The sequence below is a fragment of the Thermosipho atlanticus DSM 15807 genome (assembly GCF_900129985.1).
Lineage (GTDB): Bacteria > Thermotogota > Thermotogae > Thermotogales > Fervidobacteriaceae > Thermosipho_A > Thermosipho_A atlanticus.
This window is the reverse complement of the sequence record NZ_FQXN01000004.1, coordinates 57,672-115,342: the sequence shown is the minus strand read 5'-3', so window position 1 is coordinate 115,342 and position 57,671 is coordinate 57,672. Positions and strand designations below refer to the sequence as shown.

Annotated in this window: 48 protein-coding genes and 1 tRNA gene (2 of these 49 cut by a window edge); 13 read left to right on the top strand and 36 right to left on the bottom strand. The window is 32.0% G+C overall.

Features of this window, described 5'->3' with window-relative positions; all coding sequences use genetic code 11:
* The 3 genes in view from BUB65_RS05835 to BUB65_RS08400 are tightly spaced (at most 4 nt apart) and all read right to left on the bottom strand, a layout consistent with a single transcriptional unit that may run on beyond the window.
* Positions 1-739: the 5' portion of a 1-phosphofructokinase family hexose kinase gene (locus BUB65_RS05835; protein WP_073073154.1), read on the bottom strand. 215 nt of this gene lie to the left of the window's left edge; only the first 739 of its 954 coding nucleotides appear in the window; its start codon is at positions 737-739; its stop codon lies off the left edge, out of view.
* Positions 740-743: 4 nt separating this feature from the next.
* Positions 744-1,463, bottom strand: coding sequence for an ATP-binding cassette domain-containing protein (locus tag BUB65_RS05830; protein WP_073073153.1), 720 nt, complete (start codon positions 1,461-1,463; stop codon positions 744-746).
* Positions 1,435-1,578: a hypothetical protein gene (locus BUB65_RS08400; RefSeq protein ID WP_200773539.1), complete on the bottom strand. Its 144-nt coding sequence runs from the start codon at positions 1,576-1,578 to the stop codon at positions 1,435-1,437. The genes BUB65_RS05830 and BUB65_RS08400 overlap by 29 nt, the downstream gene beginning before the upstream one ends.
* Positions 1,579-1,864: 286 nt before the next feature.
* Between BUB65_RS08400 and trhA the strand changes: the two genes are divergently transcribed.
* Positions 1,865-2,503, top strand: coding sequence for a PAQR family membrane homeostasis protein TrhA (trhA, locus tag BUB65_RS05825; protein WP_073073150.1), 639 nt, complete (start codon positions 1,865-1,867; stop codon positions 2,501-2,503).
* Here the strand turns inward: trhA and BUB65_RS05820 are convergent.
* The 20 genes from BUB65_RS05820 to BUB65_RS05715 form a co-directional block, all read right to left on the bottom strand.
* On the bottom strand, positions 2,496-3,359 hold the full coding sequence (locus BUB65_RS05820; protein ID WP_073073148.1) for a hypothetical protein: 864 nt from the start codon (positions 3,357-3,359) through the stop codon (positions 2,496-2,498). The two genes, trhA and BUB65_RS05820, sit on opposite strands and share 8 nt — an antisense overlap.
* A gap of 59 nt (positions 3,360-3,418) precedes the next feature.
* Entirely contained in the window at positions 3,419-6,964 is a 3,546-nt protein-coding gene (locus tag BUB65_RS05815) for a glucodextranase DOMON-like domain-containing protein (protein ID WP_084728050.1), read from the bottom strand.
* An 87-nt stretch (positions 6,965-7,051) separates the two neighbouring features.
* Positions 7,052-7,387 carry an NADH-quinone oxidoreductase subunit K gene (locus tag BUB65_RS05800; protein ID WP_073073146.1) on the bottom strand — a complete coding sequence of 112 codons (336 nt, stop codon included), beginning with the start codon at positions 7,385-7,387 and terminating at the stop codon, positions 7,052-7,054.
* Positions 7,381-8,061, bottom strand: a complete 681-nt coding sequence (locus BUB65_RS05795; RefSeq protein WP_073073143.1) for a 2-phosphosulfolactate phosphatase — start codon at positions 8,059-8,061, stop codon at positions 7,381-7,383. The genes BUB65_RS05800 and BUB65_RS05795 overlap by 7 nt, the downstream gene beginning before the upstream one ends.
* The gene (locus BUB65_RS05790; protein ID WP_268807475.1) at positions 8,062-9,045 is read right to left on the bottom strand and encodes a proton-conducting transporter transmembrane domain-containing protein; all 984 of its coding nucleotides are present in this window, start codon (positions 9,043-9,045) and stop codon (positions 8,062-8,064) included.
* A gap of 311 nt (positions 9,046-9,356) precedes the next feature.
* On the bottom strand, positions 9,357-10,544 hold the full coding sequence (locus BUB65_RS05785; protein ID WP_073073139.1) for a 6-phosphofructokinase: 1,188 nt from the start codon (positions 10,542-10,544) through the stop codon (positions 9,357-9,359).
* Between the two features lies 1 nt (position 10,545).
* Positions 10,546-11,709 (bottom strand): iron-containing alcohol dehydrogenase, encoded by a 1,164-nt coding sequence (locus BUB65_RS05780; protein WP_073073136.1) that lies wholly within the window; start codon positions 11,707-11,709, stop codon positions 10,546-10,548.
* Between the two features lie 78 nt (positions 11,710-11,787).
* Positions 11,788-11,864: transfer RNA gene (locus BUB65_RS05775), tRNA-Thr, on the bottom strand.
* Between the two features lie 30 nt (positions 11,865-11,894).
* Positions 11,895-12,242, bottom strand: a complete 348-nt coding sequence (locus BUB65_RS05770) for a DUF1292 domain-containing protein (RefSeq protein ID WP_073073135.1) — start codon at positions 12,240-12,242, stop codon at positions 11,895-11,897.
* A 69-nt stretch (positions 12,243-12,311) separates the two neighbouring features.
* Positions 12,312-13,469: a hypothetical protein gene (locus BUB65_RS05765; RefSeq protein ID WP_073073134.1), complete on the bottom strand. Its 1,158-nt coding sequence runs from the start codon at positions 13,467-13,469 to the stop codon at positions 12,312-12,314.
* 14 nt (positions 13,470-13,483) lie between these two features.
* Positions 13,484-14,449: a hypothetical protein gene (locus BUB65_RS05760; RefSeq protein ID WP_073073133.1), complete on the bottom strand. Its 966-nt coding sequence runs from the start codon at positions 14,447-14,449 to the stop codon at positions 13,484-13,486.
* A gap of 12 nt (positions 14,450-14,461) precedes the next feature.
* Complete coding sequence (locus BUB65_RS05755) at positions 14,462-15,487, bottom strand: AI-2E family transporter (RefSeq protein WP_073073132.1); 1,026 nt, start codon at positions 15,485-15,487, stop codon at positions 14,462-14,464.
* Positions 15,480-16,484, bottom strand: a complete 1,005-nt coding sequence (locus tag BUB65_RS05750; RefSeq protein WP_073073131.1) for an asparaginase — start codon at positions 16,482-16,484, stop codon at positions 15,480-15,482. The genes BUB65_RS05755 and BUB65_RS05750 overlap by 8 nt, the downstream gene beginning before the upstream one ends.
* Positions 16,481-17,179 carry a rhomboid family intramembrane serine protease gene (locus BUB65_RS05745; RefSeq protein WP_073073130.1) on the bottom strand — a complete coding sequence of 233 codons (699 nt, stop codon included), beginning with the start codon at positions 17,177-17,179 and terminating at the stop codon, positions 16,481-16,483. Before BUB65_RS05745 ends, BUB65_RS05750 begins: the two co-directional genes overlap by 4 nt.
* 128 nt (positions 17,180-17,307) lie before the next feature.
* On the bottom strand, positions 17,308-18,021 hold the full coding sequence (locus BUB65_RS05740; protein ID WP_234946814.1) for a YdcF family protein: 714 nt from the start codon (positions 18,019-18,021) through the stop codon (positions 17,308-17,310).
* Between the two features lie 16 nt (positions 18,022-18,037).
* Positions 18,038-19,285, bottom strand: a complete 1,248-nt coding sequence (locus tag BUB65_RS05735) for a PAS domain-containing protein (RefSeq protein ID WP_073073129.1) — start codon at positions 19,283-19,285, stop codon at positions 18,038-18,040.
* Entirely contained in the window at positions 19,282-22,764 is a 3,483-nt protein-coding gene (gene smc, locus BUB65_RS05730) for a chromosome segregation protein SMC (protein ID WP_073073128.1), read from the bottom strand. The genes BUB65_RS05735 and smc overlap by 4 nt, the downstream gene beginning before the upstream one ends.
* Positions 22,761-24,062 (bottom strand): UDP-N-acetylmuramate--L-alanine ligase, encoded by a 1,302-nt coding sequence (gene murC, locus BUB65_RS05725; protein WP_073073127.1) that lies wholly within the window; start codon positions 24,060-24,062, stop codon positions 22,761-22,763. The genes smc and murC overlap by 4 nt, the downstream gene beginning before the upstream one ends.
* A complete protein-coding gene (locus tag BUB65_RS05720) occupies positions 24,059-25,078 on the bottom strand; it encodes a UDP-N-acetylglucosamine--N-acetylmuramyl-(pentapeptide) pyrophosphoryl-undecaprenol N-acetylglucosamine transferase (RefSeq protein WP_407701162.1) in 1,020 nt (339 codons plus the stop codon). Before BUB65_RS05720 ends, murC begins: the two co-directional genes overlap by 4 nt.
* A gap of 1 nt (position 25,079) precedes the next feature.
* Positions 25,080-26,039: a 2-hydroxyacid dehydrogenase gene (locus BUB65_RS05715; RefSeq protein WP_073073125.1), complete on the bottom strand. Its 960-nt coding sequence runs from the start codon at positions 26,037-26,039 to the stop codon at positions 25,080-25,082.
* A gap of 101 nt (positions 26,040-26,140) precedes the next feature.
* Here BUB65_RS05715 and BUB65_RS05710 point away from each other — a divergent pair, with 101 nt between their 5' ends.
* From BUB65_RS05710 to BUB65_RS05700, 3 genes are all read left to right on the top strand, one after another.
* Entirely contained in the window at positions 26,141-26,872 is a 732-nt protein-coding gene (locus BUB65_RS05710; RefSeq protein WP_073073124.1) for a SagB/ThcOx family dehydrogenase, read from the top strand.
* A gap of 286 nt (positions 26,873-27,158) precedes the next feature.
* Entirely contained in the window at positions 27,159-27,626 is a 468-nt protein-coding gene (locus tag BUB65_RS05705) for a YbhB/YbcL family Raf kinase inhibitor-like protein (protein WP_234946809.1), read from the top strand.
* A gap of 16 nt (positions 27,627-27,642) precedes the next feature.
* Positions 27,643-30,153 (top strand): hypothetical protein, encoded by a 2,511-nt coding sequence (locus BUB65_RS05700; protein ID WP_073073123.1) that lies wholly within the window; start codon positions 27,643-27,645, stop codon positions 30,151-30,153.
* 5 nt (positions 30,154-30,158) lie between these two features.
* Here BUB65_RS05700 and lysA read toward each other — a convergent pair whose 3' ends face one another.
* Positions 30,159-31,319, bottom strand: coding sequence for a diaminopimelate decarboxylase (lysA, locus tag BUB65_RS05695; RefSeq protein WP_073073122.1), 1,161 nt, complete (start codon positions 31,317-31,319; stop codon positions 30,159-30,161).
* The gene (locus tag BUB65_RS05690) at positions 31,303-32,415 is read right to left on the bottom strand and encodes a M20 metallopeptidase family protein (RefSeq protein WP_073073121.1); all 1,113 of its coding nucleotides are present in this window, start codon (positions 32,413-32,415) and stop codon (positions 31,303-31,305) included. Before BUB65_RS05690 ends, lysA begins: the two co-directional genes overlap by 17 nt.
* Positions 32,416-32,508: 93 nt before the next feature.
* Between BUB65_RS05690 and pheS the strand changes: the two genes are divergently transcribed.
* Genes pheS through BUB65_RS05645 form a run of 9 tightly spaced genes read left to right on the top strand, consistent with a single transcriptional unit; the run spans position 32,509 to position 40,193 of the window.
* Positions 32,509-33,486, top strand: coding sequence for a phenylalanine--tRNA ligase subunit alpha (gene pheS / locus BUB65_RS05685; protein ID WP_073073119.1), 978 nt, complete (start codon positions 32,509-32,511; stop codon positions 33,484-33,486).
* Position 33,487: 1 nt separating this feature from the next.
* Complete coding sequence (truB, locus tag BUB65_RS05680; protein WP_073073329.1) at positions 33,488-34,420, top strand: tRNA pseudouridine(55) synthase TruB; 933 nt, start codon at positions 33,488-33,490, stop codon at positions 34,418-34,420.
* Positions 34,417-35,490, top strand: coding sequence for a DUF933 domain-containing protein (locus BUB65_RS05675; protein ID WP_073073117.1), 1,074 nt, complete (start codon positions 34,417-34,419; stop codon positions 35,488-35,490). Before truB ends, BUB65_RS05675 begins: the two co-directional genes overlap by 4 nt.
* An 11-nt stretch (positions 35,491-35,501) precedes the next feature.
* On the top strand, positions 35,502-35,738 hold the full coding sequence (locus tag BUB65_RS05670; RefSeq protein WP_073073116.1) for a DUF370 domain-containing protein: 237 nt from the start codon (positions 35,502-35,504) through the stop codon (positions 35,736-35,738).
* Positions 35,729-36,922, top strand: coding sequence for a TIGR04013 family B12-binding domain/radical SAM domain-containing protein (locus tag BUB65_RS05665; RefSeq protein ID WP_084728048.1), 1,194 nt, complete (start codon positions 35,729-35,731; stop codon positions 36,920-36,922). The genes BUB65_RS05670 and BUB65_RS05665 overlap by 10 nt, the downstream gene beginning before the upstream one ends.
* Positions 36,897-37,691 (top strand): carbon-nitrogen hydrolase family protein, encoded by a 795-nt coding sequence (locus tag BUB65_RS05660; protein WP_073073113.1) that lies wholly within the window; start codon positions 36,897-36,899, stop codon positions 37,689-37,691. Before BUB65_RS05665 ends, BUB65_RS05660 begins: the two co-directional genes overlap by 26 nt.
* Complete coding sequence (locus BUB65_RS05655) at positions 37,688-38,428, top strand: ZIP family metal transporter (RefSeq protein ID WP_143606700.1); 741 nt, start codon at positions 37,688-37,690, stop codon at positions 38,426-38,428. The genes BUB65_RS05660 and BUB65_RS05655 overlap by 4 nt, the downstream gene beginning before the upstream one ends.
* A gap of 10 nt (positions 38,429-38,438) precedes the next feature.
* A complete protein-coding gene (locus BUB65_RS05650; RefSeq protein WP_073073111.1) occupies positions 38,439-39,512 on the top strand; it encodes a Gfo/Idh/MocA family protein in 1,074 nt (357 codons plus the stop codon).
* On the top strand, positions 39,513-40,193 hold the full coding sequence (locus BUB65_RS05645; protein WP_073073108.1) for a YjjG family noncanonical pyrimidine nucleotidase: 681 nt from the start codon (positions 39,513-39,515) through the stop codon (positions 40,191-40,193).
* A gap of 35 nt (positions 40,194-40,228) precedes the next feature.
* Here the strand turns inward: BUB65_RS05645 and BUB65_RS05640 are convergent, their stop codons facing one another.
* The 11 genes from BUB65_RS05640 to BUB65_RS05590 form a co-directional block, all read right to left on the bottom strand.
* Positions 40,229-41,890: a hypothetical protein gene (locus BUB65_RS05640; RefSeq protein WP_073073106.1), complete on the bottom strand. Its 1,662-nt coding sequence runs from the start codon at positions 41,888-41,890 to the stop codon at positions 40,229-40,231.
* 157 nt (positions 41,891-42,047) lie between these two features.
* Positions 42,048-43,187 (bottom strand): amidohydrolase, encoded by a 1,140-nt coding sequence (locus BUB65_RS05635; protein ID WP_073073104.1) that lies wholly within the window; start codon positions 43,185-43,187, stop codon positions 42,048-42,050.
* A gap of 103 nt (positions 43,188-43,290) precedes the next feature.
* Complete coding sequence (locus tag BUB65_RS05630) at positions 43,291-48,243, bottom strand: DNA-directed RNA polymerase subunit beta' (protein WP_073073103.1); 4,953 nt, start codon at positions 48,241-48,243, stop codon at positions 43,291-43,293.
* A 22-nt stretch (positions 48,244-48,265) separates the two neighbouring features.
* Positions 48,266-51,784: a DNA-directed RNA polymerase subunit beta gene (gene rpoB / locus BUB65_RS05625; RefSeq protein ID WP_073073102.1), complete on the bottom strand. Its 3,519-nt coding sequence runs from the start codon at positions 51,782-51,784 to the stop codon at positions 48,266-48,268.
* Positions 51,785-51,920: 136 nt separating this feature from the next.
* Positions 51,921-52,307, bottom strand: coding sequence for a 50S ribosomal protein L7/L12 (gene rplL, locus BUB65_RS05620; protein ID WP_073073101.1), 387 nt, complete (start codon positions 52,305-52,307; stop codon positions 51,921-51,923).
* 18 nt (positions 52,308-52,325) lie between these two features.
* Complete coding sequence (gene rplJ / locus BUB65_RS05615) at positions 52,326-52,871, bottom strand: 50S ribosomal protein L10 (RefSeq protein ID WP_073073100.1); 546 nt, start codon at positions 52,869-52,871, stop codon at positions 52,326-52,328.
* A gap of 198 nt (positions 52,872-53,069) precedes the next feature.
* Positions 53,070-54,047: a glycosyltransferase family 2 protein gene (locus tag BUB65_RS05610; RefSeq protein WP_073073099.1), complete on the bottom strand. Its 978-nt coding sequence runs from the start codon at positions 54,045-54,047 to the stop codon at positions 53,070-53,072.
* A 144-nt stretch (positions 54,048-54,191) separates the two neighbouring features.
* Positions 54,192-54,677: a hypothetical protein gene (locus BUB65_RS05605; RefSeq protein ID WP_073073098.1), complete on the bottom strand. Its 486-nt coding sequence runs from the start codon at positions 54,675-54,677 to the stop codon at positions 54,192-54,194.
* Positions 54,678-54,770: 93 nt separating this feature from the next.
* Complete coding sequence (gene coaD, locus BUB65_RS05600; RefSeq protein WP_073073097.1) at positions 54,771-55,256, bottom strand: pantetheine-phosphate adenylyltransferase; 486 nt, start codon at positions 55,254-55,256, stop codon at positions 54,771-54,773.
* Positions 55,256-56,599 (bottom strand): replicative DNA helicase, encoded by a 1,344-nt coding sequence (dnaB, locus tag BUB65_RS05595; RefSeq protein ID WP_073073096.1) that lies wholly within the window; start codon positions 56,597-56,599, stop codon positions 55,256-55,258. The genes coaD and dnaB overlap by 1 nt, the downstream gene beginning before the upstream one ends.
* Before the next feature lie 180 nt (positions 56,600-56,779).
* Positions 56,780-57,671: the 3' portion of a TM0106 family RecB-like putative nuclease gene (locus BUB65_RS05590; RefSeq protein ID WP_073073095.1), read on the bottom strand. 302 nt of this gene lie beyond the right edge of the window; 892 of the gene's 1,194 nt are visible here — the last part of the coding sequence; its start codon lies off the right edge, out of view — the gene reads right to left on this strand; it ends in the stop codon at positions 56,780-56,782.

Below are 57,671 nucleotides of genomic sequence, written 5' to 3'. Positions count from 1 at the left end.
AAGGTCTTAAAAACCAAACACCATCTTCTGTGACAATAATGTCATAATCTATTTTGTAAGACAAAACAGCCATTTTTACACCAAACCTAATTACTTCCTTTCCCGCATCTATATAATCTTTTTCACTTTCTAAAGTTCTACCAAACAATTTTTTCTCACGTCTAAAATCTGGCTTAAGTACTAAAGGCGCAGATACTTTCAAAGATTCTGTGATAATTTCATCCCTTGCTTCCCAAAATATAGGTTTGTTATATTTCTTAGCAACTTTTGTCAACTCACCATATATACTATTTGGAATGCCCAACGGCAAGCTACCGGAAATAACTATCATAGAAACATTTGGAGAAATAAGATTGAATCTTCTTAGAAAATGCTGAAAATCTTCCAAAGGAACACTTGGACCAGAAGAATTAATCTCAGTTAAAGTATGATTTTTTTCGTCAATAATAGCAATATTTTCCCTTATTTCTTCCTCTATATGAACAAAATTTGTTGTAATAAGTTCACTTGTGTTTCTAAGCTCCGAAAGTAACACTTCACCAAGATATCCTCCAATAAAACCAGTTACAATACTCTTTATTCCAAATGCAGCTAGATCAACTGCAACATTTATACCCTTACCTCCTGGAGTCATACGAGAATTTTTTGTCGTTAATCTATGCAATTTATCTATTGTGAAATCGTTAACATAAAACTCCCTGTCTAATGCAGGATTCATACAAACAGCTAAAACAGGCAAAATATCACCTCGCAATAGTAAAATCTTTCGGCTTTCCCTCAAATTCAATTTTACCATTTTTCATGAAAATAAACAAATCTGCAATAGGAAGGAAACGTTTAAAAAACCTTGTGGCAAGTATTAAAGCCTTATCTGCCGAAAGGATTCTTTTTTTCAAAATAAAGGAAAGTTCTTTCAGATGTTCATCATCTAAGTGGTCTAAAATACAATCAAATATTACTAATTTTGAATCTTTAAGATAGGAAAGAAATAAAAGAATAGAAATCTTCTCAAGGACATACAGGTCAGATAATTTGGTTTTATAACCCTTAACTAGTGCTTTTAAAAGCCCAAAATCATCAAGCAAAGAAGAATATTCTTCAAACGGAAGGAATTCTTTTCCAATGGCAAGTTCAATGAGTTCACCAAAAGTTAAATAATCCAATGCCTCAAAAAAATTAGTATCACTATAAAACACAAAATTCCTTATTTGCTTAATATCATAATCGAAAAGATTTTCACCCTCCAAAAAAACTTCTCCATCGTATTTAACTTCGTCAAAAATTTCCTCATTCAGTCTAGCAAAAGAACGGAGTAAAGCAGACTTTCCTGAACCACGCGGGCCATAAAGTACTAATATATTTCTTTCTTCCAAACTAAAAGTTATATTTTCAAACAACTTTACTTTGTTTACAAACCCTGTGAAATCGTCAACTTTAAGAATTACCTTTTTTTGATTTGTCATCACTATTCACCATATCCTTCAACCTTTTCTCAAGTTCTTTCTTTGCCTCTTTATTTCCCGATGAAGATAACTTTATTAGTTCTATTTGAGAAAGAATTTTAACCTTCTTCGTCATCAATTGCCACCTCACTTAACATTGTCAATATAATTGTACACTTTTTTCTTTAAAAATAGTTGTATTAAAAATTACACTTTAAAAAATTGATTTACAAATAAATGGCTTTTTTTAATTTTAAACTTTTCAAACAAATAACAAAATGGCATAAAATGGTAATAATCGAAATCTAATAATTAACTTTTTCAAATATTTTAATATTCATTTTGCTAATCTAAAAAAATAATTGATATCATCTTTTTAATTTCAATGTTATAATTACATAAAACTTGGGGAGGAGAAATATATGAAAATTGATTTTGACAATAACGATGTCTTTCAAACAACTGAAGAAATAGCCAATGCAATAACACATGGTCTTGGTGCTGCTCTCAGTATTTGTGCTATAGTTTTACTAATAATCTTTTCACACGGAAATCCTGTAAAATTAGTAAGTACAATCATTTATTCAACAACCCTCTTTATTTTATATATCTCTTCTACGCTGTATCACTCTATTACTCATAAGAAAACAAAATATGTATTTGAGATTTTCGATCATGCTAGTATTTATTTATTAATAGCAGGCACTTATACTCCTTTTTCATTAATCACTTTAAAGGGTACTCTTGGTTGGGTTATTTTTTCGGTTGTTTGGATTTTGGCTATTTTAGGAATAATTTACAAAATATTTTTTGTAAAAAAGTTTGTTATTTTCTCTACACTTTTATACATAGCCATGGGATGGCTAATAATCTTTGCATTAAAACCTTTAAGTCAAAATTTAAACAGTAAAGGAATGATCTTCCTATTTGCGGGAGGCATATTGTACACTTTGGGAACAATATTCTACATCTGGAGAAAATTACCATATCATCATGCTATCTGGCATATTTTTGTACTGGGCGGAAGTATCTTACATTTTTTTGCCATACTTTCTATTTGACAACTTCTTTTGAAATTAGCAACAAGAAAATTGTGTAAATAATATAGAACATATAAACAAACTCTGATGAAAATAAACCGAAATATAAGGAAAGTGAAATCAACAAGTAAAGCCCTGACACTATCCAAATTAAATATAGCATTCTTTTTTTTTCTTTTACTATTCGCATTATTCTTAAACTCAGAGAATATTTCGGTTTGTTTATTAAGTAAGGAATTGCTTCCAAAAATATCGGAGTTATAACAACAAAAGATGGGATTAAGTGAGAAATACCCCCTCTTGATGAAGATAATACCCCTATAGCAATTACCCCACCTATTAAATACAAACCAATTTTCCCTAGTTGAATCCTAGCAGGAGGGAAATTATAAAAAGTGAAGGCAAATAAAGAACCAAGTAAACTTAATATAAGCAATTTATCGTAGCTACTTGTAACCAAAAAATATAAACCCACTCCCGAAAATATAGACAACGAACTTCCCAATCCATCAAAATGATCAATTTCTTTAAAAATCGAGATTATAAAAAAAGCAATTAGAAATCCAAACATTATGTAAAAAGAACTAACATATTTAAAGGTTATAATAATTGAAGACAAAAAAACAAACAAATAATAGAATTTAAAAAAAGTTCCCTTGACATCTTCAAACATCCCCAAAATGGCTAAAATAGTTAAAGAAGATTTGACTAGCAAATCAAATGGTACAACAAATGTTAGAGAAACAAATAATCCCATCCCACCAAGATACGGTATCACTCTTTCTTTTTTCTCTACAAAGTTGTACTTCAATGCTAATTTTCCAAATATTGGAACCAAAATTATTGAAATAGCAAAAGAAATTAAAAAATACAGCATAGAGCACCCTCCAAGTTTTTATACAAAACCTGGCTCCCTAAGGAGCCAGGAAAATATTCTTATTTAATCTTCACAGGTAATATTGTAGCATATTTACTACCGGGAACATAGGAAGATAATATCGTTTTTTGATTATAACCTTCCGGTACTAAAATATCAACTACATATGGAGCCATATCATCTGAATCAGTTGGATATCCTCCAAGAGTCCATTGCCCAGGTTCGGGAGTTACTGGTCTAAAATTATCCGGACCATATCCGTCCTGACTTCCCACAAGAATATATGCATATATTCCATTTGACACTTCAAGGTACTTCTTATAAACTATTATATTTATTGTTTTTTCTCCTGTGTCTGCTTCGACCCTTACAGCATCTGCAATTTCATCACCATCACTCGTTGCAAAAAATTGTCCATAAGACGGCCAACCTGCTACTTTAATAAAATAATCCCATGGATGATTTTCATCAAACTGAACCCTAGCTCCTTCGTTATATGTATCTGTCCTTCCTCCCTGCTTGGTATCCAAATATATATTAATTAATTGATGAGAAAATCCTTTTGGTGCTCCCCAAGGATTTGTCATCTCAACAAATTTAATTTGGAAAATGTAAGCTTCTTCATTTTCAAGAACTACTACATCAGTCATATCAAATAATCCTTTGTAAGGTTTGAATGCTGGATCTTTTGGATAAACATACGTTCCTGGACCATATTCATCACCAACTGGATCTTTGAATACTTTCACAACATCTCCAGTAATTGTCGCTGGTAAAATAACGTTAATCGGACCATTATTTGGTGCAAAATCTACATCTTTCCTATCTTTGGAAATAACAACCGCAATATTAAACTCTTGACCGGATTTTACATTTAATACATCATATGGTATTTCAAATTCTACTATTTCATCAATAGACCCTTTAATTTTAGCTGTTGTTAATATCCATCTATCTGTGCCTGAAGCTTTATAAAAACTTACTTTTGGCCTTTTTTGCCACGTTTTCAAATTTATCACAAACCTATGAGATAAAGCAAATCCAAGTGGCGTAACCTTTTCGTTGGAATAATAAGTTTTTGCGTTAAATTTCTTAGCCGTTGGACTATCAGCATAAATTTCGATTTTAATATCTTCTCCTAAATATTCTTTTGCATTTTTATCTAGTTTTACTCCAATATACAATCCTGTATTTCCTCTTCCAACAATAACTTCTTGTAAAATGTTTTCATCGAGTGTATCATCAAATATTGCTGTGGTTTTTTCAACTTCGTCCAATTTTCCATTTAAAATGTATTCAATTTTCTTTATTACCCCCGTTGTTGGAGGTGCAGGTTTTTTGTTTGGTATATATAAATAACTTGGAATCTCTTTATATCTTGCTAATTTGTACATTTTTATCAAAAGATTTTTAAATTGCTGATCAAATAAAACTTCATTGTTACCGGCATCCTGATCTGCTCCATACCACCAGAACCAATCACTACCTTCAGCTGCATATAAAACATGCCTTGCCAAATTATTTTTTTGAATATCAACTTTACTCAAAAGAATTTCACGTGCTTTTGATAGTCTATCCCATGCCTCGTTTTCTTCCTTTTCACCTATCCATGTATCCAAAGAACCTCCAGCCCACGAACCTTTTGCAAGTGTTGTTAATTCGTTTGTTACCTTATGTTCTTTTAGATATTGACTTGGAGTTACCAAATTAATTAGAGGATCTTCTGAAAGTTTCTTGTAAAGAAGTTTTCTAAAATCATTACCATTATTTGGGTAATGTTCCCAAGCATTTTCTCCATCCAAAGCTATTGTAATAATTAAATCACCTGATGTATTCAATTTCTGATATTCATGTAACGTATTTAAAAGATCATTTACAGCATCCTCAGCTTTCATTTGAGAATATTTGAAGCTTATTCTGTTAGAAAGGTCAGTATCTCTGAAAAATACTACTATTTCTCCTGCCTCAGTTTTAACTTTATAAGGTCTCAAAATATTTTCAATTTCCCCAGTATTAATTCCACTTTTCTGCAAAATCTGCTTATCAGTTACAATCCACTTAACATTATTTTCAGCGAAAAGTTTAGCAACTTCTTGAGAAACAGCCTGTTCTGATGGCCACATACCATCAGGTCTCTTACCAAAAATTTGTTTGAAATACTCTAAACCTTCTTTTATCTGCCCATTTGCATCTTCTATCCAACCTTTATCTACAAGAATAGGAAGGATAGGATGATAGAATGGTGTGGTAGTAATTTCAATTTTTCCCTCATCCCAAAGCTTTTTGTATTTATCAATCACAGACGATAGTAATTTTTTGTGAAAATCTAACACATACAGTAAATCATCCCTAGTATAGTGTTCCTTATCGAGTAGACTCTTTAACCTTTTATCCGAATTAATATAATCAATGTTAATCCAGTACAAATTCCAACAAACTTTTAAATCCAATAGGTCTTGATCAGTAAATTCTGCCCCAGATGTTTTTAATTCCATTAATTCTTTATATCTTTTATGCCCATTTACAAATTGTGGATTAATATCGAAAAAGTGATCTAAAATAAATTGCCTTTCTTCCTTTGTAAGTTCACTTTCTTGCTTTAATGAAAGCCTTTGGTACTCGTCTAGCGAACCTTTTAAATAATCCTGAAGTTGTAACAATAAGCTAGGCACAATATTAAACGTTACTTTACCGTTTTCCAAATAGTTTTCAACAAGATCGGCCATATATGGGTAATCATTTACTCCATGAGCTCTAACCCAAGGCATCATATATTCATTAGAACCCGGTATTTTGTATAATGGTTGATGGTTATGCCAAATAATAGCTACATCCAATGGATAAGCTTTTTTTTCGTTTTCTTTTTCCACATCTTTAATACCAACTTTTAACTCTCCATTTTCCTTATAAACTTCAAAATATCCGTTTTTTCCTCCAAAACCATCGTCAACATAAGCTGGAGCATTTGGATCGGTAATCCACTTTTCACCATTTACTACAAATTTGTATTCATACGCGCCTTCGTCAAGTTCTAAAACAGCTTCCCACCATCCATCACCTATGTCATAACATTCATTTGCTTCCATATCCCAATTATTAAAATTCCCAGCAATGGTTACATATTCTGCATCCTTTGCAAAAAATCTAATTACCACAAAACCTTCTTCATCAATAAAAAATTTTCCTGGATCAAAAGCTGTGTTTATCTCGATTTCAGAAGTTTTTTCCTCCGTTTTCTTATTTCCTGCACCGACTACTTCCAACTCGCCATTTTTTTCAATTAGAGAGAAAATACCGTTATATCCTCCAAAACCGTCATCTACATAGCCCGGTGCTTCAGGATCTTCTTTCCAATTAGTACCTTCAATAACATACTTATATTGATAAGTTCCTGGTTTCAGTTCCAAAGTTATTTTCCAAAGATTTCCTTCTTTTTTCATTGCAAGTTCTGTCGGATTCCAATTGTTAAAATTACCTGCTAGATACACTACTTTAGCATCCAATGCTTCTTTAAATGTAAACACAACTTTTCCATTTTCAACATATACCGCCGAAAAAACTAAAAAAGCAATTAACAAAAGATAAAAAACAATCAATTTCTTCATGTACACCCCTCCTTGCTGGAATCATTTCCAAAAAGTATTATACAAAAATTTTTACTTAACTAACAATTGCAATTGAAAAATTCCAAATTATTCTTTTTCGATCTTTGTCAAATCTGTTTTTCTTTTCGCTTCAACTATCATCATGCTTAGAGCAAGTGTTAAAGACAAAGTAGCAAACCCTATAACTATGGAAGTTATAATTACAGCTTGGGGAAAAGGATCAACATATTCAGAAACACCTGGAGTGAGAATTGGATAAAAATTACCTTTTTTGGAAGAAAATATAACAAAAAGTGAAATTATACCAGTATTTAATATATCAAGGGATATTATCTTTGACAAAATATGTTTTCTAAACAACAAACCGTAGAACGACAAAACTATTATAACAATTGGACCTAAAAAATCTATATTTTCTAACATAATTTCACCCCGTAAAATGCTTCTTGAACCATTCGAGGAATTACATTGTAAATTGAATTTTGCTTACAAAATTCTACATCTTTTTCAAAACCAGCTTGAATAAGTTTTTCTGCATGCTTTCCTTTAAAATCAAGTCTACTGCCAGACCAAAAATCCATTGACACAAGAGAACTATCACTTAAGTCTTTTCTACCGTATTCGTATAACTTCTTTACTAATGCTCCTGCAAATAAAGTATCTTCGTATGAAATTTCACCATTATTTCCAGCACACCAAATAACAATGTTTTCATCATCTTTTATATAATCAAAAATACTATCGAGGTTTAAGAAAGCACCAACTAATATTTTCGAGGAATATTTTCTTGCTTTTTCTACAGTTTTTGTACCATTAGAAGTAGTAATAACAATTTTCTTATTTTCTACATCAAAAAATTCAAAAGGTGAGTTCCCTTTATCAAAACCTTTTATTTTTTTTGTGTTTCTTTCTCCACATATAATGTACCCTTCTTTTTTCAAGTTTTTTGCTTCTTTTATTGTCCTAACAGTTTTTACAAAACATGCTCCGTGCTGGAGAGCAGTTACAATCACCGAACTTGCTCGCAAAATATCAACTACTAAAATAGTACCCGAAACAGTTGGAACATCCCTGTAAGAAAACAAAGTTTCTATCATTCAAATCACTCCAAACAAACTAAAAATGCTTATTGAAAAAATCATAAAAGTCAATATAATTTCTGTTGAAAATCTAAATTCAATATTAACCTTAGAAAAAACAACTTTTCCAACAAACATCCCTGTTAAAACCACAAAAAGTGATATAAAATCAACAAAAAATGGATAAATTAAAATTAACGAAAACAAAAATAAGAGGAAATGATCTTTTGAATAGTATATGTTGCGAGAAAATACTTTCCCAGCATAAAGTGAGGTAACAAAAGAAAAAATTACAGACAGCATTTTAGAACTTATAATCTGTTCTTTTAAATAACCTCCTAATGTAAATGAAATACCTGATTGAGAAAAGAATGAAATGAACACTGCTAAAAATAAAAAAATGGAAAAAGTCCGTTCTTTATCTAAGTTTCGTTCAATATACCTTGTACTTAAAAAAAGAATGGACTTCGAAACTCCATGAATCAATACATATAAAGGAGCAATTACAGGATTTAAAAGCATTAAACCTAATTGAGACATTGAACTATATGCCAATAACTTTTTTAAATCTTTTGATAAAAGAGCAAATATTGCTCCAAAAAAGAATGTTATTATACCCAAAAAATAGAAATCCTTGCCAATACCTATTCTAATTAATGGAAATAAAACTGATTGTGTATACACACTAGATAAAAGAGCCGAAACTTCCACCTCTGAATCTGAATAAACTTCCGGAAGCCACAATCCAAATAGGAAAATACCAGCCTTTGAAATTAACGCAGATTTCATCAATAGTTCTGAAATTCCTGAAAGATTTTGAATATCAAAAGTTCCCGTTTTGTAATAGTGAATACCAACTCCTATCAAATATATATTCATTGCAACTGTACTTGCAAAAATGTATTTCAATCCAGTAAGTTTATATTCAAATTTTTCACCCGATAATATTAGTAAAACAATTAACAATGTTAAAGTCTCAAGCAAAACATAAATATTAAACAAATCGTTTGATATAAATAAAAAATTCAATATAATGTGAGTTAACGAAACAAAGAAATTTGTATTTAAATTATGAAACCTGGTAAGTTGAATAGAAACAATAACAGTACAAATAATATTTGCTAAAATAAAATAAAAAGAAACGGAGTCACTTACAATATGGACTCCTTTGTATCCAATTAAATAAATATCAAATTTTTGAAACAACAAATAAATTGAAGTGAGTGAAATAAAAAGAGGTAAGTATTTTGTCTTTTTTAAAATATAAAAAAAAGAAACAATTACTACTTGAAATATTGAATAAATTACAAAGTTTATTGTTCTTCAACCTCCCTAAAAATCGTATATTTTGGAAGACCATTCCTAAATTGTGGGAATAACTCACCTTCAATTAAAGGCTTAGCATATTCGACAAAATTTTCCGTAATTTCAAAATCGTCATGGAATTCTTCTGGTAGATATTTAGTTTGATCCGCCACTTTATTTAATTCAACAGTTCCATATTCTACAGTGTATGGATTATTGCTTTTTCTCTCTATTGTTATCATTACACCAGTTACTCCGGAAAGGGCTAATCTTACTGCAGTTCTTCCAACCATTTCTGCCTCTTCAATATCAGTTTTACTGGCTATATGCCTTCCACTTCTTTGAAGATAATCAGGAATAGCAACATGTGTTTTCAAGGAAAGTTCAGACCTTATCATACCTGCAATTGTAAAACCAACTCCACCAAGTTGCCTATTACCAAAACTATCGGTATACCCCATATCAGATACAAAAAAACCATCTGGATATCTAATACCCTCTGAAACAGCTATGGAGCAATAGCCCTTCTTCCTAATTATTTCATCAACTCTTTCCAAAAATTTCTCTTTGTTAAAGTACACTTCAGGAAATAGTATAATATCGGCACCAATACCATTTAACCAACCAAGTCCAGCTGCAGCAACTAACCAACCAGCATGTCTACCCATTATTTCCATAACGAAAACTCTAGTTGAATCAACGTACATACTTCTAAGATCAAGCGAAGCTTCCATTATCGAAATAGCAATATACTTAGCTGCCGAACCATAGCCAGGGCAATGATCGGTATACGGTAGATCATTATCAATAGTTTTAGGTACACCAATTACTTTTAATGGAAAACCTCTAGTTTTTGCTTCTTGAGCAATTCTCCAGGCGGTATCCATTGAATCATTACCACCGTTATAGAAAAAATACTCGATCTTATATTTCTCAATTACATCGAACAATTTGCTTATATCTTCTTGTGTTTTCATTTTTCTCCTACAAGAACCAAAAGCTCCCGCGGGTGTGTATTTTAATCCTTCTATATCCATATCGTTTATCTTTAAAAGGTGTTCTTTTAAAATACCAGTTACCCCATGAATTCCCACAAACACTTCCATGCCTGCTTTTCTTGCCTCATCCAATACACCATACGCAGAAGCATTAATAACGCTAGTAACACCCCCAGATTGAGCATATAAAACTCTCATTTTACTCCTCCTCGTACGCAATCTCCAATATTTTTCTTATATCTTCTTTTTCAAGAATCACTAATTTCCCCATAGGAGCTGTTTTAGCTGCTATTTCTGTGAGTTCATCAATATCTTCTCTCTTAAAACCTAACTCTTTCAAGGTAATAGGTGCACCAATTTTCTTATACCATTTTTTCAATGCTTCGATTGCTTTTTCTGGAGTGCTATGTTTTAACCTAAATATTACCCTACCAAATCTCCTAAACTTTGAAGGATCCTTTCGATAGACATATTTCATCCATGCCGGGAATACCACCGCAAGACCCGCGCCGTGTGCTACATCAGGATTTAAAGCACTTAATGCATGTTCTATAGCATGGGAGGACCAATCTCCTCCTCTATGCCCCATTCCAGAAACGCCATTTAAAGCCAAGGTAGTTGCTAATGCAAAATTAGCACGAGCATCATAATCTTTTGGATCATTTAGTAAAGCTTCAGTTGTCTCGATTAAAGTTGATATTATCCCTTCATCAACCCTATCAATTAAATCTGTTCTTTTTGTACCGTCAAAATAATATTCCATTACATGACTTATTGCATCTACTGCTCCATTAACTGTTTGATTGGAGGGTAAAGTATATTGTACTTCTGGATCAACTATTGATAATTTTGGATAAACATGTATAGAACCAAATGCAAATTTTTCAAGAGTTTCTTCTTTTGTAACAACAGTATTTCCATTCATTTCTGTACCAGTTGCAGATAAAGTAAGAATAGCATAAAGTGGTAAAGCTTTTTTTGGATTTGATCTACCAAGATAAAAATCCCAAACATCACCTTCATATAGTACACCAGCAGCTACTGCTTTTGCACTATCGATAACACTACCACCACCAACAGCAAGTATAGCTTCCACTTTTTCTTTTTTAGCAACTTCAATTGCTTCATAAACTTTACTTAAAACAGGATTAGGCCTTACCCCCCAAACTTCGATTTTTTCAATAGAATTCTCCATTAATGACCTGACAACCTTTTCATATACTCCATTTTTCTTTATAGAACCCCCACCTGCAAGTAAAAGGACTCTTTTTACCTTGTCTTTTTTCAAATATTCTCCTATCTTTTCCACGGTATTTTTACCAAAAACCAACTTTGTAGGATTATAAAAAACAAAATTTTCCATGATTATCCCCCCTTTAACCTTTACTTCTATTCTAAAAATATTATAACATAAAAAAAGAGCCTCGATTGAGGCTCTACTTGGAGCAGGCGGTGGGACTCGAACCCACACCCTCCTCCTTACCAAGGAGGCGCTCCACCTCTTGAAGCTACGCCTGCAACCCAAAAACTATTTTAACAAAGCAATAATTAGTTGTCAATATCTTCCAAATCAGCTGTAATTTCGAAATCAGCTTCTCCCATTTCTTCCCAAAGCTTTACTACTTCATTAAATTCACTTTCATCTTCAATGGAATCCAAATAAATGTTTCCTTCTTCGTCGACGGTTTTCTTAAAAATGTAAAGATCTCCAAAATCTTTAATCTCTTTTCCTTCTACAAAAATCTCTTCGCAAACCCAGTACTCACTTTGTTCTCTTTCTAATTCACCCAATAAAACGAAATTATGTTCGTTTCCCTCTTCGTCATAAAGCGAAAATGCTTCCATGTGTTCATGTTCATGTTCGTGTTCGTGCTCATGTTCGTGATGATCATGCATAAATTTCAACTCTCCCTTTCTCAAAATATTCATATTAAGTATACCATGTAATAAATTTTTGTATAGACCTTAAAATCCCAATCCAAAGTTAACAACTAATCCAATCCCAGGTTTTGCTTCATCTAAAGGAATAAATTCATTTGAGGAAATAATTATCGACGTATTTAAATATAAAATCCTAAAATCACTTTTCAAACCTATTATATGTGTAAAGATACTGTTGGAACCATCGTAAATTAATTGATAACTCGGTTCTATGAAAAACAATTTTTTAGATATACTTCCTCCGATAACCCACTTTCCATCAATTTTGTAACTAACAGCTGCGCCTATGTCCACAAATAAATTAGCTTTAACATAAGCAGTAATTTCAGGAATTTGTTCAATTTGCTTTGTTTCAAACACTTGTATATAATTGGCAGTTGCTTCATCATCAAAAGTCATTTCAACACCATTATACGTTGCAGAGTAACTAGCATAAATATTCTGTAAAGTATCAACTTCTGAAGGTTTGATAGTAATATTATTTACTGCTATTCCAAAATTCTTAGAAGAATATCCTAATGATACACCAATTCCTATTAGCTTTTCATCAATCACCAAATTTTCCACAAGTAGTGGACTATACATTAAAAAGCTTAAATCCGCCTTAAGAGACATCACTGGTGGAGTTGATGAAGATGTATATTCAAAATTAACCACTTGATTTTCCGGGAATACATACGTAATTGGAACAAAAGCTTCTGGTGAAACAAAAAAACCATTAAAATTGAAAGACACACCGGCATTTAAAAAACTATCCAATGAAATAAACGAAGTACTCGAAGAAGAATATGTTTTATTAATCTCTATATCATTTTTTATGAAACTCAAAATTTCATCTGGTAATTCCAATCCTCCAAATGAATTCAAATTAACAAAGGGAGAAATAGAAAACTTACCAATTCTTATAGTAGAAAACAGTGAACCATTCAACGTTTCACCAATAACTAACTGTTGTAACTGATTCAAATCTACTTTTCCCTCATTTATCAAATTTAACAGGTGTTCAGTTGAAAACAATGACTGTTGCAATGTTAAATCTCCATAAAATCCTATGTCAAAAAATCTAAATTTGTTTTGATTTACAAGTCCAAAATTTTCAAATCTTCCAAAAGGTTCAAAAATGCCAGCAAAAAGTGTTATATAAATAGCAAAAATTGTCAACAAAATTATAATCTTCTTCATTTCATTCACCCCCTTTAAAACGTAACTTCAGTTGCTACTGTTAAATCAAGAGAAATGTAAACAGCACTATCCAAATAACTATTGGATTTAAGTTTTATGTAACTGTTAGCCGGAACTTTTATAACATACGGAACATTATCCGTGGCTATACTTATTAGATCATCTTTTGACAATCCTACTATTGGCGGAGTAGTTCCGAAATAAAAACTCAAATTCCCCACATCAAATACCGTGTCAAATCCTAACGAGTTATCCCATTCATCAAAGACTATAGTAGCACTATCCACAAAGTCTGTAAGACTCTCTAATACGGATAAATCAGTTGTACTAGCATCAAAAACTATATCAGCAAGAGTTGTACCTTCTAATGAGAAAGTCCAATTCACGCCAAGCATTAGCTCATCGGAAGACTGTATAGTTCCGTCAATATCAATATCAGCCCGCACTGTTAAATCTTGTCCAGATTTTAAAACTTCTTTTACATATTTTGTCAAATTTTCAGATTCTGTAGAATTCTCACTTATGACAACTGGTGTACTGTTGATATAAAATACAAGTGTTGAATCAAAAGTAGTAGTTGAAGCAAAATAGCCCACCTCAAAACTCATATTAAAATCAACGTTTTGAAGAACATTGCCATTTTGCATTGTTGAAGCTTGTATTAAAGTGGCCTGATCAAGAATTGTTTCAGTTCCACTTATTGGAATACCTGTTGGAAGATAATCCCCTGGAATAAATGTAGTAGTTGTTGCAAATGAAATAGTTATTGGATCACCAGTTGTTACTTGAAAACCTTCATTTTCCAATGACAATAATACAGGATTTATAAAATCGTCAAGGGTAAAATGCAACATCGCCAAAGGAAACTCAAAGTGATTAGAGTAACTTACAGTTACACTATTTGGAAGTTGTAGACCACACGACCACAATACAAAAACTAAAACTAACAAAAAAAGTAAGATCAAGAATAGTCTTTTCATATTACTCACCTCCTAATGTTTTTCAAATGAGGGTTTAACAAATTCATCCCAATACGCCGCAATAAATATTAAAAGTGGTACAGCAAAAAATATACCTACCATTCCAAAAATTTGACTTACTATTATAACTGAAATAATCATTAAAACTGGATTTATACTCAAATGTAACTTCATCACATTCACAAAGACAACAAAAAGTCCTAAATGAATTGATAAAACAAGCAAATTGACAATAATAAAACCTTTTAAACCGAGTGTTAATGAAAAAAGGAAAACAGGAATATATTCAAAAATTACTCCAATAATTGGTATTAGATTAGTAACGCCAGCCCAAAATGACAAAATGACTGCAATATTCGGAAAATAAAAGTTAGATATAATATAAAAAAGTACAGCAGTTATCAAGGCGTTTATAAATACTACATCCACAAACCCTGACAATGCTAAATATAATTTGTTTAAAAAAGTTTCTATATCACTTCTAATTGAAACTGGAAACAAGTTAAGAACCGATTTTCCCAACCAAGAGGAGTAAAACACTAAATAAATGGTTAGCAAAACTGTATAGAAAACGGTTATAAAAAAAGTAGGAGTTCCTTTTGCAACATAATCAATAATATAATTTGTTAAATCATTAAATTTAGGTTGGAGCCACTGCATCAAAGCAGTTACACCTTCTGACAAATTAGGGTTATTTTGAAAATATCCTTCCCAAGCTTTTGTTTCGAAAACTTTATTTATAGTTTTGATAAAATTGCCTAATTGCTCTGTAGCAGCTGGTACTATTAATATCATACCATAAATTATAATAAAAAAGTAAATCAACATAGATAATATTAGGGCAATTTTGTATTTTAACTTAAAAATTCTTAAAAACTTAGCTATCAAATTTATTATCAATACAGATATAAGGGTAAACACAAAAATATTCAACACAGTTTTGAATAGCAGAAACACTGTCATTAATATTAGAAAATATATTCCAACGTAAATTGCTGCTGTTCTTCGCGACTCTTCAGTTTTGAAAAATCTAACCATGTTCAAGGGGCCTCCTTTTAATATCACGTTCAAAATATTCCCTTATTTCTTCAATTTTTGTGGTTTTACCCATTACTACCATTAGTTTTATTTTTGCCTTTTGTCCAATAGGATGCTCACTCAATATTGCACCTTTTTTTCTTAAATCTGCTCCTCCACCCTTATAACCATATACTGGATAAACTCTCCCCTTAAAACATCTTGAAGTGATCACTACTGGTACTCCCATTTTTATAACTTCCTCTACCGAATCGGCAACCAAAGGAGGGACATTCCCTCTCCCAAATCCTTCTAAAATTATTCCTTTATATCCTAATTTTACTGCAATTTTTAAGAAACTTCCATCATCCCCTGTAAAAGTTTTTATAAGTGCTATTTTTTCCTCAATTTTCTCGACAAGAATTTTTTCACGGGTCAAAGACTTTCTAAAAAATATCACAGAATCTTCATCAACTATACCAAGTGGACCATATCCTGGAGAATCGAATGTTGCAACATTGCTAGTATAAGTTTTTGTTACTTCTCTAGCTGCATGAATTTCATCATTAAGACATACCATAACTCCCATCCCATATGATTGTGGGGATAAAACCGTTAATACTGATGAATAAACATTTCTTGGCCCATCGGTTCCAAGTTCACCTATATTTCTCATCGCAGCAGTGCAAACAACAGGCTTTTCACTTCTTAATGTCAAATCTAAAAGATATGAGGTTTCCTCCAACGTATCAGTCCCATGGGTTACAACAACCCCCAAAACTTCCTCATCTTCGAGTACTTTATCAATTGTTTTAGAAAGCTCCCACATGTTTTTTGGAGTCATATATGGACTTGGTATATTTGAAAATTCACGAACTTCTATTTTAATGTCTTTTAACTTTGATAATTCAGGAATTTCACTTATTAACATGTTTCCCTTTTCATATGGTACAACACTCTCATCTTTCTTAACCATTGCTATTGTCCCACCAGTTGTAAGTATTACAACTTTTTTCATAGATAATACCTCCTAATTCTTCCTCCAACAATCATTCCATAGATAAATCCTCCAACATGCGCCCAATAAGCTACTCCAGAACCAGTTATATCCGCCAGTGTTCCATTTAATATCTGAAACATAAACCAAAAAAACAAGTATACAACAGCTGGTATTTCAACCAAAAATGGAATGAACCAAATAACTAAAGTAACAATTTTTGAATACCAAAATTGTATAAAATAAGCTCCCATTACTGCAGAAATCGCGCCAGAAGCACCAATCAATGGATATGGAGAGTAAAAATTAAACAGCCAATGAAATGTTAAAGCAAATAATCCTCCTGAAAGATAAAATAATAAATAATTAAAATGTCCCATTCTATCCTCAACATTATCCCCAAAGATCCATAAAAACCACATATTACCTAAAATATGCGACCATCCCCCATGTACAAACATATGAGAAATAAAAGGAACAATTGGATTAGACACAATGAAAGGCTGAATTTCTTTCCAAATTATTTGATATTTTAACTTCGAGGTAAATCTCCAAGTATACCTAAGAGGGACTATTCCGTAGTTAAAAAAGAATGCTTGGAGTTGAGGTTCATTCAAAATAATTTCGTAGAAAAAAACAATTACATTAGCAAGAATTATTATGTGTGTTATATAAGGTCTTTTCCTACTTGGAATTGTATCATATAATGGAAACACTTAATCCCCTCCTCGCTATGGATTCCCTACCATTCTTACATATAAAAGTTTCCAAATACTTGCAAGAATAAATGTACAAACCAAAAAAATTGATAAAACAAAAATTGCCACAAATCCTTTTTTCATACCTAACCTCCTTTTATAATTCCAATAGCTTCATGGGTTATTTGTGAAAACACATATAAAGCATCTCCACTTGGGAGATAATCCAAAAATGTATTTCTAAAATCTATTGGATAGTCACACACTACTGGAAACACTTCTCTTTTTACTATCCTTTCAAAAAGCATAAGACTTCTTTTCATATGCAAATAAGATGTTACCAAATAAATAGCCTGATAATTCTCTACAATTTCTTTTGTAAAGAGTGCATTTTCTTTAGTTGTTCGTGCTTTGTTTTCAACTATAATTTTATTTTGAGGTACTCCTAACTCAAGAAGTATCTTTTTCATTATATCACTTTCTGGTATACCTTTTACTATATACCCACCAGTTACAACAATAGGATAATTTGTTGTTTTATACACTTCATATCCTTTTAATACTCTTTTTAATGTGTGAAGCCCTATTTCAACATTATTGTTATATTGGACAGTTCCTCCACCCAAAATTACTATTATTCCTTTTTTTGAGAAAACTTTGGTGTCCTCAACATAAAAAAAATTACTCAACAAGTACACAAAAAAAGGGGAAGAAATCAAATAAAATACCAGTGTAATTAAAAGAAAAAAGCGCCACATGAGGCGTCTTTTTACATACAAATATATTGTAATTACAAAAAAGAACATAATAAAAATTCCAGGAAACTGCACAAAACTCCCCACAACTTTGTATAGAGTCAAATTATCACCTCTTGAGTTACAAATTATCATTTACATAATGTTCTGACAAAAAGGCAGTAAGTAAATCTACAAAATAACCCAATATTTTCTTACTCTCTTCTGAAAAATGTTTTTTAGAAAAATTATCAACCGAGATGTTTCCAACAACCTTATTTCCTATCTTAAACACTCCAATTAGAGGAATAAAGTTTGGATCATTCATACCATAACTAGATAATATTTGAGCTAATACACTCTTTTCTACCAGTTCTTTAGCATTGGTAATTTCAAAAACTTTCTCACCTCTATTTATTTTATTGCAAATGTCAGTCCCATACGCTGTCTTTTGTTTAGGAAAACTCAATGAAGAAGCGCCTGGATAACCTTTTTCCGCTAAACATTTATATTCATCTCCTACGATTAACCATACAGAACCTTTTTCGGCTTCAGGAATAATTTCCACAATGTCCTCAAGAACTTTTTTAAAGAATGTCTTTAAATCTTTTTTCTTCCAAGAAGTAACTGTTTTAACCATTTTTTCGAGAGTTTTATAATACCTTTCAGTTTTTATTGTCTCTTCTATGGATTTTAAGACATTCTCTATCTTTGGAACAGTTATCGGGTAAATTTGTTTTATTAATTTAAAATAATATGGAAGACTCTTTATTACCAATTTATAATTTTCAATTGGAAGAACAATCCACTTTTCATTATCAACCGAAAATTCTTTTAAATCTTCCTTAGCTTTGGCTCTTTCACAAACTTTTTCAGGAATATATGATTTTAAAATTACATCGTCTTTGATAAGAGCATAATCTCCCATTTCGCTTTCATCACGTAATCGTTCAAATAGAACAATCATAAAGCTATCTTTATCTTCAAAATGCTCCATCAACAGCTCCCTTATAATCTCATTTACTGTTAAAACACCCTTTAACGAAAGCTCATATAAATAACGATCAGTATTATCGATTATAAAACCAGCTACTCCATATGTACCATCACCAAGTCTTATAGGAATTTTGTTTACTATAAGGTACTTACCAAAAAGTTCCGTTTCATAAGTAACAGCTCTTTTGCTTTTAATGATCTTCTTATCAATTTCTTCATGAACATCTTCACCAAACAATTTCTTGTTGGTTTTTCCAATCACTCTTCGTTCATTAATTCCAAAGAATTTCTCCCATTCTTTGTTAATCCATAAATATCTTAATTTGTTATCTTTTATAAACGCAGGAGCCGGAAATCGTTCAAAAAACTGTTGTAAATAAAATAAATGTCTCATATCACTTCCTCCAATCTCACAGGAACTATATTAGATACGTCATTATTCTTAGTAACACCTAGCATAATATCGGCAGCTTCCATAACAATCTTATTATGAGTAACAACAATAAACTGTGCTTCAGAACTTTTCAACAATCTTTTAAAACGTTCAGAATTGTATTCATCAAGAGGAGCATCTGCTTCATCTAATACATAGAAAGCACTTGGTTGAGCTTCAAGTAACGCCATTAATAAAGCTAAACCCACTAACGCCTTTTCTCCACCAGAAAGAAGTTGTAATTTCTGTGATCTACCTCTTCCCTTTGAAATAATAATTTCTATACCACTTTCAAGCAAATTATCTTTATCCATAATCTTTATAATTCCCGTACCACCATAAAATAATTGTTCAACATATTTTTTAAAAGCATTATTGACAATATTAAACGTTTTAAGAAACACTTGTCTTGCTTCTTCATCCGTCCTCTCAATTAATTCTACCAATTTTTTCTTAGCTTCTTCAAGATCCTTTTTTTGTGTTTCAAGTTCATCGTATTCTTTTGATACTCTTTCGTATTCTTCCTGGGCACCTAAATCCACTGGACCAATATATTTAATCTTATTTTCAAAATTTTCAATCTTTTTTCTTAATTCATCCAATTCGTCTACATCTAATTTTACCTCTTTTCTATATTCTTCAGGAATATTTTCAATTTTAAGTTTCTTTTCCTGAATTTTTAGTTCTAAATTGTGTAATTCTTCCCTTATCTTTTCCGTTTCTTCACGCAAACTTTCCATTTCTTTTTCCAAGTTTTCCATCTCTTTAATTTTTCCTTCTTTACCACTTTTTTTATAATTAATACTACTAAAAAGTTCATCAGTTTCTGCTTTCAATGCTTGGAGCTCCTTTTCGTTTTCATCGATCAATTCTTGAAATTTATTCATCTCTTCTTTTATCCTCTTTGTTTCCAACATCATCTCAGAAATTTTGTTGTCAATTTCCTTTTCTCTTTCATGAATTCTTTTAATTTCAGATTCATATTGAATCTTTCTTTCGTATAAACCTCTTACTTCCGTTTGATAATCTGCATACTTCTCGTTAATTTCATCTAGCTTTTCTCTGTCTTCAAAAATTTCCTTGTTAAAATTCTCTAGCTCTTTCTTCAATTTTTTCATTTGTTCACCAATTTCGACTATCTCTTTGTTCAATGACTCTTTTCTTTCCTCAATACCTCTAATTCTGAGTTCATATTCCCTTTTTAATTTCTCGAAGTTTTCTACTTCTTTAGAAAGTTCTGAATGAGTTTTCAAAAGTTCCTGTAACATTCTTTTAGCTGAATTACTCTTGCTTGTATATTCCATCAATTCAGAATTTATAGTATCTGCGTAATCTCTTAATTCGTCGATTTCTGCTTTCAAACCCTTTATCTTTTCTTGTATTTCCTTTTCAACTTTTTCTATATCTTTGTGTTCTTCTTTAAGCTTTTCGATAAGATTTTTTCTAGCTAAAAATGAATGAGTATTTTCATATTTTCCTCCAGTCATCGATCCTTGATTACTAACAATATCGCCTTCAAGTGTTGCTATTCTTCCGACCTTGCTTTTTTTCTTTATCTTTATTGCAATATCAATGTTTTCAACTACTATATCGTTGCCAAACAAATATTCAAGTAATTTTTCTTTACTTTCACGAATTTTGTTTATCCTAACAAGTTCTCTTGCAAAACCATATACACCTTTTTCATCCGGAAGCTTAACAGACCTAACATTTCTATTTATTAAATCAAGTGGAACAACTGTAACTCTTCCAATTCTTTTCTCTTTTGCAAATTCCAAAATCTTTTTAGCATTATCGGCAGTATCAACTACAATATGTTGTAAAGCTCCCCCAAGTAGTGCCTCTATTGCTTCCACATATTTTTCCGGTGTTTCTATCAAATTTGCAACAACATCAATAATTCCCTCAAATTGTTCTTTAATCTCAAATACTTTTTTTACAGCATGAGAAAAACCTTGATATTCGTTCAACTGCTTTTCTAAAATCGAAATTTCAGAAATTATTTCCTTTTTTCTATGAAGAATCTTTTCAAATTCTTCTTTTAAATATTCTCTTTGACTTGTAAGATCCCGGATTTGATTTTTTGTATTTTCCAATTCTTCTAATAATCTCTTTGTTTTTTCATCGTATTTATTTGCATTCTCAGAAAGTTCTGAAATTTCTCCATCGAGTTCCTGATATCTTGATTTTTTTGATTCCAACTGTTCAATGATCATATCCAATCTTTCTCGAAAATCTCTTTGAGAATCGTATATACTATTTCTTTCGTTTTCCAATTTATTGGCCTTTTTTTCGAGTTCATCAAACTCCCCTTTTTTCTTTAAAAACTCCATTTCTTTTTCAGAATATTTGGATGTTAATAGATTTCTCTCTTCTTCAATGCTCGCTAAAATTCTTTCTTTATCCTGTATTTCTTTTTTTAACGAATCCATTATTAAAGAAATCTCTTCTTCTCTTTTCCCTAATCTTTCTTTTTCGTCTTTTAAAGAATCAATTTTAGAAGTCTTTTCCACGTAGTTACTCTTTAGTTCGTTTAATTTATTAATCAAAGTATTCCTTAATTCTAACAATTGATTTTGCCTCTGTTTGTGACTTTCAAGCAAATCAGTAAAACTTTCCATTTCTTTACTTATTTCATTAAACTCTTCCCTTAATATAGACCATCTGCTTTCAATCTTTGCAAGTTTCTGAATTTTTTCTTTTAAATGTTCCTTTTTGGTTGTACGTTCTTCTTCGAGTTTTTTCAAAAGGTTGCTTTCATGGTAAAAAATTCCTCCATAATATTTTTCCTTTAATTGTTCAAGCTCTTTTTCATATTCTAAATATTTTTCCGCTTTTTTTGCTTTTATATATAAACTTCTCTTATTCTTGCCTATTTCATATAATATATCTTTCAACCTCTCCAAATTCGCTTCGGTTCCCGCCAATTTCCCTAATGCCTCTTTTTTTCTATCTAAATAAACCGATGTTCCAGCCGCATCTTCAATCAATTTCCTTATATCCTGTGGACTTGATGTTACAATTCTTTCAATTTTACCCTGCCCTACAATAGAAAACATTCCTGTAGATTTAAAAAGTTGCTTTATATCCTTGAGTCTTGCAACATCACCATTAATGTAATAAGTGCTATTACCCTCAATTGTTAGTTCTCTGGCTATTTTAATTTCCTTACCATCGAAATCGAAAGTTAACTCTACATAAGCACTTCTAGCTGGCCTAATCTTATCTGAACCTTTAAAAATAACATCACTCTTATCAGTAGCTCTTAATTCTTTCAAAGAATGTTCTCCAAATGCCCATTGTATCGCTTCAACGATATTAGATTTACCTGACCCGTTAGGGCCCACTATCACTGTAATATCTGGCGATATTGGAAGAGTTGTTGGATAAGCAAAAGATTTAAATCCTTTTAAATATATTTTTTTGAGTTTAACACTCAAACTCTTAATCCTCCCAACATATTTTTAAAAATTTTTGAAACATTGATAATATCTCCTGCACCAGCAAAAATATAAACACCTGGCTTCACTTTAAGATATTTCAAAATATTTTCTTTATCACCAACAAACAAAGCGTTATCTATTAATTCTGCAACATTTTTTGCACTTATGCCATCCTTTTCTTCAAATGCTCCATACACTTCCGTAATAAATATATTATCTGCAATTGTCAACGATTTTGCAAAATCTTTCCATTCTCTCTTCAAACGAGTATATCTGTGTGGTTGAAAAATAACAGTGATTTCTTTTCCATTAAAGACTTCCCTTGCAGTTTTTAGTAAACTTTCAATTTCAACCGGCGTATGTGAATAATCATCTATTATAATTATTTCACCATCATCATAACTGATTTGAAACCGCCTTCCAGGTAACACATAATCTCCAAATGCTGATAAGACTGACTCTTGATCTAATCCCATTTCAAAAGTTAACGCAATAACTGCTAAAGCGTTCAAAATATTGTGAGTTCCAGGAACTGATAATTTGAATCTTTTATTTCCAAAAGGAGTTGATATTTTTATAAATTGATTATACATTTTTTTCTCTACTGAAATCAAATGGTAATTACCTTTCTCTATCCCAAATGTTATTGTTTTTCTTAAAATATTCTCTTCAGCATTAGAAATACATAACTTAGCTTTGCTACATGAACTTTTGAAATTCTCAATATATTCTTCATAATTTTTAAAATTTTCAATATGATCTCCTCGTATATTTGTAACTATTAAATATTCTGGTGCATAATCACTAAAACCTGGTTGACTTTCATCCATCTCAAAAACACATAAATTACCACCTTTTCTATAATTGCCATGTTCTAGTTCAGGATGTGTAGAACCTAAAAACACCGTTGGATTCATCCCCAACTTTAATAACACATGTGCTAACATAGATGTTGTTGTTGTTTTACCATCAGTACCGGTAACTCCCAATCTTTTAAAATCTTTCATTATTTGTATATGATGTTGAAGTCTCGTAATAACAGGAATTTTTCTTTCTTTAGCAATCTTCACTTCTGGATTATCTTCTGAAACAGCTGGTGTTCTTACTATCAGGTCAGTATCATCAATATTTTCTGGTTTGTGATTATGAAACACTTTTATGCCTTGATGTTTAAGGTATTTTACTCTTTCGGAAATATATGGATCAGTTCCTGTCACCTCGTTACCCCGGAAATGTTCGTGAAGTGCTTGAGCACTCATTCCAATTCCACCTATACCAAGAAAATGAATTTTCACTTTTTCACCTCTTTTAATATCTCTTCGACAATGATTTTTGCAGGATTTTTCTTGTTTAAAATTTTTCTTTCTCTTTGTACCAATATTTCTATCTTTGAAACTAAGTCGTTCAAATTAACTTCTTTTTCTTTAATCATATATCCTAATTTACTTTTAACTATTTGTTTTGCATTTTCAATTTGGTGCGATTCTGTGGAACCTTCCCAGGGAATTACAATTGATGGAACTTCAAAATAAAGAAGTTCATATATTGTTGTTGCTCCTCCACGAGTTATAGCACAAGAAATACTTCTATAATAATCGTACATGTTATCAATATATGGAAATACTTTTAAATTTTTCTCTTTACATTTTACCTTCTTACCCCCGGACGATAAAATAAAATTATAATTCTTCATTTTATTAGCCAATTTACACGCTAATTCATTTAAAAACTCACTTCCACCGCTTCCGCCAACAATTAAAATTGTAGGAGTTTCAAATTTTAATTCCCCTTTTGTTTTTATTCTTACGGGATTACCGGAAACAATTATCTTTTCTTTTACATCTTCTGGAAAATAATCTATGGAACTTTCAAATGAAACAAATATTTTTTCTGCAAACTTTGATAGTTTTAAATTTGACAATCCAGGAATCACATTCTGTTCATGTATATAAAGAGGTATATTCAATTTATACGCCGAAAGACCCACGGGATAACTTACATAACCTCCTGTAACAAAAACAATATCGGGATTAAACTCTTTCAATTTTTTTAACACTCTTTTCTTGTTGTTGAATATTTTCAACACTCTTGGAATATTCTTAAACGAATAAATTGGTCTAATAAGTCCTTGTACATTAAGTGAATACGTTCTATATTTACTTTCACTCAAAACTTTCTCTTCAAGTTTTCCTTTTACAGTAAAATATAAAACCTCTGTATCAACTTTTTCAGATAAAAACTCCAAAACAGAAAGGGCAGGGTATAAATGTCCTCCTGTTACACCACCAGCAACTGCTATCTTTACCTTCAATTCAATCATCCCATACTAAATTTCTTGGCTTTTTACCCTCAAGCGCATCGATTACATTTTCTGCAACTATTACCGACATTTTCGATCTTGTTTCACACGTAGCTGAACCAATATGTGGTAAAACCACAACATTATCAAGCTTCTCAAGTCCAGGAGTAAGTTGGGGCTCATTTTCATAAACATCGAATCCTGCACCGGCTATTTTACCTTCCTTTAGCAATTCATACAAAGCTTTTTCATCTACAACAGGACCTCTTGCCGTATTTACAAGAATAGCTGTTGGTTTTAAAAGACGAAGTTTCTCTTTATTTAATAAATGATGAGTCTCTTTTGTTAAGGGGACATTAATCGAAATAAAATCTGATTCTTTTAAAAGATAGTCCAAATCTACATAATCAGCTTTATACTTTTTTTCAATATCATCAGGTAATCTTCTCCTGTTATGATAAATTACCTTCATCCCAAATCCTAAAGCTCTTCTTGCAACAGCTTGACCAATTCTCCCCATTCCAATAATTCCAAGTGTTTTTCCATATATTTCATAACCTAAAAATAATTTTGGTTTCCACCCCTCAAACTTTCCTTCACGCACAAATCTGTCGGCGGGTATTATTTTTCTGGCAACTGCTAAAATAAGCGCCCAAGCTATATCAGCTGTTGCTTCAGTTAATACTCCGGGAGTATTAGTTACAAATATACCCTTCGATTTTGCATATTCAACATCAATATTGTTATATCCTACTGCATAATTGGCAATTATTTTCAATCTTTTGCCAGAATCTATAAATTCTTTATCTACAGGATCACGAAGTTGAGTAATTACCGCATCTACATCCTTTATCTTTTCAAGCATTTCTTCTTTTGTCAAAAATCTTTCTTCTTCATGAACTTCTAATTCAAACTTTTGCGATAAAATTTTCAAGCCTTCGTCGGGTATTTTATACGTTACAAAAACTTTCATACTAAACCTCCTACTTTAAATATATATTTTCTTACATTATATTATACCATTCATCTTAAATAATAAAAATGGTATAATTAGTTTGTATTGGAGGGATTAATATGGAAAAAACTAGAGAATTCTTAAAATCAAGTTGGCGAAATATTAAAGAAACGGACAGGAAGAAAGGTTTACCAAAACCTCCTGTTGAAAAACCTTATAACAAACTTGACACAGTTATTGATCTACCAAAGTTCAATGATTTTAATGATTTAGGCAGTGCTAGATTAATAGACTTAATTTCAAAAAGAAGAAGTAGAAGAAAGTATTCAACTTCTCCACTTTCACTGAAAGAACTTTCGTTTCTTCTCTGGAGCACCCAGGGAGTAAGTAAATACATTAAAGAAAAAGAAGTTGTATTTAAAACCGTCCCTTCTGCTGGAGCATGCCATCCTTTTGAAACTTATTTAGTTGTATTTGACGTTGAAGGTCTTGAAAAAGGTATATACAGATTTCTATCTCTAGAACATAAACTCCTCCTTCTAAAGACAGGAGATTTCTCAAAAGAAATAATTGATGCAACTCTTGGACAACAATTTATAGGAAATTCTTCCGTTGTTTTTGTTTGGGCTGCAATTCCATACAGAACAGAATGGAAATATGCTCAAGAGTCATACAAAGCCATTGCTCTGGATGCAGGGCACATTTGTCAAAATCTCTACCTTGCCACTGAATCTATTGGATGTGGAACATGTGCAGTTGCAGCCTATGATCAAGAAAAAATGGATCAACTAATTGGGCTGGATGGCCAAAACGAATTCGTTGTATATTTAGCTCCCGTTGGCAAACTTTAAACTTAACTTAGTTCACTTATTTAACTACCCTACTACGAATTTAAAACCTACCACACTCTAATAAATCTGATCACTTTTTTTTATAAAGAGAAGTGTTGGCTTTTCTCCAATACTTGCTCTTAAAGTTTGTTGTATTCATCTTCTTCAAGTTCAATAAATATTTATCCATATTTGGTATTCTTCCTTCTAATATCCAAACCCCAAAAATCTTTCAAAATTGTATAAACATCCATATCTTTTGAACTTTAAAACTACAATGTTATATAATTATAAGGAGGCGAGTATAATGATTAAAATTTCAACTGAATTTGACAATAATGATTTTATCCCAAAAAAATATACCTGTGATGGAGAAAATATAAACCCAAAAATAATAATCCAAGACATTCCAAAAAAAGCCAAAACTTTGGTTATAATTTGCGACGATTCAGATGCTCCATTCAAAACATTTGTTCACTGGATTATTTGGAATATTCCAGTCAAAGATTCATACATAATTGTAAAAGAAGGACTCCCAAAAATAAATGTTCTTCCCAACAATGCAAAACAAGGACTTAATGATTTTGGAAAGTTAGGCTATTATGGCCCATGTCCATCAAAACATAATGAGATTCACCATTATTTTTTCAAAGTCTATGCTATTAACACAAAATTGGAACTTGACGGAAAAATAACAAAAAATATTCTTGAAAAAGCTTTCAAAAATTTCGTAGTTGATGAAGGGAAAATAGTCGGGTTGTATAAAAGAACATAAATAGGAGGAAAATTAAATGAAAAAATTATATAGCTTAATAATTTTATTTATCTTAGTTTCTTTAGGGATTTCAAATGCAATCTCTTTTGAACATGCAACAATTTATTATCCAAAAGGTTATGAAAAACTTGCTATTAAAATTGGGAATAAATTTGAATCAATAAGGAAGTATGTTATCGACATATTTTCTTTTGATCCTGGGAAAATAAACATATTTATTGAACCCAATACTGTAATTACTAATGGTTATGCAAATTATTTACAGAACAACACAATTAAATTGTATACTTGGCATCCTACAGGGCTTGATTATACTTACCTCCCGTTAGATGATTGGTATACATTTCTCCTTATACACGAGTTTACTCATCTAGTTACCTTAAGAAAGTTAAAAGGATTAAATAGAATATGTGCAGAACTAAAAATGCCTTATGTACCAAATTTTGGAAAATTCTCTTATGAAGCTTTTACGGTATTTAGTGAATCTTCTCATTCAGAAAATTCAGGACGTTTGAATAATCCAAATATTTCAGATGAGTTATTCAAAACTTTTGACAAAACTTTACCTAATGATAGTTTAATGAATGATTTTAGATACGGTTTAGTAAACTATAATGCAAACGGTGGTTTTCTAAAATATCTAATTGACAAATATGGAGTGCAAAAGGTACGGACCTATATTGAAAATTCCATGAATTGGTCATATAGTTGGCCAGAATTAATGCTAAATTTTTCGTTCCCCTATATTTCTTCATTCAGACTCCTTTATTTAATTCAAAATCCATTTAAAAGTATATTTGGAATTTCATATAAAAAATCAATTGAAGAATGGCTTGATTCTTTGAAAGATACTAAAACCCCTGGAAAATTGGTTTACAAAGGGGTGAATGAAAGAATATACAAGATCGAAACAATAAATAACGAATTGTACATTTTATCTTCTTCTTTCGGAGCAGTTTCAGGCTATTTTAACCATCCAATTAACAAACTTACAATTATTTCAAAAAATGGAGTAATAAAAAAGAGAATTTATTTATCAGCAAATGATTTTAAAGTAGAAAAAAACAACATTTACATTTTGAAATATGGAGACAACAATATGGAGATATGGAATGTTACTCAGAATAAGAAATTGGCTTCTGGTAAAATTAGTGCATTTGATGTATACAATGGAAAATTGGTGTATTCTCTATATAATGATATGGAAGATATATCTATAATAAAGGGGCTTGATAAAGACTTTCGTGTAAATGGTTTCATTAGAAATCTAGCCTTTACTGGCGAAAAGTTATACTATCTTGTTGGAAATTCCCTCTGGAAGTTTGAAAATGGAAAAGCTAACTTAATTGATAATTTTTCCTTAAAAGGAGCTTTTTTGAAAAAAAAGGATAAAGACGTTTATCTGGTATCAAAAATCAACGGAAAAATGGAATTTGTAAAAGTTGGAACACCCTTCATTAAAATTTCAAATAATTTAAATATAATTGATGCTTCAATAGATGGGGAACTATTTTTTGTCACATACTTACAAAACAAGCCCGGAATGGGAGTATATAAAACGCAAACTAACCACGAAACAGTTGAAAATAAAATATTAGAAATACCTAAAACGCACAATTATAAGTATAAATCACTTTCTCAGTTTGACGAATATAAATATGCTTTAATCCCCTCTGTTTTTGCTCCGTTTTTCTTTACAAACTATTTTCTTCCAATTTCTCCATATGACCTTGGAATTTCTGGTTGGATTGCTGGTGCTTTGTTTGATTTCACAAACACAAATAATGATTTCTTTATTGCTCCATATATCTCCAACTTCAGTACATATGAACCTTATAATAACGAATATATTGAATCAAACTACAATTCTTTTGGTTTTGGATACGGTATAATTACTCAAAATTTAAACAAAAACAACATAATAAGTATTAACCTTTCAGATTTTAAAAATTCCATTCACGTAGGCGTTACATCTTTTTCAATTGAGATTTTAAATTCAAACATCGGTTTCAATAAAAGAATAAACCTTCAAATAAATGGTTTAACGAATTATTTATTAAACAATACTGTATTGAAATTAGATGGAAAACTATCGGTAGCTTTAAATTATTCTAGTGAAAACTTCTCATTTGGAATAGGAGAAATTAATAACTTTGCATATGACGGTACTACAACAAATCTCTCTCCATCTTTCTATATAGGAGTTTTAAATTTCATTTCTCAACAGAGCTATTTGTATGGTAACGTAAGCTTTGACTTTGAAGGTCTTAATATTTATGGAGTCTCAATAAACAACATATTTTCATTTTACAAACAGTCAGGAATAGGTATAGGTTACATCGGGCATTATAACTTCAATAATGTTAGTAAATCAAGCAATAATTTTATTTTATACTCATATATTGGACATCCAAAATCAAATATTATGTATCTACAAGCTGGTATTATAGGCAACTTAAAAGGTGAAATTAAACCTTTTATAGGTTTAGGAACATCACCCCATAATATATCTGCAATTCTTTACTAAATCAGCTAAATAATACAAGAACTAAAGAGTTCTTCAACTTTTTGTTTTTTTCTTATTAATTTCAAACTTCCATCCTTCTTTACTAAAACCTCTGCAGGTTGGGTAGTACCATTGTAATTATTAGCCATAGAAAACCCATATGCACCTGCGTTTTTTACAACTATTAAATCGCCTATTTTAGGCAAATTAAGTTCAATATCCTTAGCTAAAAAATCGCCAGATTCACAAAGTGGACCAACAACATCAACTTTTTCTACTGGGCCTGATTTATCTAATACTTCAATCTCATGATATGCACCATACAATGCCGGTCTGATTAAATGATTCATACCACTTTCCGTTACTACAAAAGTTTTTGTTTCAGTTTTTTTTACCATTACAACTTTAGTTAACAAAAAACCAGCCGGTGCAAATATAAACCTACCTATTTCATTAATAATTAAATCAAAATTTTTTAAGGTCGGTAAGAGTTCTTTTCTTAGTATATTTAGATCAAGCTCATTTTCTGATTTATATTTTATTCCCCAACCTCCACCAATATTAATCTTTCTTATATTGTATTTTTTAGCTAATTCATAGGTTTTTTCTAATGCTTCTTTAAAAGGTAAAACTTCCGTTATTTGGGAACCTATATGTAAATGGAACCCAGAAATTCTTTCGCTGTATTTTTTTAAAAGATCTTCTGCTTGGGTAAAACTCATTCCAAATTTGTGTTTTTTCAAACCTGTAGAAATATATGGATGAGTTTTAGCATCGATATCAGGATTAACCCTTAAAAATAATTCTATGTTATTTTCTTCTTTCCATAGATAATTAAACTCTTCAAAAGAATCAACATTGACATACTTAACTTTGTTCTTTATCATGTATTCTTTTTGCTCAAATGTCTTTCCATTTCCATTCCAAACAATTTTATCGGGTGATATACCTGCCAAAGTACAGGCTAATAACTCTCCCTCACCCAATATATCTGCTCCAAAACCCATCTCCTCTAGTATTTTTAAAAGTGCCGGGTTATTATTTGCTTTAACAGCTACCGTAGGAAGGAAATTCAAATCTTCAAAAACTTCTTTTACCTTTTTTGCTCTCTTTAACAATATATCCTCAAAATATACATAAACAGGTGTACCATAAATATCTGCAATGTTTTCAAACTTCTCTTTCACTTTCTATCAACTCCTTCAAAAAGCTGTAGACAAACGAAGAATAAAATTCAATAACATCATCATCAGGCAAAAATTTTGAATTATGAAGTCCCACTCTTTCACCTTTTAAAGTTCCAGCCCAAAACATTAGTGAAGGATAACGAAGTGAGAAATATCCAAAATCCTCTCCGGTATACTTCATTCCACAATTTATAAACCTCATCTCTTCGTTTCGGCTTACAAAATCTTTAAAACTATTATATAACTTTTCATTAACTTCAACTTGCGGGTAAATACTTCCTTTTGTTAACAAATAACCTCCAAGATGTTTATTAGAAATTTCGTGAGCAATTTTTGATATTTCATCTATAATTTCTTCGGTATGCTCCAACGAAGGTGTCCTAATACTCCCAAAAATAGTAGTTTCTTTTGAAACTATATTCCTAGCATTTCCACCCTCTATTTTGCCAAATCCAACTAATGTATCCTTGAATTTTCTTTTATAAAACTCATTTAAAAATTGCATTGTAATTTTTATTGAATCTATTCCTTGTTCGTAAAAAGCTATATGTGCTGATTTACCTGTAAAAGTTAAATCAATCTCAGTTGCTGCCGCAAAGAGAATTCCCGGAGTTGTAGCAACTGTTTTAAAATCATATTCATCAGTAACATGTAACGCAAAAGCATATTTTATAGGTAATTCTTCAATTTCTTCTAATACATACGATGCACCCGCTCCTGTTTCTTCGCCAGGTTGAAATATAAATATGAAATTTTCATTTAAATTACTTGATAAAATTTTCTGTATAAGGTCATATGCAATTGACATGTGCACATCGTGACCACATGCATGCATATTACCATTCTTTGCTGCATATTTCCAATCCGTTTCTTCTTTTATTGGAAGAGCGTCCATATCTGCTCTATATAAAATAAATGGGTTATTTTTCATCACTTCATAAATTGCTAATACACCTGTTCCGGCTATTTTATATACTTTTAATCTTTCATCATTTAGAGACTTTAACGCTTCGATTAAGATTTTTTGTGTTTCGAATTCATGAAATGAAATTTCAGGATTTTGATGAAGTATGTGTCTAAGTTCAATTGCATTCATTGTATCACCTCCAAGTTATTCATATAATATCATATATATGTTATAATTGATATTGAGTTTCGTTTCATAAAGGTTAATTTTGGAGGTGTACAAATGAAAGAAATACAAAAACTTGTCGATGAAGCAATTGAGGAAATAAATCTTGCCAAAAACTCTACAACTCTTAATAATATACGAGTAAAATATCTCGGAAAAAAAGGATTAGTTACCTCTTTAATGAAAAAATTAAAAGAACTTCCACAGGAAGAAAGACCAAAATTTGGAGCTTTAGTAAATGATGCAAAAAACACTATACAGGCAAAAATAAACGACAAATTCCAAGAAATCTCAGCACTTGAAAAAATGCAAAAGTATGAAAAACTAGCAGTTGATATTAGTCTTCCAGGGGCAAGGAAAGATATAGGACACCTCCATATCCTTTCACAAGTACAAAAAGAACTAGAAGATATATTCATCTCTATGGGATTTGAAGTAGTTGAAGGTCCAGAAGTTGAAGACACTTGGCATAACTTTGATGCACTTAACACTCCAGATTGGCATCCAGCAAGGGATGTTCAAGATTCTTTTTATTTTACTGAAGAAAAGCTTTTAAGAACTCATACATCACCTGTTCAAGTTAGAACCATGCTCAAAAGAAAACCACCATTAGCTATCGTTTCACCAGGAAGAGTCTATAGACGGGATTATGATTCTACTCATCTACCTATGTTCACTCAAATGGAAGTTTTATACATAGATCAAAACGTTACAATCAAACATTTAAAATTTACTCTTGAAGAAATGGCAAAAAGAATTTTCGGCGAAAATTCCAAAGTACGATTGAGACCAAGCTTTTTTCCTTTTACCGAACCAAGTTATGAAATCGATGTATGGTTCGGTGACACATGGCTTGAAATATTAGGTGCAGGGATGGTCGATCCTAACGTTTTTAAAAACGTAGGTTACGATCCTACAAAGTGGTCTGGATTTGCATTTGGTTTAGGACTTGAAAGAGTTGCAATGGTTAAATATGGAATAAAAGATATTAGAGACTTTATCAGGAATGATATAAAATTCCTTGAAAATTACTGATATGAATGGAATTCTTAACATATTTAAGCCAAAAGGAATGACTTCACATGATGTTATTGACGAATTAAGAAGAAAATTAAATATTAGGAAAGTTGGACACGCAGGAACGTTAGACCCCTTTGCTGAGGGGGTTTTAATTGTTGGTGTTGGTCCTAGTACACGATTGCTTGAATATTTTAAGAATTTAAAAAAAAGATACTTTGTTAAAGCAATTTTAGGGGTCATTACCGAAACATACGATATAACTGGTGAAGTTCAAGAAGAAAGAGAATGTAGAAAAAATGAAAAAGAAATCGAAAGTGTTATCAACTCATTTAAAGGGAAATATTTGCAAGTTCCACCTGCATATTCTGCCAAAAAATACAAAGGAAAAAAACTATATGAACTTGCAAGAAAAGGAAAAATAATATCACTACCACCCAAAGAAGTAGAAATATTTGAAATAAAAAATATAACGATAGAAAAACCTTATTTTTCTTTTGAAGTAGAAGTTTCACCTGGTACTTATATTAGAAGCTTATGTATGGATATAGGATATAAACTCTCTTGCGGTGCAACTACTGTAGAACTTATACGAACAAGAGTAGGTGATTTTAGAGTTGAAGATTCATTAAATCCTTTTGAAAATTCTGGGGGTAAAATTAAAGAACAAATTATACCTGTCGAACAGGTTTTGAAATTGCCGAAGGTAAATATTTATAAAGATTACGTTGAAAAAATTTTTAATGGAATACAACCAACTCTTGAGTTTATAAAAGAGATAAAAGATGATTTCAAAAAAAACGATGATGTAATGATAATGTGCGATAATAAGTTAATTGCAATTGCCAGAGCAGAAAGAAACTCCTCATTCTTTGAAACTTTAATTACAAAGAATCGTTTAAAAGAAAGAGTATTTACATTAAAAAAAGTTTTTAAGGGGGCGGAATTTTGAAAGTTGGAATTGTTGGTCTACCTCAAGTAGGAAAGACTACTATATTTTCTCTTTTAACTGGTTTAGAAGTTGATCCATATTCAACCACATATCAAAAAGGAATAGCAAAAGTTTATGATAAAAGAGTAAAAATCCTCTCGGATATGTATAACCCTAAAAAAACTACTTATGCAACTCTTGAATTTTTTGACACACCTTCTTTGAATCCTAACGACAAAAAAAGCAGAGCACATGTATTTAATATGGTTCAAAATACAGATGCTTTACTTCTTGTTTTACGGGCCTTTAAAAATGAAAGTGTGCCATTTCCCGAAAACGGTGAAACAGCTTTCAAACAATTAAGAATGACTTTAGACGAGTTTATATTCAGAGATTTGGAGATTGTATCAAGCAGAATTGAAAAACTTGAAAATGCAAAGAGAAAGTTGGAACATAGAGAAGAAAATGAATTAAAAGTACTTTTACATATGAGAGATATACTTGAAAATGAGGACTTTTTGTCACTTCATAGAGACGAATTTACAGAAGATCAAATTAAACTTGTCTCAAGCTATTCCCTTGTAACATTAAAGCCTATAGTTATTACCGTCAATCTTGATGAAACACAATTTGAAAACAAAAATTATGAAAGCAAAGATGAAATATTAAAAGTTGTAAATGAATATAACTTCGCATATATCGAACTTTGCGGATTAATGGAAAAAGAAATACAGGAACTTCCTGAAAATGAGAGAGAAGAATTCTTGAAAGATCTTGGTATTACCGAATCTGGTATTGAAAGACTTTCAAAAACCATGTATAGCCAACTTGGGCTTATTTCATTCTTTACTGTTGGTAAAGATGAAGTACGTGCATGGACACTTAAAAAAGGAAGTACTGCTGTAGAAGCCGCTGGAACTATCCATTCAGATCTAGCTAGAGGATTTATAAAAGCAGAAATCATTAAATACGATGATTTGGTCTCTCTTGGAAGTGAAAAAGAAGTAAAGGAAAAAGGATTGATGAAATTAGTTGGAAAAGAGCATGTAATTGAAGATGGAGATATTATAACTATAAGATTTAATATATAGGAGGCAAAAACATGAAACAAGTTATAAAGCTTACACCAAATATCTTTATCCCAAAATCAAGAATTATTGCGATTCTTCCAATTTCTTCCTCAATTGCGCGAAAGATTAGAGGATTAAACAAAATTGGTGAAAAAATAGTTAACATAACATATGGAGAAGAAGCTAAAACTATTCTCATCATGGACAGTGGCCATATTTTAGTTTCTTCAAAAACACTTGAAGAGGTCGATGAGGCGTTGTGGAAATAAAAAAAATAATTTTTAGATATACTCCGACAAATAGATATAGTATTACGGCACTTGTTGCCTCAATTTATTCTTACACAAAAAATATAGAATTGATTGATGCAAGAAGTTTAGATGATATTCTTATTCATAATACAAAGGGAACTGTCGTTCTCTTTTCTTTTATGAGCTTTGATTTTGAAACGGTAAAAAAAGAAGTCAAAATTCTAAAAGAAAAAGGATACACGTTAATTGCCGGAGGGCCACACGTTACAGCCTTACCCCACCAAGTCTTAGACTTAGGATTTGATTATGTATTTACTGGTGACGGAGAAGAAAATATAAGAAAATTCATCAATGGCAAATATCCTAAAAACAGAATCTACGATGGTACATCTGATAGAGTAGATTTAGCGAAGTTTCCACCATTTTGCCCTGAAAAAAATTTATATATGCCTATAGAAATTTCTAGAGGATGTCCCTTCTCATGTGGATATTGTCAGACTCCAAGACTTGCCGGAAAAATTACAAGACATAGACCCATTGAACAGATTATTGAATATTCTAGGATTGGAGTGAAAAACGGAAGGAAAATTGCCAGATTTATTTCTCCAAACTCATTTGGTTATGGAAGCAAAAATGGGATAACCCCTAACCCAGAAGCCATAGAAGAATTATTATATAACTTGAAAAAAATAGGAGTAGAAGAAATTTACTTTGGTACTTTTCCTTCAGATGTCAGACCTGAAAGCATAACCGATGAAACTCTTTCTGTTATTAAAAAATACGTCAACAACAAATACATTGTAATTGGTGCACAAAGTGGTAGTGACAGAATATTAAAAAAAATTAAACGTGGCCACACTTTAGAACAAATTGAAAATGCTCTTTATCTTTTAAATAAACACGGTTTTATTCCAAAAGTTGATTTTATATTCGGATTTCCTTTTGAAACAGATGAAGAGATAGAAAAAACATTTGAATTTATCGAGAAAATTGTTGAAAAATATAATGCCAAAGTACATGCACATACTTTCATGCCATTGCCTGGAACACCTTTATCAAACGTTGGACCTGGAAAGTTAACTCAAAAGCATTACAAATTTCTTGGGTTACTAACTGCCAAAGGATATCTTGATGGTTATTGGTTAAAACAAGAAGAACTTGCGAGGAGGGTCGCAAGTGTTAATAGCATCAAGCCAATTTAACCCTATACCTGGAAAGTTTGAGTACAATTTTAATAAATATATTGAATTTATTAACGAAGCAGGAAAAAATGGAGCAATGACAATACTTTTTCCTGAATTGTCTTTATCCGGGTATACCTATGATTTTGAAATTTTAAAAAAAGGTGTTGATTTCTTTAAAGAAATAAAATCTGAATTACTGAAACTCTCAAGAAAGTTCAATATGGCTATTGTTGGAGGAACCCCACGTGTTGTTCTTGGAAAATTGAGAAATTCCGTTTTTGTTATAAAAAAGAAAAAGGATATCTTATTTTACGATAAAACTCATTTATTTAGAAAAGAAAAAGAAATTTTTGAACCTGGTGAAAGATTTCTCGTTTACAAATTCAATGGTGTGTATTTTGGAATTTTTATCTGCTATGAAGTTGGTTTTCCAGAAATCGCACGGATATTAGCTATAAATGGCGCACAAGTTTTTTTGGCACCTTTTGCTTTTGGCAAGGAAAGAAAACACATCTATGATATAGCAACAAGAGCACGAGCAATAGAGAATGGTTCTTTTCTTGTTTCATCATCCACAACAGGGAAAGGAGTCATGGAATATCTTGGAAATTCAAGAATAGTTGGTCCTGATGGTACTATTCTTGCTCGTGCAAGAAAAAAAGAGGAAATAATTTATTATGATATAGATGTTTCAACTATTGATTTTTATAGGTTTAAAGAAGAAGGTAAATCTCACGCATATTTTCTAAACAGGCAAAAACATCTTTACACGGATGTGATAAAATGAATATATTCTTAAAGGGTGTATTATTAAGTAGTGTTGCAGGTATGGCTACATCATTAGGTGCTATTCCTTTTTTATTTTTCAAAAAAGGAGTAAATGAAAAATTCATCGATGCATTGCTTGGCATGGCGGCTGGAATAATGCTTGCAGCTAGTGCTTTTAGTCTAGTTGCCCCCTCAATTGAAATGGGCGGATTGTTTAGATTTTTAATAGGATTTTTTCTTGGGGCAATATTAGTAGATATAATGGATAAATATTCTCCACATGAACATTTTCTCAAAGGACATGAGGGCCTTGAACTTGTAAAACTTAAAAAAATATGGCTATTCGTTATAGCTATTACGATTCACAACTTACCTGAAGGAATGGCTGTTGGTGTGAGTGCTTTTTCCGATCAGGCCTTTAGCATTGCTTTTGCCATAGGTGCACAAAATATTCCTGAGGGAGCTGCAGTTACGGCTGCTTTGATAAATGCTGGGTACAGTATTAAAACCTCATTTTTTATCGCGTTTCTTACTGGAGTTGTAGAAATTGTTGGAGGAATTTTTGGTGCTGGAATAGTTTCTATTTCACAAGCACTTTTACCATATATGATGGCTTTTGCTGCTGGTGCAATGATATTTGTTATAAGCGATGAAGTTATTCCAGAAACACACTTAAGAGGAAATGAACGCCTTTCTACTTACTTTCTAATTATAGGATTTTTCATAATGTCAGCCCTTGATGTCATTTTAGGATAGGAGGAATAAAATGCTAAGGATAGCACTAATAGGATGTGGAAGGATAGGGACAAGAAAACATATAGAAGCACTCTTGCAAAACTCGGATAAAATTGAAACAGTAGCATTGTGTGACATAAACGTAGAAAGAGCAAACAAATGTTCAGAGATAATAGAAAAGAGGATAGGTAAGAAACCAGAGGTTGAAAAAGACTATAGAAAAATCTTAAAGAGAGAAGATATAGACGCAATAGCAATAGCAACAGAGAGTGGAAAACACTATGAAATAACGATGGAAGCATTAACAAATAACAAACATGTACTTGTAGAAAAGCCAATGGCACTATCCACAAAACATGCAAATGAAATGATAAAACTTTCAAAAGAAAAGAACTTAAAATTGGAGGTTTGCTTTCAAAACAGATTTAATCCCCCAATACAAGAATTGAGGAAAAAAGTAGAAGAAGGGGCATTTGGAAAGATACACTATGGAGTTGCAACAATAAGGTGGAACAGGAATGAGGAGTATTACAAACAAGCAAGTTGGAGAGGGACATGGGAAGAAGATGGAGGAGCATTAATGAATCAATGCACACACAATATAGATTTACTGCAGTGGATGTTAGGAGGGAAGATAGAGGAAGTATATGGAATAATTAAAAATTTTAATCATCCATATATAGAAGCAGAAGATTTTGGAGGAGCAATAATAAAGTTCAAAGATGGAAAAGTGGGGATAATAGAAGGGACGACTTCGATATATCCGAGGAACTTACATGAAAAGCTAGGGATATTTGGAGAGAAAGGGACAGTAATAATAGGAGGACTTGCGGTAAACAGAATAGAAGAGTGGAAATTTGAAGGGGAAGAAGGACATCCCTTTATGAATTTACCTGATCCAGATACGGTATATGGTTTTGGACATGTACCGTTATACAAAGACTTTTACGAAGCAATAGAAGAAGATAGAAAACCATATATATCAGGAGAAGATGGGAAAAAGGCGGTAGAAATAGTACTTGCAATATACAAATCTGCTTTAGAAGGAAAACCTGTAAAATTTCCTTTCGAGTTTTCTACTTATGAAATGAAGGAGGAGAAATAAATGAAATATACAATGATCTATTTTGATTTAGACAACACCATCCTAGATTTTGATAAATCAGAAGAATATGCGTTGAAAAAAGTTTTTGAATATTTTAAACTTGATTTTCAAAAAGAATTTTTGGGAATTTATAAAACTATAAACGAAAAATGGTGGAAGTTATTTGCTGAAGGAAAATATCCAAAAGAAACAATAGTAGTTGAAAGATTCAAAGAATTTTTTAACAACATCGGAATAAATCTGAAAGATTACAAGAAAGTTTCCGAAATATATTTAGAGCATCTTTCAAATGCTGCTATTTTTATCGATGGGGCAGAAGAATTTTTATACTCTCTAAAGTCTTTAGGGTTCAGAATGGCTGCAATTACAAATGGCGTTGATTCTGTACAACAAAATAGATCTAAAATAGCTCGATTAGATAGATTTTTTGAATTTGTTTTAACTTCTGAAAAAGTTGGCAAACCAAAGCCTGAACCGGATATTTTTTTCTACGCAGAACAAATAACAAAAATACCATTATCTGAATCTTTATATATTGGTGACAAAATAGAAACCGATTACGAAGGAGCCAAAAGAGCAAATATTGACTTTATTTTATACGATCCCAAGAACAAATACAATGTAGATTGTAAGAAGGCAACAAGTTATGAAGAATTATACAAAATAATTGTTTCAAAATAAAAATAAGGAGCCATGCGGCTCCTTATTTTTTTTAACTAAAACACTTCTATTTTCTTCAAAAACAATCTTCCTAAATACTCAAGGTTACTTATTGCATCTTGTGAAAATGACAGAGGATTAATAAGTTGAGGTAAAGTAAACCCTTCAAAAGTCAAAGTCAAAGTTGCTACAACTGCTCCATTTTCTAAATTGTATTCAAATACTATAGTTGTCGTAGTACTGGCTTCATCAAAGTTAAATGACACAAATTCTAGATTTGAAGTAATGAAGTTAAAGTAATAAAGAACTGTCACAACATCACTTGGATCATAAATATCATTTGCTATTCTATACAATGCTGTAGAAAATTCCGTTATAGAAGCAACATTTAGCATTTCAAACAATTCACTATTTACTTTCAAATTACAATCTTTCAAATCAATTTCAGGAACGTTTAACTTTTGAAAATCAACCACTAATGAAAAATCAACATTAATAGAGTGTTCAAGATCAATAGGAGTTGAATAAGACAAAGTTAGATTTAATTCTCCATTTGGAAGAACTGTATCTAGAGTTTGCAAAACATCAATAACTTGCATTGTATCATCAATGGGTTGATTGTTTAACGTTCCTGTCATACCATCAGGTAATGGTCCTAAAGGTTCATCATACCATTCAAGAGTTAAAGCCATATAATCTACTCCTGGATCGTTCCCAAATGTCCAAAGTGTAATCTTTCCATCGTTCCTAAAACCATACTCGTTAGTTTTAGAAACCTCATAATTGTTTATTTCAACTATTGTTTTTAACAATAAATCGGAAAGATGAATAAAGTCATTCACCCACGTATAGACGAAAGCTTCATTAACAAAAATATCGAATAAATCTAAATAATTCACGTCTGGAGAAATAGCTGAGACATTATATAAGAATGTTTTCAGCCCATCTAAATATGTTGGACTAGCAAAATCTACCTCAGGATACGCTCCTGTAAAAGAGCTTACTTCAGTAATAAACTCTTGTCGCAAAAAATTTGACGGTCCCATTTCTTCTGTTCTTGAAGCATTTTCAATCATAGTAATTAATTTTTGTTGATTATCATGGATAAATATAAATGGTTCAATAAATAAGTTTAGTATCATAATATCTCTAAAGTCTCCGTACAAATGATCCACAGTATATTCGGGGTCTAAACCTTTAAAATGTCTTAAAACATTCTCAACCTTAGTTTTTGCAGTCCCAGTTATTTCTACAACATAATCGTATCTTTGTTCATACTGCAATAAATTGTTAACTCCTGTTCTAAATTGCTTCATCTTGTTAATTAAATTTTCTTTGCTTGCAATAAGATTAATAAAGTGAATCATTCGATCATAATCGTTCATACTGGTTGAATAAGGAGTGACATCTAACTTTGGTTCTTGTATTGAACTAAAGTTGTTAACTACGTTATCGAGACTTTTTGCTAATGAACCATTTTCCAATGTAGAAATATCAAAAGAAGTAGAAAGAGTCCCTCCTAAAAATAATTCGTCCAATATCGCAATAAAATCTTCATCTGATACTATGTCAGCAAAATAAGCCGGTGTGTCTGGATCCAAATTTCCAGTATCATCAATCTCGGATGGCCCAAGATTTATTGGTTCTGTTCCAACACATCCTGCGACAAAGAAAGCCACAACAACAATCCCAAACAAAATATACTTTACTTTTTTCATAATCCCCCCTCCTTTCATCACATATTATAACATAAATAACAAAAATTTATCACATATACAATTATTATTTATTTTAATTTCATATTTTATTTGCCTTTTTAAATATAAAAAAGGGCATGGAAGCCCATGCCCTTTTCTAACTATCCCGGATTCATATTTATTCTTCAAAAACTAATTGACCTTCTATAAACACTTTCTCTGCTTTAGCTCTAAAATCAAATGGATGTGTGTTCCATACAACTATATCAGCATCTTTCCCTTCTTCTATCGTTCCAACTCTATCATCGATATTTAAGATTTTTGCTGGATTGATTGTAAGCATTTTGAGAAGATCTTCTTCTTTTGCACCATATCTCAAAGCAGTTGCGGCTTGAATATTTGCATGTTCTAGATGAATAACAGGATGATCACACATTAAAGCAGCAAGTATTTCTTTCTCGTTAATTTTCTTTATTGCTTCATACGTCATATTTGTAAGTTCAAGCTTGGTTCTAAAACCAAATAGTGGACCTAAGACAAGAGGAATATTTTTACTTTTTATATAATCTGCTATCTTATATGCTTCAGTAGCATGTTCAATAACGAGATCGAAGTCAAATTCTTCGGCTATTCTAATAGCAGTAACTATATCGTCTGCTCTGTGAGCATGACATCGAGCAGGAATTTCTTTTCTCAAAACCATCGCACCAACTTCAAGACTAAAGTCAATTGGTGTTTTAGGATCCAATTCACGTCTTCTCATATAATCTTTAGCTTTTGTAAAATATTCCCTAATAATGCCAGCTACTCCCAATCTTGTAGTTGGCATTTTTCCCTTTGAACCATAAACTCTTTTGGGATTTTCACCAAAAGCCATTTTTAATCCTGCTGGTTGCTTTATAATCATTTCATCAACAATATTAGATTTAAACTTCAATATTACACCTTGTCCACCTATTGGATTTGCACTACCTGGTACTACCATTACTGTTGTAACTCCACCAGATAGTGCCCTGTTTATTGCTGCATCCCCTGGATAAAAGGCATCTATTGCTCGCACGTGTGGAGTCACGGGATCAGAATATTCGTTACCATCCTGATAATAAAATTCTCCAACACCTTCTTCAAAAACCCCAATATGTGAATGTGCATCTATAAAACCCGGAAGAACATATTTACCTGATACATCAATTACTTCAGCATTTGGTTCAGTAATATTTTCAGAAATTTTCTTAATTTTTCCATCCGCCATTAAAATATCACCAACAAATGGTTTTCCATTAATTGGAATAATATTTCCACCTTTTAAAAGAATCATACATCCACCTCCGTTTCTTTTTTACATCAATTATTATAACATATATTTCGTTTTGCTAATCATTTGAAACTTAAAAAAAATAGGCCCCGCTCGGGGCCTATTTTCATGCCATCTTTTCCTTTTCTTCTTGCGCAAGTCTCGGCGTTTCCTCTATTTGAATATTTGCAAACATATCTAGTCCAGTACCAGCAGGTATCAATTGCCCAACTATGACGTTTTCTTTCAAGCCAAGTAACATATCTTTTGCGCCTTCTACCGCAGCTTCTGTAAGAACCTGAGGTGTCTGTTGGAAACTTGCAGCGCTCAACCATCCAACGTGTTCTAACGATGCCTTTGTTATTCTAAGAAGTTTCCTTTTGTATTTTATTGGTTCTTTTGGTAAAATTTGATACGTTATAACTTCTCCTTCTCCATTTCTTACTACTAGTTCTTTTATACCTAATGAAATAGCTTTTTCCAATATTTCCTCAGTGACTTCAGCTCCTTCAGGTGCAATTTCTACTATTTGTCCGTTTTCATCCTCGCCAATCAAATGATTAACAAGTTCTTTTCCAATAACACGCTTTTTGTTCATTTCTACATGCATATTACCTTCTAATATTTCTCTATTTATTCTTTTAACTGTTTGAAGTCTTAGAAGATCTCCTGGTAAATAATCTGTGTCTCCTGGATCAATTATTTCAACTTTATCCAACATCTGTTTAATTATAATTTCAAAGTGTTTATCGTGAATATCAACTCCTTGTTCCACATAAACTTTCTTAATTTCTTTTAGTAGATAAAGCGCTGTTGCATCAACACTTAAAGTTTCAAGAATCTTTCTCGGCCTAATTGCACCTGTCGACAATGATTGACCTGGTAATACCTTTTGACCTTTACTTACACTAACTTTTACTTTTGTAGGAATTTCATATTCGTGGATATCACCTGCTTCGTCTTCAATATACACTTTTTTCTTACCACTTTCATCTTCTACTATATCCTTCACAAAACCCTTAATTGCAGAAAATACTCCTTCAGGCTCTTTCAATTTCTTCCTTGCTTCAAACAATTCTTCCGCTCTAGGTAACCCTTGGGTAATGTCTGCTGTAGTTGCAATACCACCAGTATGGAATGTTCTCATTGTAAGTTGTGTGCCTGGTTCACCTATAGACTGTGCTGCTACAACACCGACAGATTCACCTATTCCAACTATTTTATGATTTGAAAGATCCATACCATAACATTTCGAACACACGCCGTGTTCAGCCTCACATGTTAGCACAGATCTTACAATAATCTCAGGTCTTACTTCAAGAGATTGAACGTTATTTTCTGAAAGTATTTTTGCTGTTGTTGGTTCAATAAGCTCCTCTTCCACAACAAGCTGAATCTTATCTTTACTACTCAACACTGTTTCACTTGAAACTTTTCCCACAATTGGATATTCTCTTATTTTCAACGTTTTAACTCCTGAAGCTTTAGCCATTCTAATTACTTCCCAATTCAATTCTGTTCCTTCTTCGTAATGAACATTATCAGCTACAAAACCTTCAGCAAGTTCTGCATAATTTTCTGGTAATTCTGGTTTATTAATATCAATTTCTTTTTCCACTACAACAGGTATTCTTTTTGTAAATTCTCCAAGGAACTTTGCATCTTCATCTTCTAACATAGTATCTTTTGTATATTCTTTACCTGTTTCTGGATTTACAAGTATGTTATTTGTTTCTGGATCATATACATCTTTTGCTAAAACTCTTCCAAACAAGAAATCTTCTAACTTTTCAACTGTTAAACCATCACTGCTTTTTAGAACTGTTGCACGCACACCATTATGAGTTCCACAATCGGTAGTTGTAATTACAACACTCTGGGCAACATCAACAAGTCTTCTAGTAAGATATCCTGCTGAACTCGTTCTAAGCGCTGTGTCAGCTGAACCCTTTCTTGCTCCATGAGTACTTATAAAGAATTCTAGAACTGACAATCCATCTCTAAAATTAGAAATAATTGGGATTTCTATCGTTCTACCTGATGGATCGGACATTAGCCCCCTCATACCTGCTAGTTGCTTCAATTGGTCTTTATTACCCCTAGCACCCGAATCAACCATTATAAATATTGGGTTAAACGGATCTTTTCCAATGTACTCAAAAGTTGATTCTTGAACTTTTTCAGTCGCATCTGCCCATATTTTTATAGTCTCTTTATACCTTTCTTCATCAGTTAAAAATCCTTGAGAATATAACATTTCAACTTCTTCTACCCTTTTCCTTGCATTTTTAATAATCTTTTCCCTTTCAGGAGAGGTAGTGAAATCGGTAATACTTACCGTAAGACCTGAAATAGTAGCATAATGAAAACCTAAATCTTTTATATCATCAAGAAGATCTGCGGTTCGATCGACACCATATTTCTTAAATGTTTTATAAACAAGATCCTTTATTGCATTTTTGCCATATGTCTTATTGTAATCCTTAAATTCATCGGGTACGATACTCGCAAAAACTAATCTTCCATATGTCGTTTTTATAACTTTATCATCTACTTTTACAAGTATAGGATCGTGTAATTTTATGTATCCAAATTCATACGCCAATTCAGCCTCGTCAATAGAAGAAAATCTCCAATTTATATCTTCAGGTTGTACTTTATCAAAATCTTTTCCCACCATTGTAAGGTAATATATACCCGCTACAATATCTTTTCCTGGCATTGAAATTGGTTTACCATGTGCAGGTGAAATAATATTGTATCTTGAAAGCATCAAAAATTTAGCCTCAGCTTGAGCTGCAGCAGAAAGAGGAACATGAACAGCCATCTGATCTCCATCAAAATCTGCGTTAAACGGTGGACAAACTAATGGATGTAATTGTATCGCGTTACCTTCGATTAATCTTGGTTCAAATGCCTGCAAAGACATTCTATGCAATGTTGGGGCCCTGTTTAACAAAACAGGGTGTCCTTTTATTATCTCTTCTAAAACTTCGTAAGCCTGTGGAAGTTCCTTTTCAATAATTGCTTTTTTCATCTTTCTTGCTGTTTTACTTGTCTCCTCATCTCTATTCAAAAGTTCAGCAAGAACAAATGGTTTGAATAACTCCATAGCCATTTTCTTTGGAAGACCACATTCATGAATTTTCAGGTGAGGTCCAACAACTATTACTGCACGACCAGAATAATCAACACGTTTTCCTAGAAGATTTCTTCTAAATCTTCCTTTTTTACCCTTTAAAAGATCCGTTAACGATTTCAACGGTCTTCCATTTCTGTCTGTGACAGCTTTACCCATTCTTCCGTTGTAAATTAAACTATCCACTGCTTCTTGAAGCATTCTTCTTTCATTTTTCACGATAATTTCAGGAGAATTCATGGCAAATAATTTTTTAAGTCTATTGTTTCTATTTAAAACTCTTCTATAAAGATCATTAAGATCTGTAGTTGCAAATCTTCCACCTTCAACTTGGATCATAGGCCTAATATCGGGTGGTACAACTGGTACTGCCTCAAGTACCATCCATTCTGGTTTAGTTCCACTTTTTAACAAATCCTTTACTATTTTTAATCTTCTAAGAAGTTTCTTTGCACGGCCACTACTTTTCGGAATCTTTTTGAGTTCTGACTCTATTTCAACTTTCAATTTTTCAAGGTCTAAATTCTGAAGAAGCTTTTTAATTGCCATTGCACCTGAATCTGCTTCTATCTTATCTCCATACAATACTCTATATGCGCCATATTGATCATCTGTAATAATATCTCCCATTTTTAAACCAGTTTCTAAAGCAACTTCTTCATCAATTTTAGTTATAACAACTATTGGTCTATCATTCTCAACTTCCGTTTCAGCCGTAAACATTGCAGGATAATGCTCTTCAAATATTTTATATTCCTCAAGGGTTAAATATTCATCTTCAAATAAGAAGCGGTCAGCTATTACGTCTCCTTCTGAAATTTCTTGACCATCTTCAACGTAAACTAAAGCACCTTCAAATAACGGATAACTTTTCTCTTCAACAACATTTTCAATATATATGTTCCCCGTTGAAATAACTTCATATCTACCATCTTCTCTTGGTTTAACATTAAGCTCTTTTCCAAAGCTAATAGTTCCAGAAACTGATGCAATTACCGCTGGAAGGATCGTTCCATTAGTAAGCTGGTCGCCTTTTTTCACTTTGGTTCCATTTGAAACAGTAGGAGATACACCATATGGCAACGAGAATGTTATTGGCATATCTTTACTCGTTGTCAAAGGTCTCACAGTTATAGTTTCAGAAATTTCATCTATTTCAACCGTTCCATCGAAAGGTGCATAAATTGGATCTATTTTCATTTCAGAAACTATTTCTTCACCTTGCTTGATATACTCACCGTTCTTTACATTCAAAACCATTCCAGTATACAATCTATGTTCAGCTCTTGATATTTTTCTTATATCAACCCAGGTAATTTCTCTATCAGTATGTGTTTTTTCTTTTCTTATTCTAACTTCTCCCGAAATACTAGATATAACTGGAGTTACGGGAGATTTAATAATTACTCCAGGCATTACTTCAAAATCAAGTTTTTGACTGTAAATTTCATACTCAGTTTGATATAAAAGTGAACCTTTAATAAAATCGGTATTTTTAGGATCTGTCACTACTAGAATCTTTTCTATAATCCTTTTTCCACCATAATAAATTACATTTTCAAGCTCTTTTGCTTGAATAGAAAGTAAAGAAGAAAGAATACTAGGGCTACTTTTTAAATACCAAATATGTACAACTGGAGAAACGAGATCTATATGCCCCATTCTTTTTCTTCTTGCTTCTTTAGATTCAACTCTTACTCCACATCTTTCACAAACAGTTCCTTCATATTTTTTGCCTTTATATTTTCCACAAGCACACTCATAATCTTTTGTTGGACCAAATATTCTTTCACAGAAAAGACCATCTTTTTCAGGCTTAAATGTTCTATAATTTATTGTCTCAGGTTTTTTAACCTCACCACTTGACCAACTTCTTATTACCTCAGGAGAAGCTACTTTAACAGTGACCTTAGCAATTTTTCTCTTAAATGTTGAACCCATTCTTTTCCCTCCTTACGGGGCTTTATAACTTCTCTATGTCAATTTCATTTCCTTCTTCATCGTATACTCTAACATCAAGTGCAATTCCTCTTAATTCTCTTACCAGAACTTTGAAACTTTCTGGTAACCCTGGTTCAGGAATATTCTTACCTTTCATTATTGCTTTGTAAACCTCATTTCTCCCTTTAATATCATCACTTTTTACTGTCAACATTTCATTTAAAGTATGTGCAGCACCATATGCTTCTAGAGCCCAAACTTCCATTTCTCCAAACCTTTGACCACCAAACTGCGCTTTTCCTCCAAGTGGTTGTTGATGGATTAGAGAGTATGGTCCTGTTGATCTGGCATGAATTTTATCTCTTGCAATATGAATCAGTTTCATAACATACATATAACCAACAAGAATCGGATGATCAAATTCCTTACCAGTTCTTCCATCTCTCAAAATAACCTTACCAGTTGGATTATTTGGATTATCTCCAGCATCAAGTCCAACTTTCTTTCTAGCTTCATAAAGTGCAGGTAAAATATCCTCTTCCTTTGCCCCATCAAATACAGGAGTTGCAAACCACTTGTTAGTCAATACTGCAAGCCAACCTAAACTAGTTTCAAGAATTTGTCCAACGTTCATACGTGATGGAACACCCAAAGGACTTAATACAATTTGAACCGGCGTTCCATCTGGTAAAAATGGCATATCTTCCTTGGGTAAAATTTTAGAAACTACACCTTTATTACCATGTCTACCCGCAAGTTTATCTCCTACTTCTAGTGGCTTTCTTATAGCCACATATACTCTGATAAGCTTATTAACTCCGGGGCCAAGGTCTCCGTCCTTTTCCTTATCAAACACATTAACACCAATGACTCTTCCCTCTATTCCATGAGGAACTCTTAGCGAAGAATCTTTCACTTCTTTACCTTTTTCTCCAAATACAGATCTAATAATTTTTTCTTCAGGTGTTGTATCACTTTCACTTTTTGGAGTGACTTTACCAACGAGTATGTCAGTTTCTTCTACATAAGCTCCTATTCTTACTATCCCATCCTCGTCGAGGTTCCTTAATTTCTCTTTGCTAACATTAGGAATATCTGGAGTAATTTCCTCAGGACCTAATCTTGTATCTCTTGCCGTAGTTTCATATACTTCGATATGAATTGATGTATATGTTTCTTTTTCAAGTAATTCTTCGCTAACTAATATTGCATCTTCAAAATTATACCCTTCCCAAGGTACAAATGCAACTAACACATTTTTACCTAAGGCAAGTTCTCCCATATCTGTAGCAGGCCCATCGGCAATAGGATCTCCTTTTTTCACAACTTCGCCAACATTTACTATAGGTTTTTGATTGATACATGTATCTTGGTTCGTACGTGTAAATTTTAAGAGTTCATATGTATCTAACACAGGATTTCCCATCGAATCGTACATTTCTTTTCCATCTTTATCAATTCTATGAACTATTATTTTTCTGGCATCCACCTTTTTAACTATTCCATCGTGTTCCGCTAAAACCATAGTTCCTGCATACCTTGCCGCTTCCCACTCCATACCAGTTCCAACTCTAGGTGCTTCTGTTTCAATTAAAGGAACACCCTGCCTTTGCATGTTAGAACCCATGAGCGCCCTATTAGCATCATCGTGTTCTAAAAATGGAATTAACGAAGTCGAAACACTAACTATTTGATTTGGAGCTACATCTAAAAATTGAACTTCATTTTTAGGTACATATAAAACCTTTTCTTCATACCTAACTGTAACATGTTCAGGAATTATATTACCGTTTTCATCAACTGGTGTCGTTGACGGCGCAATCTTATAATTTTCCTCTTCATCAGCTGTTAAATATACTACTTCATTTGTGACTTTCCCTTTAACTACCTTTATATATGGAGTAATTAAAAATCCATACTTATCAATTGTTGCATAAACAGATAAGGATGTTATAAGCCCTATATTTGCTCCTTCAGGTGTTTCAATAGGACACATTCTACCATAATGTGAATGGTGGACGTCACGAACTTCGAATCTTGCTCTTTCTCTTTTTAAACCACCTGGACCAACTGCTGTTAATCTTCTCTTGTTAGTAAGTTCAGCTAAAGGATTTGTTTGATCCATAAATTGAGAAAGAGGATTAGTTGCAAAGAAAGAATTAATAGTAGCAATTATGCTTCTTACATTTATAAGACTCTGCACCGATACCTTATCAAGCGAAGTGTATGTGGCAAGTTTTTCCTGAATCATGAATACAGCCTTTGAAAATGCTCTTTCAAATTCTATTCTAATCAATTCACCTACAGTTCTAACTCTCTTGTTACCAAGATGGTCTTTTGTATCCATGGTTCCAGGATGTTTATAAATTTCTAACAGATTTCTTGAAGCAAGTACAATATCCATTGTTGTAAGAACATTTGAGTTTTCTTCATATTTTGCATTTTCTACTTCTTCAGGATCTTTACCTTCTACTTCGACAAGGTATTTTTTATATGCTTCTTCAAGTCTTTTATTCAATTTAAAACGTCCAACTTCAGAAAATTCAAATCTTTCTTCATTAAAATATAAGTTATTTAAAAACATTTTTGCAGCATTAATCCTTGGAAGTTCACCGGGTCTTAACCTTCTAAAAATTTCAATATAAGCCCTATTTTGATCTACTTCTTCGCCATAAACGTGTTTTAATTTTTCTAAAGTTGTTACCGCATATCTATGAGCAACTTTAATTTTTTCAACTGAAGAATTTGCCAGTTTTTCTATCAATCCTTCTGTTATTACATCACCACGACGTGCAATTATTTCTCCAACTTTATCTTTTACATCCTCTAAAACTATTAATCCCTCAGAGTGTTGGAGTGTATATTCATCTTCAACATCTACCCAATCCGGGAATAATGAAAGAAGCTCAAGATCATTACTATATCCAAGAGCTTTTAAGAAAAGGAATAAATTAATTCTTCTTTTTCTATCAATTCTTGCATAAAAAGTGCCATCATTAAGGTTCAATAATATCTCTAACCATGCACCTCTCACAGGCAAAAAGTGAGCTACATAGATTGGTTTAGAACCAGGATTCTTTCTTGGTTCTTCTACAAAATAAACTCCTGGACTTCTAACAAGTTGGTTAACTACAACACGTTCGGCACCATTGATAATAAAAGTAGTACGTGGTGTCATGTACGGAAGATATCCTAAAAAGGCTTCTTCTTCAATCATTTCGTTTGTACTATTATCGGTAACTCTAACTGTTGTATAAACAGGTACAGTGTAGGTCATGAGCCTTTCCTTACATTCTTGCACAGTGTTTTGTGGCTCCCCAACTCTTATTGACAAAAATTCTAAAGAAAAACCTTTTTCTTTTCTCTGATCTGTTTTTGAAGACGTTATTGGGGAGAATTTCTTCAAGACTTTCAATATCCCATCCTCGAGAAATTCACGATATGACCTAGTTTGAATTTCAACGAGATTTGGGACAGGGATAGGTGCCTGGACCCTACCAAATGAAAAACGGGTCCTTTTACCACTTTTAATCTCTTTCATCCTATCACCTCAGTTAGAAAAATTTGGAAGGAATAAAAATATGCCAATTATATATTAAAACACAAAAAACCCCCGTGCTCAACACTTTGCACGGGGTTGATACAAAATCTTTTCTTTTTAGAAACTTATGTTACTATTATTTAAGTTCAACTTCTGCTCCTGCATCTTCAAGTTTCTTCTTAATTTCTTCTGCTTCTTCTTTCTTAATGCCTTGTTTAATAACGGCATCTGGTGTTCCCGCTTTTTCAACAAGATCTTTTGCTTCTTTAAGTCCTAAACCTGTAATTTCTCTTACAATTTTTATAACTTCAATCTTCTTTGCACCAAAGCTCTTAAGTACTACGTCAAATTCTGTTTTTTCTTCTGCTGCTGCTCCTCCTGCTGCTGCTCCTCCTGCTACTGGCATTGCCATAACTGGTGCAGATGCACTTACTCCAAATTTGTCCTCAAGCATTTTTACAAGTTCTGCTAATTCTGCTACTGTAAGTTGTTCAATTGCGCTAACAATTTCTTCTAATGTCATAATATACACCTCCTAAAATTATTCTGATTTTTTATCCTTAATTGCATTAAGAGCATATAACAAGCTTCTAAGGGTACCGGCAAGTACATTAACAAAACCTCTAATTGGTCCTTGTACGCCACTAACAACCATTGTAAGAAGTTGCTCTTTCGTTGGAAGTTTGGAGAGATTTTCTACTTCTTCAGCTCCAAAGAATTTTCCATCAAGATAAAGGCCTTTGAACGAAGGAATATCCTTGTTGTCTTTCGAAAATTCATAAATCACTTTGATAGCTTCAATAGGATCTCCTTCTTCCACATATAGAAGAGCTAAAGGTCCTTCAAACAAATAACTTAAATCATCAATTTCTTCATAACCTGCTTTCTTCATCGCAAAATATGCGACACTGTTTTTCACAACTCTATATCTTGCTCCACTACCAAGTTTTTCTCTAAGTTTTCTTCTTAAATCAGTTATTTGAGCAACGTTTAATCCTTTGTAATCTGAAAAAAGTATCAAAGATGAATTTTTCAAACTTTCTGATAATTCTTCAACTAATTTCTCTTTTTGTTTTCTTGTCAGCAACTTCTTCACCTCCCAAAAAAAATAACCTCGGTTGCTACCGAGGCAAAAAGCAAAAGGGGTCCTCACCCTTTTGTGCCTCGGGCAGGCGGCTCTCCGCCTTTCTTTAACCTGCCGTCTTTGGCATCGTCATGATTTTAACACATTTTACATTTTCTATCAAGTTTATATCATGTTAACTTTGTGTAAAAATACTAAAGATTATTTCCCGGGTTTCAGAAAAAAAGATAATGCACCACATAATGAACCTATTCCATATGATATATGTAAAATAGGAAACAAGATTATAAGCCAAAAAAATGACATTACATCTTTGAGATTTCTCGCAATTTGTATCGCAGAAAAAAAGTCTAAAAACACGTATAAAATCAAAACAGGCAAATATAACCATTTTAGAATACTAAACATAAAGATCATTGAAATTAAAAAAAGTACAAAAAAGAATGGCACTAAATGTCTTATTGAAAAAGGTGTTTCGGCAAATTTTCTTCCAAAAAGTACCCAAAAACCATTTTCAAAGTTATTTCTTACAAGTGAACTTATATTATTCCGAGCATAATAATATGCTTTAGCTTCCGGTACTAATAGTATCCTTGCTCCTAATTTTTTTAATCTTAAATTCATTTCAATATCTTGATTCCTAATCAACTTTTCATTAAATAATCCTGCTTTTTCAAATAATTCTTTCTTGTATAAACCATATGCAACTGTATCAACAAAAACTTCTTTATTACCTTGTAATCTATATTTTGCTCCTCCAATACCAAAAGGATGAGATAAAATTCCTGCAATTGCTTTTGATTTTGAAGTATTTGTTCTACATATCGTCAAAACCTGCCCACCAGCTATATCGCATTTATCTTCAACTATTCTTCGAACACAACTAGAAATGTAATTTTTTGAATAAATTGTATGGGCTCCAGCTATCATAATTATTTTACCAGTTGCATTTCTTATTCCCTTATTTAACGCTTGAGGAGTATACTTATCAGGATTATCAATAACTCTTACAGGATATTTTTCTACAAGTTGTCTAGTATTATCATCACTCATACCATCGACAACAATAATCTCCTTTTCAGGATAATCATTTTCAATGATAGAGTTTAAACATTTTTCTATAAATTTCTCCTCATTTCTTGTCGGTATTATAATCGAAACAAGAGGAACTTCACGCATAATTCACTCTCCCAATCGCGTGTTAAAAAATTATACTATTCAACCACCCAGGAAATAATAAAGGAAACTTCCAAGAGGATTTTGAAAACTTCTATAAATTCACAAAAGCAGAAAAATCAAAGCGGACCAGATGGTCCGCTTTTGTTATAAAGCTCCGCCAACGGCAAAATAGAATATATTGCCAAAATCAATATTCATTGAACTATCAAATCTTGCTACCATTCCACCTTCTACTGCAAAGAACAATAGTTTAAAACCTAATCCTAATTTTAAATCAAGAGTGCTGAAAGTTTGAGTGGTTATAAAGTTCAACAAAGGAAGATCCGCTGCAACTCTAACATACAATGGAATTAAAGGCAATTTTGGTCTGATGGCTAAACCTACATTAAGATTATTCAAGAGGAAATTTGCATCAAAATTCTCGTTAATATAATAACTTCCGTCAGCATATACTTCTGCTACCGGAAGAGTTACATACAACATTCCTAAATCTGCCCTTGCATTTAAAGTTAGCATTGAAGGAGAAGCAGTTAAGGTTACAGGCGGTATATTCACCGCTTCAACACCAATAAAGAATGGAAATGCAGAAACAGCTATAATAATTAATAGACCAAACACTAACTTTCTCATACTTCCACCTCCTCTAATCTTTGAAAAATTGTAATCCGAAATCTCGGAATATAGAAAAGTATTAAAATTATAACACAAACAAGATGAAAAAACTTATATGTTAGTTATTTTAATTTTTTCTATCAGTTTTCTTTCTACGTTTTTGGGAACCCATCTTGAAATATCTCCGCCAAAATATGCAACTTCTTTTACAAGGCTTGAAGATATAAAAGAAAACCTTTTATCCGTCATTAAGAAAATTGTATCTGCATCAGGGCACATTTCTTTATTTGCCATTGCCATTTGAAGTTCATATTCAAAATCAGTAACAGCTCTAAGTCCTCTTATCACAACATCGATCTTATTTTCCTTTACATAATCGATCAACAACCCTTTGAAAAAATCTATCTTTATGTTTTTTATATGTTCTGTACATTCTTCGATCATTTTTATCCTTTCATCTAATGAAAATGTATAATTCTTTCTTTTATTTTCCATTACCACCACATAAACTTCAGAAAATATTTTGGAAGCCCTTTCAATTATATCTAAATGGCCAAAAGTTATAGGATCAAAAGAACCAGGATAAATAGCCTTCATTAATCGGCACCTCCATGAACTACATCAATATCAAAAAATGCAGTATAATGTGGATCAAAAAGGAGTTTAACAGTACCAATTGGTCCATTCCTTTGCTTTCCAATTATTACTTCTGTTTCATGGGCTTCACCCGATTTCTCCTTCTTGTAATACTCTTCCCTGTACAAAAACAACACCATATCCGCATCCTGTTCTATTGAACCAGACTCTCTCAAATCACTGAGTCTTGGTCTTTTGTCTTCTCTTTGTTCAACCGCTCTTGATAATTGAGATAAAGCAATTATTGCTACATCCAATTCTCTAGCAAGAAGTTTTAAAGATCTAGAAATTTCCGATATTTCTTGTTGTCTATTCTCTCTAAAAGATCTAATACTCATCAATTGTAAATAATCAACAAAAATGGCTTCTACTCCATATTCCCTTTTCATTCTTCGCGCCTTTGCACGCAACGATCTTGGATCAAGATTTGCCTCATCATCAACTATTATATTGGCTTTATATAACTTCCCTGTGGCCTGAAGAAGTTTTTGCCATTCTTCATCGGTTAAATAGCCTCTTCTAATTTTTTGAAGCTCTATTAATGCTTCCATACCCAATAACCTTTGGGCAAGCTGTTCTTTGCTCATTTCAAGACTAAATATTCCAACAGGTATATCAGATTTTATTGCCATATTTCGCGCAATATTTAAAGCAAAAGCTGTCTTACCAACACTTGGCCTTGCGGCAACAATTATAAGATCTGATTTGTGAAAGCCAGAAGTTAATTCATCTAGTAATCTATATCCAGTAGGAATCCCGGTAATTAACGAAGCTGTCCCACTTTTTTGTCTATCTCTCAAAGCCTCTAAATTTTCAAAAACATCGTGTAAAATTGTATTCATAGGTTGGTATGTTTTTGCGGTTTTTGATTCGGCTATTTCAAATATAACTCTCTCAGCATTATCTAATATTTCATCAACTTCATTATCTGACATCGCATCTTCAACAACTTTAGAAGCTGCAGAAATCAATGACCTTAAAATAGATTTATCTCTTACAATTTGCGCATACATTTCCGCATGTGCTGAAGTTGGCACGCCATCTGCAAGTTGTGCAACATACAACTCTCCACCTATCGTTTCAAGTTTTCCCTTTGTTTTCAATCTGTCACAAATTGAGATAACATCTATAGGAATATTCTCATCATATAATTCTTCGATAGCTTTAAATATTTCAACATGTTTTTTATCATAAAAATCTTGAGAGCTCAAAATCGAAATAACATCTTCAATTGCTTCAGGATCTATTAGAATACTTCCAATAACAGCTTGTTCTGCCTCAATACTATGTGGTGGAGTTCGCATACAATACCTCCTTTATTAAAAATTATATCATAAAAATAAAGCCCCGGTTAACCCGGGGCCTATTTCTTAGAAACTTTTACAAGGGGGGGATAGGGGGGTCGCTGCTCAACTTAAAAGTAACATAGTAAATGTTAAAACTCAACTTCTACGAACAAAAGATTATGTTACAAAAGTTCAAAATTAATAATAACTCTTTAAAATTTCCCATAATAGCTTCGTTGCTCTAACATCATCTTCGTTATAAATTAGTATTTCGTCTAAAATATTTTCATCTTTTGTATACAAGTAATCTTCAAATTTTCGAAGGGCTTTCATCCCATTTAACTTTGTTCTCCAATTATAACCAAAATAACTTGCAAGTGGTTTTAATGAATAAGACAAAACTGGGACAGCCAAATGGCTAGTAAAAATACTATATATATCTAAAAATCTTTCAACTAACTTAGAATTAAGGGAATATTTTTTTAGTAATTTTTTGAATTGATTAGGTTCATATGTATGGTAATGATAAATAGGCATTTCGTTTTCAGAAAAAAATATGAGCAACCTAATAAAAGCGTCTTTTTCTGTGGCCTTTTCCCTAGCAATAAAAGGAATATATTTATTTTCAAAAAGTATTCCAAATAAATAATGGAAATCTATATAACTTTCAATATCAAAAAAAATTCCTTCTTTTAATTTTGGCATTTCTTTTATCAAAACGGGTTTCTCATCTAAAAACGCTTTCGCCTGCGCCCATATCTTCAACCCCTTTTGGACACCCAAAAAACTCTCAATTTTTTCTTTATTTTTTACTACATCTTTCAACGTTTTTATTCCAATTGATTTTAACTTTTCAATATTCTTTTTACCAACTCCTCTGATTATTTCCAAACTTCCATTTTCAACGAAGTATTTCAAACACTTGCTAGAATAAGGGCAAAATTTACATTCAGAATTCACTCTTGGTTTTGGCTCCTCTTCCTCAGATAAATTTTTAACCATTAATATTGCAAAATCAACATAATTTTCCCAAGGAATTTCTTGTTCGTAAAAATTGCTTTTAAAGATCACTTTTACTTTTTTGTTACTT

Excerpts from the sequence above, each read along its gene's own strand:
- BUB65_RS05735 (WP_073073129.1), bottom strand. The coding sequence starts at position 19,285 with ATGAGACATTTATTTTATTTACAACAGTTTTTTGAACGATTTCCGGCT.
- BUB65_RS05830 (WP_073073153.1), bottom strand. The coding sequence starts at position 1,463 with ATGACAAATCAAAAAAAGGTAATTCTTAAAGTTGACGATTTCACAGGG.
- BUB65_RS05715 (WP_073073125.1), bottom strand. The coding sequence starts at position 26,039 with ATGAAAGTTTTTGTAACGTATAAAATACCCGACGAAGGCTTGAAAATT.
- BUB65_RS05710 (WP_073073124.1), top strand. The coding sequence starts at position 26,141 with ATGGAAAAAACTAGAGAATTCTTAAAATCAAGTTGGCGAAATATTAAA.
- BUB65_RS05765 (WP_073073134.1), bottom strand. The coding sequence starts at position 13,469 with ATGAAGAAGATTATAATTTTGTTGACAATTTTTGCTATTTATATAACA.
- rplL (WP_073073101.1), bottom strand. The coding sequence starts at position 52,307 with ATGACATTAGAAGAAATTGTTAGCGCAATTGAACAACTTACAGTAGCA.
- BUB65_RS05815 (WP_084728050.1), bottom strand. The coding sequence starts at position 6,964 with ATGAAGAAATTGATTGTTTTTTATCTTTTGTTAATTGCTTTTTTAGTT.
- BUB65_RS05635 (WP_073073104.1), bottom strand. The coding sequence starts at position 43,187 with ATGATTCTTTTAAAAGGTGGAAATATTATTCCAATTAATGGAAAACCA.
- BUB65_RS05800 (WP_073073146.1), bottom strand. The coding sequence starts at position 7,387 with ATGTTAGAAAATATAGATTTTTTAGGTCCAATTGTTATAATAGTTTTG.
- BUB65_RS05700 (WP_073073123.1), top strand. The coding sequence starts at position 27,643 with ATGAAAAAATTATATAGCTTAATAATTTTATTTATCTTAGTTTCTTTA.
- BUB65_RS05750 (WP_073073131.1), bottom strand. The coding sequence starts at position 16,484 with ATGAAAAAAGTTGTAATACTTACAACTGGTGGGACAATAGCAATGGTT.
- BUB65_RS05795 (WP_073073143.1), bottom strand. The coding sequence starts at position 8,061 with ATGATAGAAACTTTGTTTTCTTACAGGGATGTTCCAACTGTTTCGGGT.
- BUB65_RS05610 (WP_073073099.1), bottom strand. The coding sequence starts at position 54,047 with ATGCGTGAAGTTCCTCTTGTTTCGATTATAATACCGACAAGAAATGAG.
- BUB65_RS05640 (WP_073073106.1), bottom strand. The coding sequence starts at position 41,890 with ATGAAAAAAGTAAAGTATATTTTGTTTGGGATTGTTGTTGTGGCTTTC.
- BUB65_RS05650 (WP_073073111.1), top strand. The coding sequence starts at position 38,439 with ATGCTAAGGATAGCACTAATAGGATGTGGAAGGATAGGGACAAGAAAA.
- BUB65_RS05780 (WP_073073136.1), bottom strand. The coding sequence starts at position 11,709 with ATGGAAAATTTTGTTTTTTATAATCCTACAAAGTTGGTTTTTGGTAAA.
- BUB65_RS05755 (WP_073073132.1), bottom strand. The coding sequence starts at position 15,487 with ATGGTTAGATTTTTCAAAACTGAAGAGTCGCGAAGAACAGCAGCAATT.
- BUB65_RS05785 (WP_073073139.1), bottom strand. The coding sequence starts at position 10,544 with ATGAGAGTTTTATATGCTCAATCTGGGGGTGTTACTAGCGTTATTAAT.
- BUB65_RS05670 (WP_073073116.1), top strand. The coding sequence starts at position 35,502 with ATGAAACAAGTTATAAAGCTTACACCAAATATCTTTATCCCAAAATCA.
- BUB65_RS05690 (WP_073073121.1), bottom strand. The coding sequence starts at position 32,415 with ATGAATGCAATTGAACTTAGACACATACTTCATCAAAATCCTGAAATT.
- BUB65_RS05760 (WP_073073133.1), bottom strand. The coding sequence starts at position 14,449 with ATGAAAAGACTATTCTTGATCTTACTTTTTTTGTTAGTTTTAGTTTTT.
- trhA (WP_073073150.1), top strand. The coding sequence starts at position 1,865 with ATGAAAATTGATTTTGACAATAACGATGTCTTTCAAACAACTGAAGAA.
- BUB65_RS05655 (WP_143606700.1), top strand. The coding sequence starts at position 37,688 with ATGAATATATTCTTAAAGGGTGTATTATTAAGTAGTGTTGCAGGTATG.
- BUB65_RS05645 (WP_073073108.1), top strand. The coding sequence starts at position 39,513 with ATGAAATATACAATGATCTATTTTGATTTAGACAACACCATCCTAGAT.
- BUB65_RS08400 (WP_200773539.1), bottom strand. The coding sequence starts at position 1,578 with ATGACGAAGAAGGTTAAAATTCTTTCTCAAATAGAACTAATAAAGTTA.
- BUB65_RS05630 (WP_073073103.1), bottom strand. The coding sequence starts at position 48,243 with ATGGGTTCAACATTTAAGAGAAAAATTGCTAAGGTCACTGTTAAAGTA.
- rpoB (WP_073073102.1), bottom strand. The coding sequence starts at position 51,784 with ATGAAAGAGATTAAAAGTGGTAAAAGGACCCGTTTTTCATTTGGTAGG.
- dnaB (WP_073073096.1), bottom strand. The coding sequence starts at position 56,599 with ATGCGAACTCCACCACATAGTATTGAGGCAGAACAAGCTGTTATTGGA.
- BUB65_RS05820 (WP_073073148.1), bottom strand. The coding sequence starts at position 3,359 with ATGCTGTATTTTTTAATTTCTTTTGCTATTTCAATAATTTTGGTTCCA.
- pheS (WP_073073119.1), top strand. The coding sequence starts at position 32,509 with ATGAAAGAAATACAAAAACTTGTCGATGAAGCAATTGAGGAAATAAAT.
- coaD (WP_073073097.1), bottom strand. The coding sequence starts at position 55,256 with ATGAAGGCTATTTATCCTGGTTCTTTTGATCCTATAACTTTTGGCCAT.
- BUB65_RS05770 (WP_073073135.1), bottom strand. The coding sequence starts at position 12,242 with ATGCATGATCATCACGAACATGAGCACGAACACGAACATGAACATGAA.
- BUB65_RS05605 (WP_073073098.1), bottom strand. The coding sequence starts at position 54,677 with ATGAGAAAGTTAGTGTTTGGTCTATTAATTATTATAGCTGTTTCTGCA.
- BUB65_RS05705 (WP_234946809.1), top strand. The coding sequence starts at position 27,159 with ATGATTAAAATTTCAACTGAATTTGACAATAATGATTTTATCCCAAAA.
- truB (WP_073073329.1), top strand. The coding sequence starts at position 33,488 with ATGAATGGAATTCTTAACATATTTAAGCCAAAAGGAATGACTTCACAT.